Raw genomic sequence first — 57,186 nt, 5'->3', positions numbered from 1 at the left:
GGATCGAGACGGTCTCGATGATGCCGTCGATCAGGTCGGGGTCGCTCATCCGGGCGACACCGCCCTGGGCGCGGATGTCGGCGGGTACGCGTTCGAGGGCCATCACCGCGACCGCGCCGGCGTCTTCGGCGATCTTGGCCTGCTCGGCGGTGACCACGTCCATGATCACGCCGCCCTTGAGCATCTCGGCCATGCCGCGCTTCACCTTGGCGGTGCCGGTGACGGACTGGACGCTGCCGCTGGAGGGGGTGGGCTGCTGCTCGGACACGACGACGCCTTTCGACACGGGGGTGGACGAGTCCAAGGGTAGGTCGGCGGTGGACCCTTCAACCAGGCCAGTACGCGGGTATCTCAGCAGTCCACTTCGCCGGTGCCCGCGACCAGGGCTTCCGCGAGCGCGGTGCGCACGTAGAGCACGTGACGTCCGGCACGATGCCGGCTGACCAGGCCCGCAGCGGTGAGCAGGCCGAGGTGCTGCGACACCGCCCCGGCGCTCAGCCCGGTCCGGCGGGCCAGCTCCGCGGTGGACGCCGGCGCGCCCAGCTCGGCCAGCAGCATCGCGCGGCCGCGGCCCACCACGGCGGCCAGCGCGCCGGGTGCGGTGGCCGTGCCGGTCTCCCACAGCGTGGCGATCCCGCGCGGCGGGTAGCGCAGCACCGGCTGCCAGCGCGTGTCGGTCTTGGAGAACACCCGCGGCCAGACGAACGCCGAAGGCACCAGCACGAGGCCGCGCCCGTCGAGCGGGACGGCGGCGTGCAGGTGCCGGTGCGCCACCGTGAGCGTGCCGTCCTGCCAGCGGACCAGCGGCGTGAGGTCGTTGAACAGCTCGGCGGCCCCACCCTGGGCCAGCAGCCGGGACCGGTACAGCACGTCGGCTTCGAGCAGCGCGCGGATCCGCGGCCAGTCGGGCGCCAGCACGAGGTGCCAGTACTGCTCCATCAGCGTCGCGAGCCGCTCCAGGCCCACCTCCGGCTCGCGGTGGAAGCGGTTCAGCGCCGGCGAGCGCGGCCCGGCCATCGCGTCCACTTCGCGCCGGACGAGCCGGGCGGGCACGTCCCGCAGGTCGGCGAGCTCGTCGGCCAGTTCGGGCAGCGGTGTCGACGGCGTGCCGGCCAGGAACCCGGGTAGGTGCCGCAGCGGGACGAGGTCGCGCAGCAGCCCGATGTCGAGACCGGCTTCGGCCAGCGCCGCCGTGGCGCGCTTGATCCACGGCAGGTGCAGGGCGTGCTGCCCCGGGGAGTTCAGGACGCGGACGCTCGCGACGATCTCCCAGGCCGGGGAGAACGCGAACCGGGTGTGCGCCAGGTCCTCTGTGGAGAATGCCAGGTCGAGCACGCGCTGCCTCCTGCCGGGGAGAATCCGGCGCAGTCTAGGACTCTCCCTTGTGGACGGTTTGGCGGGGCCCGGAAAGCCCTTGCGGGAAGGCGAAAACCCCGTGCGGGTCATACTTCCGGGCGATAGCGCGCAGCCGCGGCAGATTCACCCCGTAGTACGCCCGCGCCCAATCCGGCATGTCCGGGTCGAGGTAGTTGACGTACCCGGTGGTGCCGAACTCCGGCCCCAGCCCGTCGCGCACGGCGGCCAGCGCGCGCCGGGCCTCGGCTTCGCCGCCGTCCTCGGGCGCGGCGCCGTGCAGGAACTGGAAGCTCGCCAGCGCGGAGCGGTGCGGAAAGGCCGTCTCACGGGCGCCGACGCGGGCGATCGCGCCGCCGGCGGAGTCGATCAGCGTGCCGACGCGAGGCGCCCTGATCAGCACCTCGACCACCGCGGCCGGGTCGGTGACGGGCCGCAGCAGCATGCGCGAGGTGCCGACGTAGGCCGCCCGCGCCGCGACCGCGCCGGGCCGGGCATCGTGGTCGTCGAACGACCGCAGTGCGCTCAGGTGGTCCGTGACCTGCACCTGCCGTTCTGCGGGCGGGGTGCCCACGCGACGGACGAGGTCGTCGAGCAGCGCCTTCAGCCGGGCTTCGGTGCCGAGGAACGTCCCGCTGGTGACGGCGGTCGCCGCGTCGATGTTCACCCCCGACCACAGCTCGTCGGGCATCCCCGGCAGCCACTCCTGCCAGGCGGCCAGCAGCGCGGCCTGGGTGCCCGGCGGGAAGGTGAGCTTGTAGGTGACGACGTCCGCGATGGGCACGGTCCGGAAGACGAAGCCGGTGACGATCCCGAAGTTGCCGCCGCCCCCGCCGCGCAACGCCCAGAACAGGTCGGGCTCCGCCGCCGGAGACACCGTGCGCACCCGGCCGTCGGCGGTGACGATCCGCGCCGCCTCCAGGTGATCGCACGTCAGCCCGTGCTTCCGGTCGACCAGGCCGACGCCGCCGCCGAGGGCGAGCCCGGCGATGCCGACGGTTTCGCACGAGCCGGCGGGCAGGACCCGGCCGTGCGCGGCCAGCGTCGTCGCGATCGGCCCCAGCCGCGCGCCCGCCCCGATCGCCGCACGGCCGTCCGGGCGCACGTCGATGCCGGAAAACCGGCTCAGGTCGACCACGATGCCGCCGTCCACAGTGGAATAGCCGGGATAGCTGTGCCCGCCGCTGCGGGCGGCGACCGGCAGCCCGTGCCGGGCGGCGAACCCGACCGCGGCCTGGACGTCCTCGACGCGCACCGCGCTGACGACCGCGGCCGGCAGCCGGTCGTCGTACATCGTGAAGAAGCCCTGCTTGGCCTCCGGGTAGCCCGGGTCACCGGGCCGCAGCAGCGGCCCCGAAAGCCGCTTCCGGAGCCGCTCCCAGTCGTCCGGCGGGGGCCACCCCGCCAGGCCCGCCACCGGCACCGCCCCGGAAATCCGCAAGAAAGCCCGCCTGTCCATACCGCTCCCCCTCGCCCTGCGCTTCCCCCGGGCATTCGGCTGGTCCCGGAGGCCCTGCCTTGCCGTGACCAGGGTAGCGGGTGTGTGATCGAGGACACATCCCGTACACCAGCCGTTCGCCGAGGAGTCGTCATGGCAGACAAACAAGCCAAGAACGCCGACACCGGGGCCGCCGTCGCTGTGGACGACCCCGCCAAGGTCCGCAACGTCGTGCTCGTCGGCCCGGCGGGGTCCGGGAAGACCACCCTCGCCGAAGCCCTGCTCGCCGCCTCCGGCACGGTGCCGCGGGCGGGCTCGGTGGTGGACGGCACGACGGTGTGCGACCACGACCCGGCGGCGGTCCGCCAGCAGCGCTCGGTCGGCCTCTCGGTCGCGCCGGTGCTGCACCAGGGCCACAAGATCAACCTGATCGACACGCCCGGGTACGCGGACTTCGTCGGCGAGCTGCGGGCCGGGTTGCGGGCGGCCGACGCGGCCCTGTTCATCGTCTCCGCCGCCGAGGGCGTCGACGCGGCGACGGTCGCGGTCTGGGAGGAGTGCGCCGCGGTCGGGATGCCGCGCGCGGTCGTCGTCTCCCGGCTCGACCACCACCGGGCCGACGCGACGGCCGAGATCGCCGCCTGCCAGGCCGCGTTCGGCGCCGGCGTGCTGCCGCTCTACCTGCCCGCGGGCGACGGCCTGGTCGGGCTGATCACCCAGCGGTACTTCGACTACTCCGGCGGGTACCCGCCGACGGTCGGCGAGCCCGCCGCGGCGGACCTGGAACGGATGGCCGAGGCCCGCAACGAGCTGATCGAAGGGGTCATCGCCGAGAGCGAGGACGAGTCCCTGATGGACCGCTACCTCGCCGGCGAGGAGATCGCGGAGGCCACCCTCATCGCCGACCTGGAGACCGCGGTCGCGCGCGGGTCCTTCCACCCCGTCATCCCGGTGTGCTCGACCAGCGGGATCGGCTTGGCCGAGGTGCTCGACGGCATCGTCCGCGCGTTCCCCTCCCCGCTGGAGCACCGGCCACCCGACGTCACCACGCCGGACGGCGGCGAACACGCCGCGATCACCGCCGACCCCACGGGCCCCCTCGCCGCCGAGGTCGTCCGGACGGCGGTGGACTCCTACGTCGGCCGGGTGTCCCTCGTCCGGGTGTTCTCCGGGACGCTGCGCCCCGAGCGGCCGGTGCACGTGTCCGGGCACGGCCTCGCCGAGCGCGGCCACGAGGACCACGACGCCGACGAGCGCGTCGCGCACCTCTATTCGCCGCTCGGCTCGGCCCTGCGGGAGGTGCCCTACTGCGTCGCGGGCGACCTCTGCGCGCTGACGAAGGTCGGCTCGGCTGAGACCGGCGACACCGTCTCCTCCCCCGACGACCCGCTGCTCATGGAGCCGTGGGCGATGCCGGAACCGCTGCTGCCGGTGGCGGTCGTCGCGAAGACCCGCAGCGACGAGGACACGTTGGCCCGCAACCTTTCCCGCCTCGTCGCCGGCGACCCGACGCTGCGGCTGGACCGCAACGCCGAGACCGCCCAGCTGGTGCTCTGGTGCATGGGCGAGGCCCACGCCGACGTCGTGCTCTCGCGGCTGCGTGCCGGTGGCGCGGACGTCGACACCGAACCGGTGAAGATCAGCCTGCGTTCGACGTTCGCCAAGCCGGCCAAGGGCCACGGGCGGCACGTCAAGCAGTCCGGCGGGCACGGCCAGTTCGCCGTCTGCGACATCGAGGTCGAGCCGCTGCCGCGCGGCGGCGGGTTCCAGTTCGTCGACAAGGTCGTCGGCGGCTCGGTGCCGCACCAGTTCATCCCGAGCGTGGAGAAGGGCGTGCGCGCCCAGTTGCAGCGCGGGCTGGCCGACGGGCACCCGGTCGTCGACGTCAAGGTCATCCTGGTCGACGGCAAGGCCCACAGTGTGGACTCGTCGGACGCGGCGTTCCAGACCGCGGGCGCGCTCGCCCTGCGCGAAGCCGCGGCGAACGGCCACATCACGCTGCTGGAACCCCTGGAGGAGGTGGCCATCCGGCTCCCGGACGAGCATCTGGGCACCGTCCTGGGTGACCTCTCCTCCCGGCGCGGCCGCGTCCTGGGCACCGAGGCGGGCGAAGGCAGCCGGACGGTGATCCGGGCGGAGGTCCCGGCAACGGAACTGCTCAGGTACCTCATCGACCTGCGCTCGATGACCTCGGGCACGGCCACGTTCACCCGCCGCCACGCCCGCTTCGAGCCGATGCCGGAAGGAATGGCGGTCCACTGAATGTCATGAAGGGCACCCTCATGGCTCTTACGTCCATGGGGGTGCCCTTCATGACATTCGGCCGTCAGGGGGTGAAGTCGAAGCCGCCGGGGCGGTTGTTGCGGTCGGCGACGAGGCCCGCGAGGGTGGCCAGGGCGATCTCCGGCGGGGTGCGGGAGCCGATGTTCAACCCGACCGGCCGGTGCACGCGGGCGATGTCGGACTCCGGCACGCCGAGGCCCTGCAGGGCGGCCACGTGCGGGCCGGGGTGGCGCGGGTTGCCGAGCACCCCGATCCACCGCGGGTTCCCCTCGAGCGCCGCCTTCAGCACCGCACCCAGCTCGGGCCGGTGGTGGTCGGTGACGACCACGTCCGCCGACGCGTCGAGCCGCGGCAGCACGGTGTCCGCGTCGAAGCCCTCGGGCACGTCGGTGACGCGCGCGGGATCGGGCTCGAACAGCGCCACGTGGTACCCGAGGTCCTTCGCGAACTTCAGCAGGGACCGCGCCACCGGCGACGCGAACACCGCCACCAGCGTCCGCACGCTCGGGTCCGCGCCCGCCTCGCCGTGCGCGACCGCGCAGGCCTCAGGTTCGCTCATGCGGACATTGTTCCCCGTGTCGACCCTCCAATCACGCGTCTCGACCCTCCAATCACGCGCGATGCCCCGTTCGGCGTGTTCAGAACGCCGACACGCGTGATCCGAGGGTCGACACGGCGGTCTCCCGGTCGGGATGCGGAAACGGCTCCGACAGCGACCAGCTCCGCTCCGAGCCGCTGTTCCTCGACGACCACCCACCACATGTCAGACCTCCGGCTCCGCGAATTCGAAGTACTCCGGCAACGGCGCCGTCCCCGCGAGCCGGAAGTACCGCACCTTCCGCCGCCGCCGCAGCCGCAGCGTGTCGCGGACGGCGTCGTTGTGGACGCGGCGGGCGATCACCACCCGGTGTTCGGCGTCAGTCAGCTCCTCGGCCAGCTCGGCCGGCAGCCCGGCCCGGTCGACCTGGCTCAGCTGCAGGGTCAGCTCGTTCTCCGCGGCTTCGCGCTCAGCCCGCGACGCCGCTTCGGCGCGCTCCGCCGACGTCCGCAGGGCGGTGTCGCCCGACACCACAGCGACCGCTCGGGCGACGACCGCGCGCCGCGCCAGCGCCGCGTCCAGCGCGGCCCAGCCGGCGTCCGTGCGGACGTGCAGCCGGTCCAGCCGGTTCGCCGTCGCCACCAGGAAGAGCCCGCCCAGCACCACCACCAGAGCGAGAGCCGGGAGCAGCCAGCCGAGCACGCTCACCGGGCGAGCTCCCCCTCCGGCGCCGCGACCCGCCGCGGGTCGGCGGCAACGGCGGCCTCGTAGACGCGCAGCACCTGGGTGGCCACCACGGACCAGTCGTACATCGTGACGCGCTCCCCCGCCGCCGCGGCCAGCGACGCCCGGCGCGCCGGGTCGCCGAGCAGCTCGCGCAGCCCGTCCGCGAGCGCGGCCGGGTCACCGGTCTCGGCGAGCTGCCCGGCGCGGCCGTCGTCGAGCACCCGCCGGAACGAGTCGAGCCCGCTGGCCAGCACCGGGGTCCCGGCCGCCATCGCCTCGGTGAGGATCATCCCGAAGCTCTCGCCGCCGGTGTTCGGGGCGCAGTAGACGTCGACGCTGCGCAGCGCCTGGGCCTTCACGTGGTCGTCGGCCTGGCCCAGCAGTTCCAGGTGCGGGGCCAGCTCCGGCCCGGCGTCGCGGCGCAGCTGGTCTTCGTCGCCGCGGCCGACCACGACCAGCCGCAGGTCTTCGAACTCCGGGAGGATCCGCCGCAGCGCCTCCAGCAGCACACCCATGCCCTTGCGCGGCTCGCCGAACCGGCCGACGAACCCGACCGTGCCCCCGGCCCGTGGGTAGCCCGGCAGCGGCAGTGCGGAGGAGAAGAACTCGACGTCGACGCCGTTGGGGATCTCCACGGCGTCGCCGCCCGCGTGCTCGACCTGGACGCGGCGGGCCAGCGCGGACACCGCGATCCGCGCCGTGATCTTCTCCAGCAGCGGCCGCAGCACGGGCTGGAACGCCGAGAGCGTGCGCGAACGCGTCGTCGCGGTGTGGAACGTCGCCACGATCGGGCCGTCCGCGATGAGCAGCGCCAGCAGGGACAGGCTCGGCGCGGCCGGTTCGTGCAGGTGCAGGACGTCGAAGTCGCCGTCGCGGATCCAGCGCCGCACCCGCGCGTAGGACACCGGGCCGAACTGCAGCCGCGCGACCGAGCCGTTGTACGGGATCCCGAGCGCCTTGCCCGCCGGGTGCACGAACTCCGGCAGCTCCGCGTCCTCGTCGGCGGGCGCCAGCACGGACACCTGGTGCCCACGGGCGAGCAGCGCTTTCGTCAGGTCGATCACGTGCCCCTGGACCCCGCCGGGCACGTCGAAGGAGTAGGGGCACACGATCCCGACCCGCATCGGCCGCGTGGCCACGGCTCAGCTCGCTTCTTCGAGGCTGACCCGCTCGGCGGCCTCGAGGTCGGCGGGCCAGAACTTCTGCACCATGTGCCAGTCGGCCGGGTGCGCGGCGATGTCGCCGGCGAAGATGTCCGCCAGTGCCTGGGTCGCGGCCGGGACCTCGGCGCGCGCGGTGACGCGGATGCGCGGGTGCAGCCGGATCTGCCAGCCGTCCTCGGTGAACCAGCAGCCGGCCGGGATCAGCGCCGCACCGGTCGTCGCGGCCAGCCGCGCCGGGCCGCCGGGCAGCCGGGCCGGCTCGCCGAAGAACTTCACCGGGATGCCGCTCGTGGTGAGGTCGCGGTCGCCCACCAGGCAGACGGCTTTGTTCTCACGCAGCCGCTTCAGCAGCACGCGCATCGCCGAGCTGTCGCCGGTCAGGGGCACGATCTCGAAGCCGAGCGACTCCCGGTACTCGACGAACCGGCGGTAGAGCGACTCAGGCTTCAGCCGCTCGGCGACGGTCGTGAAGCCGCCGAGGTAGTCGGCCAGCCACACACCGGCGATGTCCCAATTGCCGCTGTGCGGCAGCGCCATCACCGCGCCGTTGCCCTCGGCCAGCGCCGCGTCGAGGTTCTCCACGCCGGTGATCGAGGCCGCGACCTTGGTGCTGACCTCCTTGTGGTCCATCGACGGCAGCCGGAACGTCTCGTGCCAGTACCGGGCGTACGAGCGCATCGCCCGCCGGGTCAGCTCGTCGAGCTCGACCGGGTCGGCCTGCGGCACCACGCGGGCGAGGTTCGTGCGCAACTGCCGCACGCCCCCGCCGTCGCGCCGGACGGCGAGATCGGCGCCGAGCGAGAAGACCGTGCCGCCGAACCCGGCGGGCAGCCAGCCGGCGAGCTTCCACCCGGCCGCGTAGCCGAAGGCGCTCAACCGCTCGCTCACCCTGCTCATGCCCGTTGCTCCCCGGCGGCGGCTTCGCGGGCCGCCTTCGCCACGGCGGCGAAGCGCTGCAGCAGCGTGACGACCGATCCGGCGGCGAGCAGCCAGAGCGTCACGTCCACGGTGTACGGAATGCCGAAGCCGTGCAGGCCGGTGCCGACCAGCGCGATGATCAGCCGCTCGGCGCGCTCGACGAGCCCGCCGTCGACCGGCAGGCCGGAGGCGTCGGCCCGGGCCTTCACATAGGAGATGACCTGGGCGAGCACCAGGCACAGCAGGGCCGCGGCGGCGGCCGGGTGGTTGTCGTCGACGACGAAGCACCACCAGGCGATGGCGGCGAACAGGGCGCCGTCGACCAGCCTGTCGCAGGTCGCGTCGAGCACCGCGCCGAACGGGGTGCCGTAGCCGCGGGCCCGGGCCATGGCGCCGTCGAGGATGTCGAGCATGGCGAAGCCCCACACCGTGAAGGTGCCCCACAGGAGGTGGTCGTTCGGGAAGAAGACCAGTGCGCAGACCACCGCACCGGCGGTGCCGAACACGGTCATGGCGTTCGGGGTCAGCCCGGCGCGGACCAGCGCCTGGCCGATCGGATCGGTGACGCGGGAGACGGAGGCACGCGCGAAGATATTGAGCATCGGTTCGTCGAGGCACCTGGCTACGAGGGGTGGGTGGGCGATGGCAGCCTATCGACCCACGTGCGCGGCCCCGACGTGCCGCCCCGGGTCAGCCCGATTTCGTGAGCTGGCCCTCGTGCTCCTTCGCCGCTTCGGCAGCCGCCGCGGCGGCGCACTTCGGCGTCAATTGACGGCGGATGGCGGCGCTGATCTCACCGAGCGCCGTCACCTGCTCCGGCGTCAGCGGGTCGAACAGGCTTTCGCGGACAGCCTCGACGTGTCCCGGCGCGGCCTCTTCGAGCGCGGCGAACCCGGCGTCGGTCAGCACCGCCCAGGCGCCCCGCTTGTCGGTCGGGCACGCCTCGCGCTGCACCCACCCGTTCGCCTCCAGCCGCGCGACGGCGTGCGACAGGCGGCTGCGGGACGCTTGGCGCGCGTCGGCGAGCTCGCTCATCCGCAGCCGGCGGCCGGGTGCTTCGGAGAGGGCGACGAGGACTTCGTAATAGGTGTGCGGCATGCCCGAGTCGTGCTGCAGCTGGCCTTCGAGGTGCGCGCTGAGCATGCGGGTGGCCGCGTTGAACTCACGCCAGACGCGCTGTTCGTCGTCGCTGAGCCATCGGGTTCCGGACATAGCTCCATCATACTCTCGGTTGAACACTCAATCAGGAGTTTTGCCCGGTCGGGGCAGTGATGGTCCAGACGACCGCGGACCCGGGCGTCACCAGGCGTCGGCCAGCAGGTCCCTCGTCTCCCCCAGCAGCTGCGGAAGCACCTTCGTCTGGCCGATGACCGGCATGAAGTTCGCGTCCCCGCCCCACCGCGGCACCAGGTGCTGGTGCAGGTGCGCGGCGATCCCCGCGCCCCCGACCACACCCTGGTTCAGGCCGATGTTGAACCCGTGCGCGCCGGAAACCGTGCGGATCACCTTCATCGCGTGCTGCGTGTACTCGGCCACCTCGAGCGTCTCTTCCACGGTCAGCTCGGTGTAGTCCGCGACGTGCCGGTACGGCACCACCATCAGGTGCCCCGGGTTGTACGGGTACAGGTTCAGCACCGCGAACACGAGGGTGCCACGGGCGACGATCAGGCCGGTTTTGTCGTCCAGCGAAGGGATCCGGCAGAACGGGCAGCCGGTGCCGGAGTCGTCGTCCGGCTTGTCCTGCCCCTTGATGTAGGCCATCCGGTGCGGGGTCCAGAGGCGCTGGAACGCGTCCTGGACCCCGACGCCCTGCTGCTCGACGAGCTCGGCACCGTCACTCACCGAACGACCGTCTCCAGCGCCTCGGCCGACGGGGAGGCGTTTTCGCGGCGCTCGACCCACTCCGCGATCGCCTCGACCGCCTTGGCCACCGGCACGCCGTTGATCTGGCCGCCGTCGCGGAAGCGGAACGACACCGCGCCCGCCTCGACGTCCTTGGCGCCGGCCAGCAGCATGAACGGCACCTTCTGCGTGGTGTGCGTGCGGATCTTCTTCTGCATCCGGTCGTCGCTCGCGTCGACCTCGGCGCGGATTCCCTTGGCGCGCAACGCCTTCTCGATGGCCTGCAGGTGCTCGACCTGGTCGGCGGTGATCGGGATGCCGACCACCTGCACCGGCGCGAGCCACGCCGGGAACGCGCCCGCGTAGTGCTCGGTCAGCACGCCGAAGAACCGCTCGATCGAGCCGAACAGCGCGCGGTGGATCATCACCGGCGTCTGGCGCGTGCCGTCCGGCGCGGTGTACTCGAGCTCGAACCGCTTGTTCTGGTTGAAGTCCAGCTGGATGGTCGACATCTGCCAGGTGCGGCCGATGGCGTCCTTGGCCTGCACCGAGATCTTCGGGCCGTAGAAGGCCGCACCGCCCGGGTCCGGGACCAGCTCGAGGCCGGAGTCGACGGCGGCCTGCCGCAGCGTCTCGGTGGCCTCTTCCCACTCCCAGTCCTCACCGATGAACTTCTCGGAGTCGCCGCGGGTGGACAGCTCGAGGTAGAAGTCGGAGAGGCCGTAGTCGGCCAGCAGGTCGAGGACGAACTTCAGCAGCGACTTGAGCTCGCCCGGCATCTGCTCCTTGGTGCAGTAGATGTGCGAGTCATCCATCGTCAGCCCGCGGACGCGGGTGAGGCCGTGCACCACGCCGGACTTCTCGTAGCGGTAGACGGTGCCGAACTCGAACAGCCGCAGCGGCAGCTCGCGGTAGGACCGCCCGCGCGAGCGGAAGATCAGGTTGTGCATCGGGCAGTTCATGGCCTTGAGGTAGTAGTTCTCCTCGTCGAACTGCACCGGCGGGAACATCGTGTCCGCGTAGTAGGGCAGGTGGCCGGATGTGTGGAACAGCTCGCCCTTGCTGATGTGCGGGGTGTTCACGAACTCGTAGCCGGCCTCTTCGTGGCGGCGGCGCGAGTAGTTCTCCAGCTCGCGGCGGATGATGCCGCCCTTGGGGTGGAACACCGGCAGGCCGGAGCCGATCTCCTCGGGGAAGGAGAACAGGTCGAGCTCGGCGCCGAGCTTGCGGTGGTCGCGGCGCTCGGCCTCGGCGATGCGCTCGAGGTGGGCGTCCTGCGCCTCGGCCGACTCCCACGCCGTGCCGTAGATCCGCTGCAGCTGCGGGTTCTTCTCACTACCCCGCCAGTACGCGGCGGCGACGCGGGTGAGCTTGAACGCCGGGATGAACTTCGTGGTCGGCACGTGCGGACCGCGGCAGAGGTCACTCCAGACACGTTCCTTGGTGCGCGGGTCGAGATTGTCGTAGATGGTGAGTTCGCCCTCGCCGACCTCCATCACCTCGGAGGTGTCCACTGTGTCCTTTTCGGACTTGAGGTCGACGAGTTCGAGCTTGAACGGCTCGTCCGCCAGTTCTTTTTTGGCCTCGTCGACGGAGTCGAATACGCGCCGCGAGAACTGCTGGGCGCCCTTCACGATCTGCTTCATGCGCTTTTCGAGCGCCTGCAGGTCCTCCGGGGTGAACGGCTTGTCGACGGCGAAGTCGTAGTAGAAACCGTCCTTCACCGGCGGACCGATGCCCAGCTTGGCGTCCGGGAACTGCTGCTGCACGGCCTGGGCGAGCACGTGCGCCGCCGAATGGCGGATGACGCTGCGGCCGTCCTCGGTGTTCGCGGCGACCGGCTCGACCTCGGCGTCGGCTTCCGGCGCCCAGGCGAGGTCCCGCAGCTTGCCGTCGGCGTCGCGCACGACGACGATCGTGTCCGCGCCCTTGGTCGGCAGACCGGCTTCGCGGACTGCCGCGCCCGCCGTGGTGCCCGCCGGTACCACCACACGGGAGGCGGCCACGGGGGAAACGGGGGGCGACTGGGACACGATCGGCTCCTCAAGCTGGAGTGACAGAGATCTGGAGTGACAAAGACGACCCCGTCGATGCTAGTCGGCGGCCCGCGCGCGCCTCACGCGCGTGGCGCGAACGCCGGACGGGCCGCCTCCGGTCCCGGAAGCGGCCCGTCCGATCGAGGTCAGAGGGTTTCGACGACCTGCTCGAAGTCCAGCCGCGGCAGGCGGTCGAACCACGGGTTCTCGCCCGGCTTGCCGACGTTGACGACGACCAGCGAGCGCCACTTCTTGTCCGCGAAGAACTCGTCGTCGACGCCCTGGGCGTCGAAGCCGGTCATCGGGCCGGCGGCCAGCCCGGCGGCGCGGACGCCGATGATGAAGTAGCCGACCTGCAGCAGCGAGTTCAGCTTCGAGAACTCGACGCGGCCCTGCTCGTCGGCGAAGTTGTCCTTCACCTGAGGGGCGTGCGGGAAGACCTGCGGGATGTTCTCGTGGAAGTCGACGTCCGCGGCGAGCACCACGGTCAGCGGGGCGGCTTCGGTCTTGTCCCGGTTGCCCGGGGCCAGGTGCGGGAGCAGGCGGGCCTTCGCCTCGGCGGTCCGGAGCACCAGCGCACGCAGCGGCTGGGTGTTCATCGACGTCGGGGCCCACTTGACGAGGTCGTAGATCGCGCGGACCTGGTCCTCGGTCACCGGCTCGGAGCTGAAACTGTTGGCCGTGCGGGCCTCGCGGAACAGCAGGTTCTGGACGTCCGCGGGGACCTGGAGGGCCTCGGTCTGCTCGGCAAAGGTGGTCACGGGGCTGGGCATCCTTTCCGTTGGGTCGGTACCCCGTCCAACCAGGTTGAGCGTTGAACTATTTCGCGCTCAACTACTCCGCGGCGGTGAAGTGGATCACAAGCGGCGTTGCCGGCGGTGAGCGCCGGTCAGCCGATCGGGGCAGCAGGGCCTCCTCGGGTGCCGGTAATCCGGGCAGACGGGGGCATCCGGCCTGCCCCGGCCGGCGCGGGCCGCCGCGGCGAACAGGGGCACCGGCGCGGCCCGGCGGCCCGGGCTCCACGGATCGTCGCGGCACGGAAGCACAGCCGGTAGCGCGGTGCAGCCGGATCGGTGAGGCGACCGGCCGCGTTCCCAGCCGCGTTCCCGCTGTGTTCCCGGCTGTGTTCCCGGGAAAACGGGCACGGCCGCCGGCTCCCTGCGGCGGGAATCGGCGGCCGTGGCACGCGGCGCGCGGCGAAGACGGGTCAGTAGGCGCCCTGCCCGCCCATCACCGCGCGGAACGTCTTCCAGAGGATGACCAGGTCCAGCGCGAGGGACCAGTCCTCGACGTAGCGCAGGTCCAGCCGGATGCTCTCGGCCCAGGTGAGGTCGCTGCGCCCGCTGACCTGCCAGAGCCCGGTCAGGCCCGGCTTCACGAGCAGCCGGCGGCGCGCGTCGGGTGCGTACTGCTCGGTTTCCTCCGGCAGCGGCGGCCGCGGGCCGACGAGCGACATCTCGCCCGACACGACGTTGAACAGTTGGGGCACCTCATCGAGCGAATACCGGCGCAAGAAACCACCCACCCGGGTGATACGCGGGTCGCGCTTCATCTTGAAGAGCGGGCCCGCGCCTTCGTTGTCCGCCGTCAGGGTCTGCTTGATCGCGTCGGCGTTGGTGACCATCGTCCGGAACTTGAGCATGGTGAACGTCGCGCCGTCGCGGCCGACGCGGCGCTGGCGGTAGATCACCGGGCCGCGGTCGTTCAGCTTGATCGCGACGGCGATCACGAGCAGCAGCGGCGACAGCAGGGTGAGCAGCAGTGCCGAGCCGCAGCGGTCGACGATTTCCTTCACCACGCGGCGGCCACCTGTGAACATCGGCGCGGTGACCCGCAACAGCGGCATGCCGAGCACACCGGTGACGTTGAGCCGGGGACCGGCGACCTCCATCAGCACGGGCGCCACGACCATCTCCGCGCCGGTGCCCTCCATGTCCCAGGCCAGCCGCTGCAGCCGCTTCGGCGTCCAGTACTGGTCGGCGGTGATCGCGACGACGCGGTAGCCGCCACGGCGCACGTGCCGGGACAGCTCGTCCAGCCGTCCGACCACCGGGACGCCGTCGATCTCGCCGCTGTCGCGGTCCTCGCCGTGGCCGCTGAACGTGCAGGCGGCCTCCACGCGCCAGCCGACGTGCACCTCCGAGCGGGTGCGGGCGATCAGGTCGGCGACGGTTTCCGGGCTGCCCGCGGCCATCACCGGCAGCAGGCAGAGTCCCTTGGCGCGCTTGCGGTGCAGCACCTGGCGCAGCAGGTAGCGCTGCGGGAAGGCGACCAGCGCGATGGCCGGGACGACGACGAACACCCAGACCTGGACCTCGAGCGCGCCGAACAGCAGGCCGCCCAGTGCGACCAGGACGGCAGCGGTGATGAAGCCGCGGCCGAGGGTGCGGTACTCCTCCGCGCCTTCGCCGAGCACCCGCGGGCTCCAGGCCCGGCTGGCCGGCAGCGAGGCGAACACCGCGAGGATCGTGCCGAAGGCGTGCATGTCGTGCGGGGCAACGCGATCGATGACGAACGCGCTGATCGCGATCACCAGCAGCGTGATGAACACATCGCTGCCGATGACCCAGGCTCTGTACCGCGCTTCCCAGGCCGCGGGCCACGCCTTGGCGGACGGGCCGCCGTCGTCGGGGCGACTGTCCCGCTTGGCGGGACGCGGGATGGCCTGAAGGTCGATGTGCGGCGGTGGCTGGCTCACCGTGTACGAAGGCCGCACCGACTCTTCCATCTGACCTCCCGGGAACTGGATCGAGTTGAGCCGCGGGCACGCAGCGTCACCGCAGATGAATTCGGAGAGTCACTGCTTCTTGGTGGTCGCGCAGAGCCCGCGGAGGCTTCACACGGCAAGTTATCGGCGACTCTCTCGGCAGTGTTACAAGGATTTCCAGCCACATGCTGCGTGCCATCCCCGCCAGAAAATGGCCGGAAGATAACAAGATGAAGACGATGGGTGAGTGGGCGTATCTCCGTGAAAATTACGTTCCGTAGCAAAAGGAGTGATACCCGCACCCGGGTGGACCAAGCTCCGCCGAACGGGCCCGCGAGGCCTTCCGGGTTCTACTGTGGACACTGCGGAGCGCAGAAGGTCCACAGTGGACCCGGTCGGACCGTCGGGAGCCGTCGCGAGGGCCCGGCGGCCACCGACGGTGACATTCGTCGTCACATCGTCACGCGCGCCGGTTTTGTCACACGTCGTCGCCGGACGACCACGCGGCGACGGACGACGTGGCGTGCCGAGGATCACATCCGACCTCCCGCGGGTGGCGTTCGACAAAAAACCGCCGCGGCGGCCAGGTTCGAAGGCAGTTCCGGCGGGCCCCGGCGGCGGGGGCGCGAACCGCTCTCGCAAGCTGATACGGATGATCCGAACGGATCGTTCACTCCGTTTTGCCCGGACGACGGGTACACGCCGGCCTCGGCCACGGAAATGCGGCCCGGCCTGGGGCGCGGCGCCCGAGGCCGGCGGCGCTGACGAAAAAAGCCCCGCTCGCTCTCCGGCGAACAGGGCTCTCTCTACGGCATTCGGGTGGGCGATACTGGGATCGAACCAGTGACCTCTTCGGTGTGAACGAAGCGCTCTCCCGCTGAGCTAATCGCCCGCTCGCGGTGTTGTCCGAAACTCTAGCGTACGACTTTCAGGCGCCTGCAAACGGGTGGTCCTGTCCGACCACACTCCGCTTACCGGCGAGTACGGAACGCACAACCCCGAGCTAGCCGGGGTTGTGCGGCCGGGGGGCCGCCTGACACCACGTTCGACATCCGTGCGACGGTGCTATCGCCCGGCGACTAAACCGCGCAGTATGGAGGCGTGGGCTCCGCGGGGCGCGCCGGTCAGTTGCGCGCCGCAGGTGGTCACGGGTGGAGATGGGGGCCGAAGCGCCCGGACGGGTGATCTGCGGCGCACCCGCGAGGGAATCGGCCTCCTGATGCGTCAAAGCAGTGACGCCCTCGGCCGGGCCGGGCCGGGAAGGGAGACGAAGGGTAGGACGATGCGCAACGATCACGTGACGCTCCGCTCGACGGCGGTCTTCGACCTGCTGGCGCCGCGGACTCCCGCGGTTCCGGTCAAGGTGGAGCTGCGCTACGACACACGCGACCCGTACGCGGTCGTCGCCGCCTTCCGCACCGGCCGCGCCGGCTGGGTCGAGTGGGTGTACGCACGCGACCTCCTCGCGGACGGCCTCCTGGCCGACGCGGGTGACGGGGACGTCCGCATCCGCCCCTCCGTCGAGGACCCCGAAGCCGTCCTGATCGAGCTGAACTCGCCGTCCGGGCACGCCATGTTCGAGGCGTCCGCCCAGGAGCTGGCCGACTTCCTCGACCGAACGTACGACGTGGTCCTCCCGGGCAACGAGCACCTGTGGGTCGACGTCGACGACGCACTCACCCACCTCATCCCGCACGATCTGGCCTGATGACGGCCTTGCAACTACGGAGTGACACCCCGGTGTCGAACCCGTCTCCGGGGTCCGATATGGTTTTCACACACCACAGCGACGGGGAAACAGCTTCCCGGAGTTGAGGAGTGCGGATGTAGCGCAGCTGGTAGCGCATCACCTTGCCAAGGTGAGGGTCGCGGGTTCGAATCCCGTCATCCGCTCGGTAGGCTCTCGAGGCCTGTCACGGTGGAGTGGCCGAGAGGCGAGGCAACGGCCTGCAAAGCCGTGTACACGGGTTCGAATCCCGTCTCCACCTCGCGCGATTAGCTCAGCGGGAGAGCGCTTCCCTGACACGGAAGAGGTCACTGGTTCAATCCCAGTATCGCGCACCACATGTTTTCGCAGGTCAGAAGCCCTGTCCCTCCCCGGAGGGGCGGGGCTTTCAGCTGTCAGTCGGCGACGATCCGGCGACGGCCCCCGGACCCGGCCCAATCGCCCGCTGGGACCGCAGGTGCGGGAACCAGGACACCAGCTTCGCGCGCTCCCCCGGGTACAGGGACGCCAGCGACCGCAGCCAGCGTTCCTCCAGGGCGTCCAGGATCTGGTTCACCATGGCCGGGGTCACATGGTCGTAGACGCGGGCGATGCCTTTCATCTTCTGGCCCAGCCGCGCCCGGCGGGCAACCTCCGGGATCCCGTCCTCAGTCAGCCAGGTGCTGTGCGTGTGCCGGCCTTCGTGGAAGGTGAACGTCGGGAGGATCGGCGGGCGCCGCTCCCCCGCACCAGGGTCATCAAGTTCGACCCCGTCCCAGGCCGGCCGCCAGAACCGGATGCGGAAGTTCGACCGCCGCCACGGATACCCCTCCGGCGTGCACAGCACGAACGGCTCCCGATGGCTGTCCATCAACTCCTCGTAGAGCACCGCGATCCCGGGCGGGAGCGCCACAAACCTCGTACCCGCAGGAGTTTTGGTCCGGCCCTTCTTGGGCCGGGAGTTCCCGCGCCTCGTCGGTGGCCGCTGGCGGCCGTCTGAGTGATGATCATCACTCTTCCGTCCTCCTTTGTAGACCTTCCCGCTGACTTCCTTCAGCGGTGTCCGGATGTCGATGCCGCGGCGTTCGGAGTCGTACTCGTGCCGTTGCTGCCCGACGAGTTCACCCCATCGGGCGCCGGTATAGAAATCCATCAAGCACAGCACGAACCCGCGCATCCCCAGACCCAGCTCGTACAGCCGCATCGCGGCCCGCAAGGCCTGCGCCGGGGTGGCCACCAGCCGCTCGGCGTCGAACTCGCCCTTGGACACGCGCACCCCGCTGCACGGGTTGGCCGGGATCATCCGAGCGCGCACGGCAGCGTTGAGGATGGTGGAGAACAGCGCGAAGTACGACGACACCGACGACTCGGCGTAGTCCTCGTGCAGCTCCGAGAGCCACCGCTCGATCTCGACGTAGCCGTTGAAGATCGCGATCAGCGGCCACGCCTTCCACTGCGGCAGCAGCTGCGTGTCCAGGAACGAGCGGTACTTCGCCACTGTGTTCAGCTCCAGCCGCGGAGCCACCGCCGCCAGCCACTCCTCCGCAAAGTCATCGAAGCGCGTCTCGCCATCACGAGGATCCAGCCACAGGTTCCGCCGGATCAGCGCCTCCTGCTCCACCCCCCAATCCTCGGCCGCCTTCTTGGTGGGAAACCCTGACCTACTCCCCCACGTCCCGTCGGGACGCTTGTACCGGGCACGCCACTCACCCGTGCCGGGCTCTTCCTGGCCGTGAGCCATCCTTCAACTCCTTCTCTGTTACTCCGCCCGCCTCACGCGGCGCGGAAGTCCTGGGCAACGTCCGCAACGGACACCCGCCGCCGCGGCGGCTTCACCGGCGCCGCGCTCAACCGCACGATCTCGGCGACATCGCCACGGGTGAACCGGTAGTGCTTGCCGAAGCGGTGATGCGGCAGCACTCCCACGGCGGCCTGGTCCTTCAACGTCCTCGGCGAAAGCTGCAACAGCTCCCCCACCTCTTCCGCGGTCAGCAACGCGTCCGGATCCACCGGCGGCTCCGGCACAGCCGCACGGACCGCCGCCGCGAGCTCCCGGATCGCAGCAGCAACAGCGTTGACCTGCCCCTGGTCACGTTCGGTTTCCATCACAACCTCCAATGTTCCTGTTGGAGAACTCGACTCAAAACAGGGAAGTGTTCGCCACACCACACACCCCATCCATGCCTACAAGACCACAGACGGTCAACAGCTTCTCGAAAGAAACTCAAAGAGACTCGTCCAGACACCTACCCGCCGACACCACACGATTCCACGACGCTACTATTCGACCAATTCACCATGCACCTGCACCGGAACGGAAGGAAACACAAATGGCCAAGAGGGTCAGCATCGAGATATTCGACGACACGGACGGCAGCCCGGCCGAACAGACCGTCCCGTTCGGACTCGACGGCGTGTCCTACGAGATCGACCTATCCGCGCCGAACGCCGAAGAACTACGCGAAGCGCTGACACCGTACGTGTCGGCCGCGCGCCGCACCGGCGGCCGCCGCATCAAGGTCGCCGTCGGCCAAGCAACCACTGACACCACGACCGAAACCGAAGCAGCCACCGAATACACAGCTACACACGACATCCGGAACTGGGCGCGGCAAAACGGCCACGAAGTGGCCAACCGAGGACGAATTCCAGCCTCGATAGTCGACGCCTATCACGCATCACGAAAGACCGAAAACTCCGGCCCCTCGCGAAAGAACCGAGCACAATCAACAGCGCGACCAAAGTCGACGCGAAGCAAATGACTCGCCAGCAGGAGGACACCACCCCGGCCGACGCACCGTCAGACCGCACACCGGGAACCCTTCGAAAGACAAGAATCATCGGCGCTCCATCTCAAGCGATCCGGCGCCCGAGCTGGCACCGGTGACCTCTAACTCCGGTTGTTCCCGCGCTTGGAGACAGGCACCGGTCAGTTGGCGCGTTGCGGGGCGGCCCTGATGCGGTTGCCGGAGCCAGCGCTCACTGGCGAGCTCCAGCGGCTCGCAGCAGCCGGCCGGGCCAATCACGCTGGCAGCTGGTACTACCCGTGGCCGACGAGCATTCCGTCGATCCCCGGCTCCAAGACGGCTTGAACCGACCTCGGCATCGACGGCACAACCGACCCAGACGCGTTCGAGTCCATTGCCAGCTGGGTGAGCTCACGCCCGAACCGGCTTACCGACACTCATGACAATTCCAAGTGCACGGCGACACCACAGCTCCCGACAACCCCGAGTGGCCCACCTGAAGTAACAACGGCAGCGTCATTGCGCCATGACCACGAAACCACCAACGTCATCGGCTATCAGTAATGTCCCGACCCGCGCACCCTCGAACCCACACGCGACGATCCGCGCGGCCGGGTTGTGGGAAGCGCCCAGAACGCGGGAGATTACCCCATGTCTGCGTGTTCAAAGGGGGACTCGAACACATGTTCGCAGCATCCCTGCGGTAACTGTTCAGGTCGTTTTGGGGCTGTGAGCGGGTCTGTGGGATGATCTTGTTGTGGGGAAAGGTGTTCGTCCGTCGTATGACGAGCTGGCCGCGCTGGTCGCAGCGCAGGCGGTGGAGCTCGTACGTGCACGGGAAGAGATCACCGCGTTGCAGGCCGAGGTCGCTGCGCTCAAGCGCCAGTTGGGGACGAACTCGGGTAACTCTTCGATGCCACCCTCATCGGACCGGTTCAGCAAACCTGCCCCGAAGTCGTTGCGCGGCAAGTCCGGCCGCAAGCAGGGTAAGCAACCCGGCGCACCTGGGGCGACCCTGTCGTTGATGGAGAACCCGGACACCATCGTCGAGCATGCGCCGTCGGCATGCTCGGGATGCGGGACAGGTCTGCGCCGTGCCGAGCGTGTGGGAGTCATCCGGCGGCAGGTGGTGGATCTGCCGCCGGTGCGTCCGTCGGTGACCGAACACCGCCTGCACCGGCTGCGGTGCCGCGGCTGCCGCCACATCACGACCGCACCCGGCCCGGCGGAGGCGACAGCGCCGGCCTGCTACGGGCCGAACGTGACCGCGTTGGCGGCATATCTGCTGACCTACCAGCACATACCGGTCGCTCGGACAGCGCAGTTGCTGGCGGACCTGCTCGGGCTGCCGGTGTCGACCGGCTGGGTCGCCGGTGTCCTCTCCCCGGTCGCCACCCGGCTCGAGGGGTTCGCCGAGCAGGTCGAACAGGCGCTGCGGGCAGCGCCGGTGGCCCACTTCGACGAGACCGGCATCCGGGTCGAAGGGAAGAACTGGTGGCTGCACGTCGCCTGCACCCCACACCTGACCGCCTACCTGCCGCACCGCCAGCGTGGTGGTGAGGCGATGGACGAGTTCGGGATCCTCACCCGGTTCCGCGGCGTCGCGTCCACGACGGCCTCATGTCGTATCAAGACTTCGGACGCAACCACACCCGCTGCAACGCCCACCACCTCCGCGAACTGGTCGCGGCCGGCGAAGCCCACCCGGAGCACACCTGGCCCCGGATCGCCATGAAAACCCTCGAACAGCTCAACACCGCCGCCCATGCCGCACGCGACGCCGGCCTGGACGCCATCCCCGCCCATGTCGTCGATCCGCTGATCTCCAGGTTCGTCCGCACCATCCATCTCGGGCTGCTGCTGCACCCACCGGACCGAGGCCGCAAGCAAAGCAAGACCCGCAACCTGCTGGTGCGCCTACGCGACTACCAGCACCAAGTGCTGCTCTTCGCCCGCGACCTCACCGTCCCGTTCACCAACAACCAGGCCGAACGCGACCTACGGATGATCAAAGCCCAGCTGAAGATCTCCGGCGGCTGGCGCACACGGCACGGCGCCCAGGCATGGCTGCGCGTCCGCGGCTACATCTCCACCGTCCGCAAGAACAGCCTGCACGTCATCACCGCGCTCCGTGATGCCATCACCGGAAACCCTTGGCTGCCAACAGCTGTCGAAACGACCTGAACAGTTACTCCCTGCGCAGGATGCGTGTTCATGCGACAGACCATAGCGCCGCATGGCGGCTGTACGCCAGCCGGCTCACGTCAGCGTCTGCCGAGGGCTACCGAGCGGCGCTGAAATCCGACACTAGATATGCGTGCATTGATCGCGAACGACGACGGCATCGGCTCGACACGCGAAACGGTCCGAAGTGGACACCAGCCGGATCGGGATCGTGGGCTGGTTCCTCGGCGGGTACTACGCACCCCGCGCTGCGGCGTTCGAGAGCCGGTTCGCGCTCTGCGTCGCCTGGGGCGCCAACCCGGTCGATCAGCGCATGCCCGAACCCGGAAGCATGGGCCAGGAACATGCCGATCTGGCAGTTCTCGATCCGCTTGTCTGCCGCCTGGCCGAAGAACACCGGCAACACCAGGAGGTCGTGAATCTCGGCCCGGCCACACCCCGCGTCGCCTGATGTCCAGGCGCAGCGGCAAACGACACCAACTGTGCCTGCGCCGTACCCGAAAGCGCTGTGCTGCGCGGACAACTTCGCGTCAGATCGCGGCTGGTGCTGAACCGTAGATCCCCAGCGGTCCTTCGGCGAGGTTGATGACGACGGCCTTCACTTGGGTGTAATGGAGAAGCGTCTCGAAGGAGTTCTCCCGCCCGAAGCCGCTTTCCTTGTAGCCACCGAGAGGCTGGCCCGGAACGAAGTTGTAGTACCGGTTGATCCAGACCGAGCCTGTCTGCATCTCGCGGGCGAACCTGTGAGCGCGGCCGAGGTCGCGGGTCCAGACGCCACCTCCGAGGCCGTACGGCGTCTCGTTGGCCAGGCGCAAAACCTCCTCCTCGTCGGTCCAGGCCTGGACGCAGGTGACCGGTCCGAAGATCTCCTCCTGGGCGATCCGCATGTCGTTCTCGACCTCGGTGAAGATGGTCGGTTCGATGAAGAGTCCCTTTTCCAGTCCGGGAATCCTCGCCGGAACCCCACCCGTCAGCACCTTCGCACCCTCCTGTGGGCCGAGTTCGAGGTAGGACTTGACCTTGTCGAATTGCACCTGGCCGGCCTGCGGGCCCAGTTGCGTCTCCGGCAGTGTCGGATCGCCTTGCGACACCCTGCGGAGAACGGTCTTCAGCTTCTCCAGGAACTCTTCCATGACCGGTTGCTGCACGAAGGTGCGGGTACCCGCGATGCAGACCTCGCCCTTGTTGAAGACAGTGGACATCACGACACCCTCGACCGCCGCGTCGAGGTCGGCGTCCGCGCAGATGATGTTCGCCGACTTGCCGCCGAGTTCCATGGTCTGCGGGATGATGTTCACCGCCGCGTACCCCATGATCTTGCGGGCCGTCGGCTTGGAGCCGGTGAACGACACCTTGCGGACGTCGGGGTGGGTCACCAGTGGCTCGCCGGCTTCGGGACCGTAACCGGTCACGATGTTGACGACGCCGGGAGGCAGGATGTCGGCACATTCGGCGAAGAACTCGAGGACAGCCAGACAGGTCGACTCGGCGGGCTTGAGAACCACGGTGTTGCCGGCGGCGAGCGCCGGCGCGAGCTTCAGTGCCGTGCAGTACATCGGGATGTTCCACGGCACGATCGCGGCGCACACGCCGAGGGGCTCACGGTGGACGAGCGAGATGGCGTCCGGGAAGTCCATGGTCTCGCCGCGCAGGTGCAGCGGCGTCGTCGAGTAGAAGTCGTAGACAGCCGCCGTGCCGGGCAGGTCGAACCCGGCGGAGTCGCGGATCGGCTTCCCGTTGTCGAGGGTCTCCATCATCGCGAAGTCGTCGATGCGGGCCTTCAACCGGCGCGCCATCTCCGCCAGCACGGCCTGGCGCTGCATCGGATGAGAACGTGACCAGGAGGGGAAGGCGGCCTTGGCGGCCGCCACCGCGCGGTTGACGTCCGCCGCGTCGCCTGCCTGGATCGTCGACAGCAGCGTTCCATCGGCCGGGTTGGTGACGGGAATCGTTCGTCCGCTGTTGCCCTCCGTCCATTGGCCGCCGATGAAGTGGCCGTACTCCGCACGGAAGTACCGCTGCGCGCGTTCGGTCCTGGTCAGCACCTCGGACTCCGTCGTCATGGGCTCACTCCGTTCTGATCGGCCGCCTCGGCGCTCGGAGTGTAGACACAGCACAGACCCGAGTTCAACCTTACCGTCAATTTTTCGCACCACGCGTCAAACGAGTGTGGCGGTCGGCACGGTGATCGTCGTTGACGCGCTCAACTCACGCGTCTAACTTTCTACGTAGACGACAAATTTGTGGCGCGGACCCCGCGCCTGCGTACAGGAAGACCTGGTCGAAGATGACGAAACTCAGAGATCGCCTCACGGCCGCGGACATCCGCGGTGCGTGGGCGATCATCCCGACACCCGCCACGGACGACGCTTCCGATTGGCGCGCGCGCAACACGGTGGACGTGGACGAGACGGCACGGGCGGTCGACGCCCTCATCGAGGCCGGGATCGACGGCATTCTCAGTCTCGGCACGCTCGGCGAGACCGCCACGCTCACCTGGGACGAGAAGCGCACCTTCATCACCACGATGGTCGAGGCCGCCGCGGGCCGGGTACCGGTGTTCGCCGGGACGTCGAGTCTGAGCACGCGCGAGACCATCCGGCAAACACGGGAAGCAAGCGATCTCGGTGTCGACGGAACCATGATCGGCCCGCCGATGTGGAACAGGCCGGACACCGCCACGGCCGCGCAGTTCTTCCGTGACGTGGCCGAAGCCGTGCCCGAAATCTCGATCTGCGTCTATGCCAACCCCGGCGTCTTCAAGTTCGGCTTCCCGCCCGCGTTCTGGGCCCAGGTCGCCGACATCCCCCAGGTCGTCATGGCCAAGACCGCCGGGGCCGCGACCTACCTGCGTGACCTCGAGGCCAGCGCCGGCCGGATCCGGTTGATGCCGATCGACGCGGAGTTCTACTCCGCCGCCCGGATCGACCCGGACTCGGCCGTCGCGTTCTGGTCGAGCAGCGCCTCGTGCGGGCCGGCGCCGGCCATCGCCCTGCGGGAGCGGGTGGCCGAGGCGAAGCGCACCGGCGACTGGACCCTGGCCCGGACGTTGAACGACCAGATCGGTGCGGCGGTACTGCCCACGATCGCCTACGGCGACATGGACACGTTCCAGACGCACAACATCGCCCTGGAGAAGGGGCGGATGAACGTGGCCGGCTTCCTCCGCGCCGGCCCGCACCGCCCACCGCACCACCTCGTGCCGGACCACATCGCCGAGCTCGGCCGGCTCGGCGGCGAAGCCTGGGCCGCGCTGCAGGAGGAATACCAGGAGTACGCGGCCTCGGTGACGCGTGCCGAAGTCCGGATCGGAGACCGCTGATGCCGCTCGTACCCCTCAACGGAATCGAGATCAACTACCGGGACGGGGGCCGGGGCGAAGACCTGCTGCTGGTCCACAACCTGACGTCGAACATCACGGGTTTCGATCGCAACTTCCCGGAGTTGTCCCGGCATTACCGCACAGTCGCGGCCGACCTGCGCGGACACGGCCTGACCACGCACGAGGAGAACGAGGCCGCCGCGGCCGGCTTCTACACGTTCGACAACATGGTCGACGACCAGCTGGCCCTGCTCGACAAGCTGGGCATCGACCGGTTCTACCTGTTCGGCCAGGCCTTCTGGGGCGCGAACGTCGCCCTGCACCTGTTCGACCGGGTCCCGGACCGGGTCAAGGGCCTCGTGATCTCGTCGACGTACATGATCATCAACGATGCGCGCGAGAAGGCCTACGACGCCCTCGGGGAACAGGCGCAGCAGAACTTCCGGCGCATGCACGAACAGGCGCGCACCGAGGGGATGATGGCGGTCTACCAGGACCGGCTGGCTTCCGGGCAGTTCTGGGGCCCGAAGGTGCTGGGAAGTCCCGACATCCTCGAGGCGTTCGCCGCCGCCCACCGGCTCACCTCCCCCACCGCGTTCGTCACCATCCCGCAGCTGTCCCGCGAGCGGCGCGCCGGCATCGCCGCGAAGCTCTCCGCCCGGGGGCTGCCCCTGATGCTGCTGCTCGGCGAGGACGAGACCCCGCACGAGCGGAAGCTGTTCATCGACGAGATGCGCGCCGACTACCCCGGCACCCACGTGCTGCTGCTGCCCGGCGCCGGCCACTACCCGACCATCGAGAACCCCGCGGACTTCAACCGCGTGCTCCTCGACTTCTACGCAGGAGTCGCCCGGTACGGCGACACCCGCGCCGACACCGAGAACGAATCCGACACCACGCCCGAGGAGGCTTCCGCATGACCACCGCCGACTTCCGTTACCAGCGAGCCGGGTACGTCGCGCTCAACGTCACCGACCTCGCCCGCACCCACGACTTCGCCACCGGCATCTACGGCCTCACCTTCACCGGTGAGGGTCCGTCGGGGGAAAGGTTCTACCGATCCGGCCCCCGGCACCACGAGGTGGTGCTCCAGCCCGCGGCCGAGCCCGGCTTCGTGCGGGCCGGTTGGGAGCTGGAGACCGAGGACGACGTCTCGCGCGCGTTCCACCACTTCCGGCAGCTCGGCCTGAAGCCTCGCCGTGTCCCGGCGGAGGAGCGTGCCGCGCTGGGCCTGTCGATCAGCGATGCCTTCCGCGTGCGCGAGCCGGTCAACGGCGTCGAGTTCGAGTACTACTCGCGCATGGAGTACCTGAGCCGCCCGCTCGACGGCGACCTGACGACCTTCAAGCGGTTCGCGCACGTCGGCATCGGTGTGCCGGACGTGCAGCGCTCCACGCAGTTCCTGCTGGACAACATGGGCTTTCTCGCATCCGACATCGTCGGCGACTACACCTCCGTGTTCATGCGGCCGTGGCCGGTGAGCGACCACCACGGCTTCGGATACCTGCCCACCCGCACCGGTGCCCCCGCGTTCCACCACCTCGCGTTCCTCGTCGACTCCATCGACGACATCGGCAAACTGTTCAACCGGATCGAGGAGCACGCCGTGGAACGCGCGTTCGGCATCGGCCGGCATCCCACCTCGGGCAGCGTCCACCTCTACATCACCGATCCCGACGGGATGCTCTGGGAGTACACGCTCGGCATGGAGCAGTTCCCGGAGACCGGTTACCGCGGGCCGCGCTTCATGTCGGCTGCCCCGGAGGACGCCGATCTGTGGCAGGCCAAGCCCAAGCCCGAGTTCGTGGGCAAGGGCGGCGTCGTGACCGGCGACGCCGGAATCGACGAGGCGCTCACCGAGCTCGTCGCGCAGGCCCGGAAGTGAGGAACTCCGCGATGAACGGCGACACCCCCGCTGCCGCGGGCCACGCGCCGAGAGCGATCGAGACCGCGGTCCTGGTCGTGGGTGCCGGACCGGTGGGCCTGACCGCCGCGATGCAGCTCGCTCACCGGGGCAACGACGTCGTGGTGATCGAGCAGCGCGGCGCCGACGTCCCGGCCAGCGCCAAGTGCAACCACATCAGCGCCCGGACGATGGAGATCTACCGCCGGCTCGACGTGGCCGACGCCATCCGGGCCGAGGGCCTGCCCGACGACTTCCCGAACGACGGCGTCTACGCCACCCGCCTCACCGGCTACGAACTCACCCGGTTCCGGATGCCCTGTCGCCGTGACCGCTTCGACGACCACGGCTACGACGACGGCGACCTGCCTTCGCCCGAGCGCGCGGCACGGGTCAGCCAGCTCTACCTGGAGCCGGTCCTGCGCCACCACCTGCGCGAGCGGTTCAGCGAGGTGCCGGTGCTGCACGAGACCCGGTTCACCGGGTTCGAGCAGCACGACGACCACGTGGTCTCGTACGCCGTGCGCGAGGACACCGGCGAGGAGTTCGAGATCCGCAGCCGGTACGTGATCGGAGCGGACGGCGCGTCCAGCAGCGTGCGCAAGGCGCTCGGACTGCGCCTGCGCGGTGACGACAACCTCACCCGGGCCCGTACCCGGTTGTTCCGGGCGCCGGATCTGCTGTCCCGCTTCAACTACCCACGGGCGTGGATGAACTGGTTCATCGTCGACGACATCTGGTCCTCGCTCCTCGCCATCGACGGCGAGGAACTGTGGAACTTCCACTGCTTCATGCCGCCGACGCGCGAGTTCGCGGACCTCGACTTGGACAAGGCGCTACGCGACGCGCTGGGAGTGGGTCCGGACTTCACCTACGAGACCGTGCGCGACGAGGACTGGATCGGCCGCCGGCTGGTCGCCGGCACCTTCCAGGTGGGCCGGGTGTTCCTCAGCGGGGATGCCGCCCACCTCTGGGTGCCCTACGGGGGCTACGGCATGAACGCCGGCATCGCGGACGTGGCCAACCTCGCCTGGATGATGGACGCCGTGCTCCAGGGATGGGCGCCGGAATCACTCCTCGCCGCACACGACGCCGAACGGCGGCCGGTCACGGAACAGGTGTCGGCCTTCGCCTCGAACTTCGTCGAGGTGCTCCAGGAGACCGAGTCGGAGGTCATCGAGGAGGACAGCGCGGCCGGTGCTGCGGCACGCCGGGCCTTCGGGCAGCGATTGCGCGACGCGAACATCCGGTCGATGGTGCCCACCGGGCTCAACTTCGGCTACACGTACGGCACTTCACCGATCGTCGTGCACGACGGCGAGGAACCCCCGCCGTTCACGATGGGCGACTACCAGCCCTCCACGGTGCCGGGCGCCCGGCTGCCCCACTTCTGGTTCGCCGACGGAGAGTCGCTGTACGACGCCCTGCCGGACGGCTTCACACTGTTGCGCTTCGACGACAACGTCGACGTCGCGCCGTTGGCAGCCGCGGCCGCGGAGCGGGGAGTGCCGCTCCGGGTCGTCAATGTCGACCCGGCCGAGGATGTCGAGAAGGGCATCGATCTCGCGGACCTGGGATATCGGCACGCTCTCGTGCTCGCCCGCCCCGACCAGCACGTCGCCTGGCGTGGGGCGGCACTGCCGCCCGACCCCGGCGCCCTGCTGGACCAGGTACGGGGCGCGGTGACCGCACAGTGCAACCGGCCGGAGCGTCAGGCGTCGAGGACTCTCTCCAAGTAGTCGAGGTCCTGGCGGAGCAGGGCCAGCGCGGCTTTCGGGCCGGAGACCTCCGGTATCCGTTCGTCCGGCCGGATCACCATGGCCACGGCCATGTCGGCCACCAGCTCGGCGGCTTCTTCGTCGGTGTGCAGAGAGCCGCCGGGATGGTGCCACCACGCCACCCAGTTGCACATCCCGGCCACGGCGAGCGCCGCCGCCCGGGTGTCCACCGGCCGGAACTGGCCCTTCAGGACTCCCTCCTCCATCACGTGCATGAGACCGGTCAGGGCGGCGCGCTGACCTGCTCTGTTCGCTTTGGCAGCGGCCGGCGGGAGGTCCGCCTCGGACCGGAGCAGCAACTGGAACCGGCTGGGGTGACCGGCCCGCTGGAAGGCGATGAGATGGGCGATCTTGCGCAGCCTCGCGGCCGGGTCGAGGGAGTCGTCGTTGGCGAGTGCCTCAATCTCCGCGGCGGGTGCTTCGGTCATCTGGGCCACGAGCTTGGCGAGAAGGTCGTCCTTGCTCTTCACGTAGTAGTAGAGCGCAGGCCGGGTGATGCCCATCACGTCGGCGATGTCCTGAAGGTTCGTGCCGGCGAACCCGCGCTCCGCGAAGAGGCGGGCTGCCTGCTCGAAGATCTCGTTTTCCACCAGTTCCCGCCGCGCCGTGGGGCGCGTGGTGGTGTCGGCCGGCTTTTTCGGAGAGCGGCGTCCTGCCGCGCTCTTGGGCTGTGCTCGGCGCCGACTCTCCGGCTTGGCACTTTTGGAGGCGTTCCCCGAGCGTTCCGTCATGTCTTGATACTAGCGACCGGCCTGAGTTCGGCACGCCGGGCACATCGGCTCGAGCGCTGGTCAGCGCATCCGCCGTTTCCCATTCTCGACTCCATCGACGAAACATGGACAGGCAAGTCAGCAAGATTTCCGGAAGGTCGATCATGAACAAGCCCGAACCCGACGTAATGGTCGTGGGTGGGGGAATCGCCGGTCTCGCCGCGGCGTTCCGCCTTCAGCAGCAGGGCCGGACGGTCACCGTGTTCGAGGCAGCGGACACCGTCGGCGGGATGATGAGGAGCACCCGGCGCGACGGCTTCGTGCTGAACCGCGCGGCGACGCTGCTCCCGGCTGGCCATGCCGCCGTCATCCGCCTCTGCGCCGACGCCGGCCTCAGCAACCCCTTCCGGCCGTTGCCCCTCAGCATCGGCATTCCCCGTGACGGCAGGCTGCGGTCGCTGGGCGGGGAGGGCCTCGGCGCCGTCATGGAAGGGGTCCGCACCGACCTGTTGTCCTCGCGGAGCAAGTTGTTGCTGGGCCGGCTTCTCGTCGACATGAGGCGGTGGAAGCGCCAGCTGGGGCACGACGACTACGAGGCGGCGGCCCGGCTGGACACCGAGACGGTGCCGACGTACGCGCGGCGCCGGCTGCACCAGGAGATCTACGACTACCTGATCGACCCCCTGCTCCGGGGCGTCTACCTGGAGGACCCGGCGAAGATGTCCGTCGTCGACCTCTTCGTGACGCTCGGCAAGTTCACCCAGGGCGGCCCGATGCGATATCCGACCGGTATCGACTTCTTGGCCAGGCACCTCGCCTCCCTGCTCGACGTGCGCACGGGAGCCACGGTCCAGGAGGTCCGGCGCACCGAGGCCGGGGTCCGGGCCCGCTGGCACGACGCCGGCGGCGACCACACGGTCGAGACCCGTGGCTGCGTGCTCGCCGTCAACGGTCCGGCGGTGCTGGACATCTATCCGGACCTGCCCGATGGCCAGCGCAAACTGATCGAGTCGATCCCGTACGCCGGTATCCTCAAAGGCATCTTCGCCCTGCGCCGTGCTCCGGCGAACCTGCCGGGCCTCATCGCCGTCCCCAGCAAGGCGGGCCTGGGCCTGGGTATCGTGACCTACGACTCCCGGTCCATGCCCGAATCCGTGCCGGCCGGCAAAGCGGTCGTCTCCGGACACTGGGTCGACAGCTACCTCAAGGCGGCCGCCGAACGGCCCGACGACGAGATGCTGGCAGAGATGCTGCGGCACATGGATGCCGTCGTCCCAGGATTCTCCGGTGAAGTGGAGTTCGCGCAGCTCGAGCGCTGGGACACCGCGGCGAACTCACGATCCGTCGGGTTCTACCGGACAGTCGCGGAACTGCGCCGGCTGATGGACCCGGACGACATCGTCCACCTCGCCGGGGACTACCTCGGGAACCCCAGCACCAATGGCTCGGCCGAGTCCGGCGAACGTGCCGCCGCCGCGCTCGGGAAACGACTTCGGCACCCATGACGGTGAATCCCTACGCGTCACCGGTTTTCTCGGCCGCGAGGATCTCCGTGATCCTGGCCCGCAGAGCACGCTTGTCGACCTTGGAGACGTTGGTGAGTGGGAACTCGTCAAGTGGCTCGATGCGCTCCGGCCACTTGAACTTCGCGACACCGATCCCGTCGAGGTACCGCTGCACCTCGCCGAGGCCGGGGACCCGTGCACCGGCCTTCGGCACGATGAAGGCGCAGGCGCGTTCCCCGAGCCGTTCGTCGGGCATGGCCACCAAGGCGGCGCGCTCCACGGCGGGATGACGGACGAGGAGGTTCTCCACCTCGGCCGCGTTGACCTTCTCGCCGCCCCGGTTGATGAGGTCCTTGATGCGGTCCTGGAGGCGGTAGAAGCTGCGGCCGCCATGCGGGATCTCGACGACGATGTCGCCAGTGCGGTAGAAGCCTTCGGAGGTGAAAGCTTCCGCGTTGCGCTCCGGCGCCCGGAAGTAGCCGCGGATGGTCACCGGGCCACGGGCGCAGAGCTCACCCGGCGTGCCCGGCGGTACCGGATCCTCGGTTCCCGGCGCGTACACACGGACCTCGTCGAACGGACCGATCGGAGTGCCCACCGTCCGGTGCCTGATCTCGGCGGGTGCCGCGGCCGGGGTGACCATGCACATCCCCTCACCCATCCCGAACATCTGGATGATGGTGCGCGACGGCGTCTCGAACCTCGCCACGATGTCGGCAGACAGCGGGCCGTTCACCCACACGAGCCGGCGCAGGCCGGCCAGGGCGTCGAAGAGCCCGGCGTCCTGCGTCACCATGGCCGCCAGCGCCGGCGAGAGCATGGCGTGCGTGACCTGCGGGGCGATCACCTTGAGCTGAGCCGGCACCGGCGCGGCGAGTGCGACACAGCCGCCTACGGCGTGCGCGGCGTGCAGCCCGCACACGATGCCCGCGTTGTGCACCATGGGCAGGAGATGGACGACCGTACCGGTGGAGTCGAGATCGATGGCCTCGGCGTAGGTCCGCGCGTTGTACCAGTACTCGGTGTGCAGCCGGGGAATCAGTTTGGGAGTGTTCGTCGTGCCGCCGGAGAGCTGGAGCACGCCCAAGGCATCGCCGCGGATGGCGTCCTGGATCTCGTCCACCGCAGCGCGCGCGACCGCGGGATCCACCGGACGATCCGCCGACTCGAGCGACTCCAGGGTGATGGCGCCCGCGGGCGGTGTTGCCGTACCGATCGTGAGCAGCCGGCGCAGCGTCGGCTGCGCCTTGGCCACCTCGGCGGCGAGGGCGACCAGGTCGTGGCTGCGGAAGTCGGGTTCGATGAGATGGGCCACGGGTTCGGCCTGGCGGGCGATATCGAGGATCTCGTGGCGGCGGTGCAAGGCCAGGGTGGCGATCGGGACCAGTCCGGCCTTGAGAAGTCCGTACCAGGCCAGCACGGCCCAGACGCCGTTGGTCACCTGCAACAGCACCCGCTCGCCGGGCCGCAGCCCGAGATCGCGCAGCCCGAGGGCCAGCCGATCGGTGCGCCGGTCCAGCTCGGCGTAGGTCAGCCGCGCGTCGGGCGCGATGACCGCGAGATGGCCGGGGTGCTCGCCGGCGATCGCGCGGAACTCCTGCGCCAGGGTCCGGTCGGACCACACGCCGGCCGCGCGGTAGCGGCGTACGGCCTCCTCGGGGAAGGGGACCAGGGTTTCCGGCGTCGGCGCTGACTCGGATGTGGTCTTCATCGGCTCATGCGCTCCTCGGTCCAGGCAACCACTTCTCGTACGGCCACCGCGATCCCGGACTCGTCGCCGTCGGCGAGCGGCCTGCCGAAGTGGTCGGCCCGGACGCGCAGGTGAGTGGAATCCTCGGCCTTCAAGGCGGCCAGAGCGTCTTGGACGTCGCCGGGGAACACCGAGCAGTCCCCGGTGAACTCGATGGTCAGCGTCGGGATCGCCACTCCGCCGAGAGAGCGGACGAGAGAGGCGTTCGACGAGAGGCCGGACCAGGTCGACAGCCAGGACTCCGGCGTGGCGAGGCGGCCGAAGCCGGTGACGCCGTAGTTCGACACGGACGGCCGCGCGCTGATCACCGAACCGTACGGACGGTCGGACGGGTCCAGGCGCAGGTCGGTGCAGCGTGGGTCGGCGTCCGTCCGGTACGTGGTGATGATCGGCGTCAGGACACTGCGACGCCGGTCGGCCGGATCGTCCGAGCCGCCCTTGAGCCGCTTGCGGGCCGCGAGCTGATCGGCGATCAGGTCACGCGCCCGCTCGTCGATTCGCGCGACCCGCTCGTGCTGGGCCCGGCGGTACCGCTCGACGAACTCGGCCGGGTAGTGCGACCCCTCCGGCGCCGCGCCGAAGCCGTTCGCCGGGTGGTACGGGTCGAGATCGAGGTCCACCGAGAACGGATCGTTCTCGTCCGTGACCGAAGGGTCGATCATCGACAGCAGCAGACTCCCTTGGCCGGGGTGCGGCGCGACGAGAACGAGCCCGTCCGGCGCCGGCATCGCCGCCTCGGCCAGCCTGACCGGCGTCCCGCCCGGCGTCCGGGTGACGCGGCCGGAGGGGGTGGCGAGCGACTGCTCCGTGTAGAACGAATAGAGGCCCGCTCCTCCCGAGTGGCCGATGAGCACGATGTGCTCGAAGCCGCGCTCGCGCAGGAACTCCGTTCCGGCGGCCACGTCCAGCAGCGCGGTCTCGTGGACCAGCCGCAGGTCGTTGCCCCCTTCGCGGCCGGTCTGCGCCCAGACCGGGTGCCCGGCCGTCAGCAGCCCGGGGATCAGCGGGTGCCGTTGGAGGTCCTGCCGGGGGTGCATGAGGCAGAAGACCGTCCGGCTCGCCGTGGCGGGCTCGTAGAGGACGCCACGGGATACCTCTCCGTCGTGACTGATCAGGGTGTGCGGGCCGACGGTGGTCTTTTCCGGCAGGGACGCCGGGTACCAGTCCGTCGCCAGAGCCGCCCTGCCGCGGCCGGACAGCACCCTGGCGGGTGCCGCGCTCACTCCTCCACCCTCAGCGAATCGCGGTCGAATTTCGTGATCCGGCCTTCCAGCCCGCCCGCGGGCAACGTGAACCACACCGCCAGGTTGAGCCCGGTTTCCCCGCGCCGGATCTCGAAGGGCCCGGCGCTGTGGATGACGACATAGCCGTCGCGCTGCTCGGTCTCGAGACCGGTCTTGCGTGCGAAGTCCACCGCGCCCTGCCACTCGGGCTGATCCACTACGTGGACTGCGGGGCCGCCGACCGGGGAGTTCGCCAAGGCCTTTGCCCGCCAGACGTCCTGAATGGACGTGCCGCCCGCGTTCAGGGCCGCGGTCAGCCCGTCCATCGTGCGCCGCGCGTCGTCGGCGTCGAGCCCGGTCAGGTCCCGCAGGGGCCGGGTGAGCTCGAAGAAGATCCCGTTGGGATCGTCCACATAGATCGATTCGATGGTCTCGTGCTCCACCGTCATGACCTCGTATCCGGCGGCCTGGAGCTTGTCCCGGAACGCCCGCAGACCCGCCTCGTCCGGCACTTCGACGGCGATGTGGTTGGACTGCCGGAGCACCTGGTGGACCGGCTCCGGCCGCGGCCAGCCGAAGTAGTAGAAGAAAGCCAGGGTGTCGCCGTTCCCGATGTCGAAGAAGAAGTGGACCATATCGGGGTTGTCGTCCTTGCCCCAGCCGAGGGCGGGCACGGCGTGCACGAGGGGGAATCCGAGGATCTCCCCGTAGAACCGCATTGTTTCGACCGGGTTCCAGCAGGCGAACGCGGTGTGGTTGGCCCCGATGGTCCCGGCGCCGCTCACCTCGCCCTTGCCGGTGAAGAACTTCTGGGAAAGCATGACGTCTCCCTTCGCGAACATCCGAAGAATTTCTCCTGCAACCGCGCGCTCATGACCCGTCGCCTGTGCGGACGAGGTCCGCGCGGCCGGTTACGATGCCGTCCGCGGCGTGCCGCAGGTGTTCCGGGCTCGCCGTGACCTCGACGACGGCGGAGAGCTCCGTCTTGATCCGCTCCCCGACGGCCAGGCGGTCGAGGAGGGCACTGCGCGAGTCCGCGCCGATGAGGCGAATGGTGTGGACGCCTCGCCGGAGGAACTCCCTTGCCTGCGCCAAAAGTTCGTCGGCGGCGAGCCCCCAGGCGTCCCCGGAGGTCACCTCGATGGACGCCGTGGGCTCGGCAGACCCGGAGTGCCCGTGCCGCCGTGCCTCCAACGGCCGGCCGAGCACCCAGTCGGTGATCCCCGAGCCGGGCACCTCGCTCGGCGCCACATCGGCGAAGTCCGCGAGGGCCAGCCTCACGAGCTGCGGGTCCGAGACGGCCAGGTCGTCGAGGGAGACGGCTCCGGAGCGGCTGAGGTAGGCCACGGCCAAGCGGGCGGGAGTGAGGTGCCGGCGGACTTCGAAGGACTCCCACCACAGCTGGCTGCGGGTGGCGCGTTCCTGGAGCCGTTCGACCTCGGGACGCCGGGTGGCCTCGAAGCGCTCGAGGGCGCCGGACACCGGTTCGTCCGAGACGGTCGTCACCGCATCGGCGAGGGCGATCGCGCTCTCCATCGCGATCTTCGTGCCGGACCCCAGGGAGGGATGGGCGGTAGCCGCCGCGTCACCCAGCAGCACGATCTTGCCGTGGTGCCAGCGGGTGCAGCGCACGGTGTTGAACGATCCCCACCGTGACCGGTTGCCGATGAAGGAACCACCGCCGAGCAACTCGGAGAACGCCCTGGACAGGTACTCCAGGGCCGCCTCGTCCGACTGACCCTCGCCGGCCCACTGCCGGTCGCCGAATCCGGCCTTCGCCAAAGTCGAAGCAGACGCGTCGATGACGAAGCTGGACAGCCCCTCACCGTAGGGATAGCCGTGGGCGACGAAGAGCCCGTCCGGCGTCGTCACCGGCATGAAGATCCCGCCGTCGAGCGGTACTTCGGCGCCGCACCAGATGAGCCTGCCGCGGCCCCGGGTGACCTGGGCGCCGAACTCCTGACGGAAGTGGTTGCGGGTGGCGCTGGAGACCCCGTCGGCGGCGATCACGAGGTCCGCGTCTCCGAGTACTTCGGCGGCCGTGCACGACCGGCCGATCTCCACGCGAACGCCCGCCTCGCGTGCCCCCTTCAGCAGCAGCCGGAGCAATTGCGCGCGAGCGATCGCGCCACTGTGGAACCGGCCGAGCCGCGCCTCGCCCTGCGGAAGCCGGAAGCCGCCGGAAGAGAACCGGTACGCGGCGTCCGTGATGCTCCGATGCATGTCCGGGTCGGCCTGCTCCAGTGCCCTGAGCAGGCCACCCGTGAGGCCGATCGCGAAACCGAAGGTCTCCTCGGGAGGGTTCCTCTCGTACACGTGGACGTGCCAGCCGGGGCATCGAAGGGCCAGCAGCCGGGCCACGAAGAGACCCGCGGGACCGCCGCCGAGCACGTGCACACGTCGAGCTGCTGCCATGTTCCAGGAGTACCGCCGTCTGACGTTAATGTCAATAATTCGCCGCAGGAGTCATCCGCGAACGACCCCACGTGACGAGCAACACGGGAACCCTCGCCAAAACGGACCCGTGGGTCCGCTACCATCGAACCGGACCCACGGGTCCACTTGAGCTCCCGGCGTGAGGATTCCCGCAATGAGTCATGCCTGTATCAGCGAAGCCCTTCAGGCCCTGCTCTTCGAGCCCGACCTCGAACTGCACCAGGTCCTCGATCAGTACTACGCACCCGACTACACACACCGCATCGACGGAAAGACGCTGAACCGCGACGAGTTCGCCAAGGTGATCCGTCGCGTGCGCAGCCAGGTCACCGGAGGCGCGGTCACCGTGCTCGACGAGCTCTGCGATGGCGTCACCTACGCCGAGCGGCACACCATCCGGCTGAGCCTCGCGGACGGTTCACTTCACCACCGGGAGATCGCGGTCTTCGGCACCTTCGCCGACGATGGTCGCTTCCGGCGTCTGAGCGAGAGCGGCTTCGACATCGATCGACCTGACCAGACTCTTTGATGGGCAGGGGTTTCGTCCTGTGAATTCGCCCGAGAATCCCGGACCGGCTCGGCACGCGACTGCCTCACCGGGACGGGCAGACGCCCGCCGCAACCACGAACGGGTGATCACCGCCGCGATCGACCTGTTCCGCGAACACGGGGCGCTGGTCACGATTCCCCAGGTCGCCGCGAAAGCTCAGGTCGGCAAAGCAACGGTGTACCGAAGCTTTCCCACCAAGGAGGACTTGCTCGAGTCGATCACGCAACTGGGCTTGGACGAGCTCGCACGACGCACAGCGAAGGCACGGCGCGAGGCCGACCCCTACGAGGGGTTCCGCGTCTATGTTTTCGAACTTTTCGATGTCCTGGCCCACGATCGCCTACTGGCCGAACGGCTCGCGGATGCTGTTTCCCAGACCGCCCTTCCACTCCTGGAGCCGCTGATCGAGGTCATGGAGAACGCTCGGGCGACCGGAAAACTGCGTGCGGACGCCACGCCGCGGGACGTGCGTGTGCTCTTGTGCGGCGCGGCACTGCAGCTGGTGCGATTCGGAGAACGTGACCCCGCAGTCTGGCACCGATATGGGGACATGGTGCTACAGGCGCTATGCCATCGCCCCTGAATTGACCGTCCTAACGGGACAGCGCCAATCTCATCGCACTGCGGTGTCGATCAAATGAGGAGAACATGTCATGGATTTGAGACTGAAGGACAAACGCGCGGTGGTCACCGGCGGCAGCCGGGGCATCGGCCTGGCAGTGGGCCGGGCTCTCGCCCAGGAAGGCGCCGATGTCGCACTCGTCGGCCGCAATGCGCAGGCGGCGGTCGAGCAGGCCACTCTGCTCGCCGCCGACACCGGGGCACGCGTGATCGGGATCGGCGCGGACACCGGTGACGACGCCTCGGTAGCCGCCATGGCCGCCACCGCCATCGAGCAACTGGGCGGCGTCGACATCCTGGTCAACAACGCGGCCATGACCAACCCCGGCGTGATCGCGGAGTCGGCGCTGGAAGCGGAGATCAACGTCAAGGTACGGGGCTATCTGCGTTGTGCCAGGGCGTTCGCGCCCGGCATGGTCGAGCGCGGCTGGGGCCGGATCATCAACGTCGGCGGCATCGCCGCGCGGCGCACCGGCTCGGTAACCGGCTCGGTACGCAACATCGCCGTTGCCGCGCTGACCAAGAACCTCGCCGACGAACTGGGTCCACGTGGCGTGAACGTCACCGTCGTACACCCCGGCCCCACCAGCAGCGACACCGCAACCAAGGCGCTCGCCGCCAATGCCGAGTCCCGCGGGCTGACGCCGGAGGAGGTCGAACGCGAGTTCAGCGCGGCGATCTCGATCGGCCGGATCGTCACCCCGGACGAGGTCGCCGCAGTGGTCGCGTTCCTGGCCAGCCCGCGCAGTGTCGCGCTCAACGGCGATCCGATCATCGCCAGCGGTGGTGATCTCGGTCCGATCTATTACTGATCTCCTGGCCACAAGCCGTCCACCGGCCGACGCGAACGAGCTCCGGACCGGTCCGAACCACATCGACCACACACGAATTGAAGGGCGGGCAACCATGGCTCGTATCGGCTATCCGGAACTTCCCGCGGACGAGGTGACAGTCAACATCGTCCGCATGCTCAGGCATTCAGCCGATATCGGCTCCGCCGTCAACAAGTTGGGCGCAGCCCAGTTCGCCGCGGGAGCACTGCCCGCGGTCGACCGTGAGCTGGTCATCATGAACAGCGGCGTAGCGTTCTCGGCCCCGTACGAATGGGAGCAACACATCTCCATCTCACGATCGGCGGGAGTCACCGACGCCCAGCGCGACGCGCTGGCCGCCCGCGACCTCAGTTCCAGCGAGTTCACCGAGGCCCAGCGCACCCTGCTCGCGTTTGCCGACAGCGCCGCACGATCACCCGAGGTGCCGGACGAGATCTTCGAGGCGGCGCGCGGCCACTACACCGACCAACAACTGGTCGAGACCGTCATCATGGTCGGTTTCTACTTCCTCATTGCCCGCGTGAGCACCGTCTTCCAGCTGGAGATCGACCCACCCGACGACAGCTCGGTGCTCAGCACGATCGTGGACGAATACAAGACTTCCCAACAGCACATTCCGACATCTTGAGAAAGCGCCGGGATGAACCGACCCCCGACGCCTGGGGCCGTGATGTTGACTTGGCGCTGCTGGAGGCCCTGCTGGCCTCCACTGACGCCGGCGGGATTCGGACCGTGCAGTCCGGCGTCTTCCCGGAGAACACTGCCGACCTTGCTCGCCATGTCAAAGTGGGCACCGAGCTGCCGAACTTCGCTGCTGCCGGGCTGAAGCCCCTTGGCAGTATCCGCCGTACCGGCCGGACGACGCCCCGTCCTGGGTGCCTCGCTGACGCGGCCGGGTTGCCGGTAGCCGAGACGCGCACATAACCTCGCGCCCATGACCAGCGAGCAGACCGCCCAGTCCGGGGCGGCGTCCCGGGGCAGGCCGAGAGACCCCGCGGTGGAGAGCGCGATCCTCAGGGCGACCTTGGAGCGGCTGGCGGCGGACGGATACGCGCGCACGTCGCTCGGAGACATCGCCAAGGCGGCCGGCGTCACGCGTCCGACGATCTACCTGCGCTGGGCGAACCTGCACGAGCTCGTGGTCGATGCGCTCGGTCTGATCGCACCGGGCGCGGCCGGTGCCGATGTGGACGGACTCGACCCGCAGGACGCCCTCAAGGCAGCCATGCGCGCGGTGATGCCGGAAGAGGTGCGGGAGCGGGGCCTGGGTCTGATGGGCCACATCCTGGCTGACGCCGGACGCCACCCGGACCTGCTGGAGATCTTCCGGGAGCGGACGATCGCTCCGCAGCTGAACATCCTGATCGACACGATGCGGCAGTTGCAGGACCACGGCTCGGTCAAGGCGGACGTCGACGTCGAGGTCCTGGCCGACCTGTGCCTGGGCAGCTACCTCGCGACCTTCCTTCGCACCGGCGAGCTCGATCCCGCCGAGGCCGACCGGGTGATCGACACCCTGTGGCCGTTGATCAGCACCGACGGCTGAAACCCCTCCCCGGCGATGACGCGGCAGGCCGCGGCGGAAGGTTCCGCCGCGGCCTGCCGGCATTGCTGCCCGGGTTAGGACCCGAGACCGAGCAGTGTGGCGGCGTTGCCACCGGCCACCTTCTGTTTGTCGGCGGGCGCGAGCGGCAGCGCGTCGAGCACGGCGCGGACCGGACCCATCTGGGTGAGCGGGTAGTCGACGCTGAACAGGACCCGGTCGACGCCGAAGACCTGCAGGGCGCACAGGACGGGCGGCAGCGCGGTGAGGGCGCTGGTGGTCACCCAGAAGTTCCGCAGGAAGTAGGCGGACGGCAGTTCCGCGAGCCCGGTCCGTTCCGGGAGCAGGAATTCGTCGATGCGGGCCATCATGAACGGCAGCATTTCCCCGCCGTGCCCCAGGACCACGCGCAGATCCGGGTGGCGCTCGAAGACGCCGGCCAGGACCATGCGCAGGCTGTGGAGCCCGAGTTCGGAGTGCCAGCCCCAGGAGGCCGTCTCGAGGAGGTGGCCGACGACCGGCGTGAAGCCGTCGAACAGCAGGTTCCGCAGGGCCTGCGGCGGTGCGGCAGGGTGGAGGTAGAGCGGCACGCCGAGCTGTTCGATCCGGGCGAGCAGCGGCTCGAACCGGGGGTCGTCCAGGAAGGCGCCGTTGGTGCCGAATGTGCTGTTCACCAGTGCCCCGGCGAGGCCGAGCTCGCTCACGGCCCGGTCCAGTTCGTCCGCGGCGGCTCGGGGGTCGTCCGTGGGCAGCGCGGCCCATCCCATGAATCGCGTCGGGTGTTCCCGCACGGCCTTGGCCAGCAGGTCGTTGGAGTTCCGGGCGGTCTGCACCGCCTCCTGACCGGTGAGCAGTTGCACGCCGGGCGAGAGGAGGGAAAGGACCTGGATGTCGATTCCGTGGGCGTCCATCTCCTGGAGCCGCCCTTCGCCGAGGTCGTCGAGTTGGCCGGCCAGCCAGTCCCCCTGCATCTCAGGGACCCACTTGCTGACTGCCGGAACTCCAAAGTGTTCTTCAAGGGTGATCGTCTTCATGTCCCCATCGTGCGATTCATTTACAGCCTAGTCAAGTAAATTATTATGAGGCCGGACACCAGACGCCGGCTTCGGCTCCGGTCGCGCCCGACCGGGCCGGCCGGATCGTGAGGAGCCGGCCGCCGCAGCAGCGCAGCACATCGGTCCACTGCCCGGCGAAGACGTTCTCTTCGCGCTCCAGCGGTTGCGGTAGAACGAGGCGACGATCCGGACTTTCCTCCCGGATCATCCGGTGACCCGCCCGGCCGGCGTTGCCGGGATGAGCCTTGTCCCTGGCGGCACGCCTTCCTGCGTTGCCTATGGGTGTCCGGCACCACTCGCGAATCCGGCCAGCACGAGCGCGATTGCGGCGTCCACCTCGGCCGTGAGCGCCCCGTGCGGCGGAGCCTCTTGGGAGAGCCGTCGCACGACTGCGCCCTGGAAGACGTCGTAGAGCACGTCCACGGTCAGGGCGGGATCGACAGAGGGTGCCGGTCCGTTGTCCGGCCGCTCCCGTTGAGAGGCGAGCAGCCAGTCGCGCAGTTCCGCGGAAAGCTGCGAGCGGTGGGCCGGTGCGCCGTGTCCGCGCAGCAGCCCGGTTGTCATCTGCCGGGTCTCGTCCCAGTCCCGCTCCGCCCGCAGGGCCAGCTCGTGGAAATACGCCCGCACCCGGTCTGCGGCGGAGGCGATGTGGTCGACGTCGCGGACCAGAGCGAACACCGACTCCCCGACTCGTACGGCCCACTCGGTGGCGATGTCCGACTTCGCGGGGAAGTGATTGAACGCGGTCCGCCGGACCACGCCGGCCTCGGCCGCGATCTCGTCCATCGTGGCGGCGTCGTAGCCGCGCGATGCGAACACCTTGATCGCTGCCGCGTAGACGCGCTCCCGGTTGACCTGGGCGTTGCGCGTCCTGCCGTCTTGCTTCTCACCCTCCGCCTGCCTCATGTTGACATTATTGCACTCCAGTGCAACCATCGAACTTGTTGCACTGGAGTGCAATTTGATGTGAGGAGAACGCGTCATGGACAAGATCAACGGCTGGGTGGACATCCACGCGCATTTCACCCCGCCGACCACGGCCGAGGCCCGGGAAACCCAGTGGCGCCAACTGAGGGACGCACACCTCCTGACGCCCGAGCCCCACCACTGGCGACCCGAGATGATGCTCGCCGCCATGGACGGCCTCGGCATCGCCACGCAGATGCTCAGCCCGGCACTACTCGATGCCCCGCTTCCGCAACTGCGCGCCTGGAACGACTACGGTGCCCAGCTCGTCGCCGACCACCCCGGCCGCTTCGGCCTGCTCGCCGGCTTGCCCACGGACGACCCCGACGCAGCTCTGGCCGAGATCGCGCGTGGCGACACCGAAACTCACCCTGACGGCTACATCCTGTTCACCCGCTGGGCAGGTGTCGCGCTCGGGGACCCACGTCTGGCGCCGATATGGGAGGAGCTCGACCGGCGCTCGGCCGTGCTGTTCGTCCATCCGAGCGCCGTAGCGCCCGTGTTCCGGCAGACCGCCGTCCTGGTCGAGTTTCCGTTCGAGACCACCCGGACCGTTGTGGACCTGCTCTACGCAGGATTCTTCCGCCGGTACCCCCGTCTCACCGTCGTCCTCGCCCACTGCGGCGGCGCCCTGCCCGCGCTCTCCGGCCGCCTCGGGCTGCTGGGGGCGGAGGAGTACGTGTTCAACCCACTGGGCCTGACCGCCGAGGACATCCGCACCGACCTGGCGAAGCTCTACCTCGACACCGCCGCGTCCGGCACCGACGCCAACCTCGCCGCAGCAGTCACGATGGTGCCCCGCGACCACATCGTCTACGGGGCCGACGCCGGAGTCCCCTGCTCGAACGAGAACAACATGAAACGCAACATCGACGCGCTCCGGAACTCCCACGTCCTCGCACCGCAAGAAGTCGAGGAACTCGGCCGCCGAGCCTTCGACCTCTTCCCCGCAGCCGCCCAACGCCACCGCGACGCCATCGCAGCACCAGCCTGAGAGGCCGACGAATCCGACTGGACAGTGAACTACACGGACCAACCAATTTAGGACAACCATGCGCATCGACGTGCACGCTCACCTGTGGAGCGAGCAGTATCTGGAGCAACTGGGCGGAGGCGGCGAGCTCACGCAAGCCCAGCGGGGGCTGGGCGCCGGAGCGACCGACGAGGACCTGGCCGCCCGGTTCGCTCAGATGGACGCGGCGGGGGTCGACGTCCAGATCCTGTCGGCCACACCGTTCTCGCCCCATCTGCCCGACGAGGCGGCCGCCGTCCGCGCCGCCCGGACCGGCAACGACGAGTACACCGCCGTCGTCGCCGAGCACCCGGACCGGTTCCGCGCCTTCGCCGCCCTGCCGCTGCCGCACGTCGACGCCTCGATCAAGGAGCTCACCCGAGCCCTGGACGACCTGGGCATGGCCGGCGTGGGGATCACCACCTCCGTGCTCGGCCGCGGCCTCGACGACCCGGCCTTCGAGCCGGTGTACGAGGAACTGAACCGGCGCGGCAGCGTGCTGTACGTGCACCCGGCCGGCGCCGGGGCCGGCTCGGACCTGATCGCCGGCCACAACCTGACCTGGTCGATCGGCGCCCCCATCGAGGACACGGTGGCGGTCATGCAGCTGATCCTGGCCGGCATCCCCAGCCGCTACCCCGACATGAAGATCATCATCTCGCACCTCGGCGGCGCGCTGCCGATGGTGCTCAACCGCGCCGACCACCAGGTCCCGTGGGAGTCCCCCGGCACACCCGAACTGCCCAGCGTCGCCGCCCGCCGGATGTGGTTCGACACCGTCGCGCACGACCACGCCCCGGCACTGCGGGCCGCCGTCGACACCCTGGGCGCGGACCGCCTGGTACTCGGCACCGACTTCCCGTTCCAGGCCAAAGCCGAGTACCAATCGGCGATCGACTACATCAGCCGGGCCGTGAGCGCCGAGCAGGCGACCACCATCCTGGACACCAACGCAGCCGCGATCTTCGGGCTCCAGGCAGGGCATGATCGCCGGCTGTGACGTGCGTCTGCCTTACCTGATCTTCCACCCCGGGCCGGAGGGGTCAGGCGGTGCGATCTCGGCCGGTGCGCGCCATGTCCCTGAGGGCACCGGCGAGGTACTCGAGTGACAAATCCACCTCTCGCAGGGACGGGGTCCGGTTGAGGTGACCGTGGGGCATGCCGGTGGCGAGGTACGCGTCCGCCGCCACCCCCACCTCGGCCAGCTGCTCGAGGAGCAGCTCCCCGGAGCCTCGCAGGTCGTCCAGCTCACTGAGCACCACGCTTGTCGGCGGCAAGCCCGAGAGGTCAGCTGCACCGGGTATCGCGTCGGCAGGCAGGTCGGAGATGCGCCCGACGTAGTTGCGCACCGTCTCCGCGATCGTTGCCGGCTCGAAACGCATCGCCAGCGGCAGCAGCTGCATGTCGGCCGCGGTGCTGCTGTCGAGCGCAGGGACCGGGAAGTGCGCGAAGGGGTACGCCAGCAACAACCGGTCCGGCCGGCGAGGCGAGGCGCGGTGGCGAAGAGCCGTCGAGAGCGCGAGCGTGGCGCCGGCGCTCGCACCACCGAGTGCGTAGGAGCCGGCCTCCGGACAGCCCTGGTCGACCACCCAGCACCACGCTGCTTCCGCGTCGTCGACGGGTACCGGGTACCGCACGCCGTCCCGCGCGAGCCGGTACCCGACCGTCACCACCGTGACGCCCGCTCGGGCTGCCAGTTCGACCGCGACGACGTGCGACTCGGGCATGTCGACGTCCCCGCCGGAGAACCCGCCTCCGTGCAGCCAGACCAGCACGGTCTCCTGGCCTGCGGGCGATCGGTAGCTGCGGATGGGAATGCGACCGCGCGGACCGTCGATCGTGCGATCCTCGATCGAGACGCCCGGTGGCGTCACCCACGCGGCCGGGTCGACTTCGAACTCGGCAAAGCGGTGGGCCGCGGCCGGGTCGTCACGATCGGCCCAGCTCAGGCCCTCGAGCAGATGGACTTTCGCGGCGAGAAAGGAGTCGAGCGGCACAGCAACCTACTTTCATCACTAGCGAAGGACGGACAGTGCACCGTCGGCAAGCCGTACTGAGATCGCGATCCCGCGATCTTCGGCATCGTCGGCGATCGTCAGCTCGTAGACCCCGTCCTTCTCGACCAGATCGTCGGCACCTTCGTCGTACGACAGCCAAGCCTGCGGCTCGACCACCACGGGAACTTCCACGCTCTCCCCCGGCGCCAGCGACGCGCGCCGGAACGCGACGAGCCGCCGAGGCTCGGTGGCGGTCGTCTCCGGCCGCACGTAGACCTGGATCACGGCTTCCGTCGCCCGGCCCGACGTTTCGCTGACCCGCAAGCGAAGCCGGACCGAGGCTCCTTCGACGTCCGTCCCGATCAACTCGTTCGCATGGGCGCCGTACGAGAGCCCGTGACCGAAGGGGAAGAGCGCCGGCTTGCCGGCGGCGGCGAGGTGGCGGTACCCGACCAGGGTGCCCTCGTCGTAGGCGACAACTTCGGGGAACGAACCGGTGTCCGGGCGACCCGGGAGATCAGCGGTCGCCACCGGGAAGGTCACCGGAAGGCGCCCACCGGGCGCGACGTCGCCGAAGACGATGTCCGCGAGCGCGTTGCCGAACTGTTCGCCCGGATACCACATCTCGAGCACGGCCCCGACTTCGTCGATCCAGGGCATCAGGACCGGCCCCGGCGTGTTGAGCACCACGATCGTCCGGGCGTTCACCGCCGCGATCCGCTCGACTAGGACGTCCTGATCACCAGGAAGGCCCAAGCCCACACGATCCATCCCCTCGCCCGATGCCGCGTTCACGAGGACGATCGCCGCATCGCACCCGGCCGCCACGGCGGCCGCCTCCTCGTGCATGGCCGCCGGGTGCTGCCACCCGAGCCGGACTCCGGGAACGAGGTCCACCTCGGCCATCCCGATCGCGGGCCCGGGCTCGTAGGTCAACTCGAGCAGCACGCCTTGGTGCGCGGGCAGGGTGACAACAGCCTGCAAAGGGCAAGCCGGACCGCCGAGAAATCGGGAAGCCTCCCGCGCCCCGGCCATGACTTTCGTTCCGTTCACTGACAGTTCAGCGTGGCCGCCCACCAGCAACGAGAGCCGATAGTCACCACCCTGCTCGACAGTCAGGAACGTGCGCAGGGTGGCCTTCCAGGCACCCGCCACTCCCTCGGGCGCACCGCTGAACGACATCGTCGAGAGGACGTCTCGACGCTCTTGCTCGACTCCCCGCTCGTCCCGGTACGACAGCACGAGCTCGACGCCGGCACCGGCACCGTCCGGTGTCGTGAAGAGCTCCGCCGGGACGTCGGGCAGCGGTGCGTCTCCGAGGCTGCCCTGCGCGACTGCCAGCCGTACCTGTTCGCCGGCGCGCGCTTGAAGACCGGCGAGAGGCGTGACGAGTCGTTGCGCTTCGAGAGAGACCGAGGCGGAGCCGCCCATGACATAGATCGCGTCGAGACCGGATGGGCCGACGACGGCGATCGAGCCGACGTTTCCGTCGAGCGGAAGCAAACCTTCGACGTTCTTGAGCAGCACGGCTCCACGAGTTGCCACGCGACGGGCGAGATCGCGATGTGCCGCGGTGGATGCGGGACCATCGCTGGTCGCCGTCGCGCGGTCCATCGTCCCGCTCGCGATCATGGCTCGGGCGACTCGACGGACCGAGGGAGCAGGATCGATGCCGCTTCGACGGACGATCTCGGCCGTTCGGCCGGAGTCTCCTTCGATCCCGGGCAGGTCCAGCCCCGCGCGCCAGGCCGACTCGACGTCGCGGACCGCGAAGATGTAGTCGGGCGCGAAGAATCCCAGCCAGCTCCAGCGCCTTCTCGGGATGTCCAAGAGGTCGCTCGACTCGCAGGTGTAGTGGCCGTTCAGCCGGTTGTAGGACCCCATGAAGGCCCAGGCGCCGGCATCGGCGACCCGGCGGAATGGCCAGAGGTAGGTCTCCCAGAGGGCAGCCCTCTCGAGCCGGATGTCGACGCTGTCGCCACGCTCGAGGACTGGTCCCCAGCCGGTGCGGCGGGACTCGAAGTTGTTGGCCACGAAATGCTTGACCATGACGAGGACGCCATTGTCCTGCACTCCGCGCACGTACGCCTCTCCGATACAGGCGACCAGCTCGGGGGCCTCACCGTAGCCTTCGGGGAGCCGTCCGCCCGACGGGTCACGTGCGATGTCCAGACTCGGTCCCAGGAGACAGTTGTGCTGCGCGTGCTTGGCCTCCGCGGCGAGGACCCGTCCGTAGCCGTAGGCCTCCGCCAGGTCGAACGTGGCCGCAAGGGCAACTGCGACCGGCAATGCCGTCGCGCCTTCCACTTCTCGCAGACCGCAGGGGCCATCGGTGTACGCCGGAGCCGGAACTCCCCGTTGCACGAACGGACGGAAGTCGTTGCAGACGATGGATACCAACTCGTCGTAGTCCAAGTCCTCCATGATCGCAGCCACGCGATCCTCCGCTGACAGGCTTTGGTCCGACCATGCTCCGGTCCGGCCGTTCAGTGCGCCTCCCCCAGACTCGGGCATCGTCGTGTCATCGAGTGGCATCGAGAACTCCCGGGTCATCGGCTGGGGCACGGAAGGGGCACTCGAAAGAGTGCGGGCCAGGACCGACCTCGACGGCCGCGCGGCCGGGTAGCCGGACTCGCGCAACGGTGCCGGTGGGCACCACGACGTCCACGGACAACACCTCGCCGGCACGACGCCACGAAACCTCTGCGCGGCCATACGGCGTCACGTGGGCGGTCCTTGCGGACGTGAGGCCACCACCGGGGTGTGGCGCGACATCGAGCACGCGATAGCCGGGGGCGCCGGGAGCGAGCCCGCCGACCACGCGGTGCATCCAGTCGGCCACGGCCCCGAACGCGTAGTGGTTGAAGGACGTCATCTCGCCCGGGTTGATACGTCCGTCCGGCAAGAGTGCGTCCCAGCGCTCCCAGATGGTGGTGGCGCCCATGGTGACCGCATAGAGCCACGAGGGAGGTTCCGTCTGGTTCACCATGCCGTACGCGTCGTCAACCGCGCCAATCCTAGTGAGTGCGTCGAGGATCAGTGGCGTCCCCAGGAATCCCGTGGCGATCCGGTGCCCTTTGCTCCGGACCGCTTCCACGAGCTGTTCTGCAGCCACGCGCCGCTCACGGTCGTCGGCCAGCAGTGCGAACTCCAGGGCCAATGCGTACCCGGTTTGCGAGTCACCGAGGAGGCTGCCGTCCTGCCTGACGTAGTTGTCCCGAAAGGCCTGTCGCACCGTTTCGGCAAGGTCGGCGTACTTGGCCGCGTCGGCGTCCTCGCCGAGCAGGGTTGCCACTCGCGAGAGGAGATCGGCCGAGCGCGCGCGGTAGGCGGTAGCGACGAGGATCGGATCGGTCGACGCGGCGGCGGGGTCCTCGGGGGGCGCTGCCGGGTCGAGCCAGTCTCCCAGCTGCGCGGCCGGCTCGTCGAACAATCCCCGGGTTCCCAGGATGTTGGTCACCCCGTCCACCCAGCCGCGCATGCTCGAGTACTGCCGGCGCAGGATTTCCCGGTCTCCGAACCGCTGGTACAAGACCCACGGCACAATCACCGCAGCGTCGCCCCAGCCCGCATAGGGCGTGACCTCGCCCCGGGACCGGTTTATGTCGACCCATGGGACGAACATGGGCACGATGCCTTCGGGAGTCTGATCGGCAGCCAGGTCCTTGAGCCAGGACGAGAGGAATCCGGCACAGTCGTACAGGTAGGCCGCGGTCGGCGCGAACACCTGGATGTCCCCGGTCCAGCCGAGCCGCTCGTCACGCTGCGGGCAGTCGGTGGGAACGTCCAGGAAGTTGCCGCGCATCCCCCACACCACGTTCTCGTGCAACCTCGTGAGCAGCGGGTCGGAGCACTCGAACCAGCCGGTGCGCTCCATGTCCGAGTGGTACACGACCGCCTTGACCGCGTCCGGATCCAGTTTTCCGGACCCGCCGGTCACCTCGGCGTACCGGAAGCCGTGGAAGGTGAACCTCGGCTCCCATGACTCCGCGGTCTCGTCTCCCCGGAGGATGTAGCTGTCCGTCGAGGTGGCGGTGCGCAGGGGTCGCACCGCCGGCTCGCCGTCCTCCAGGACTTCGGCGTGGCGGAGAGTAACGGCGGTGCCCGCGGGGCCACGCACCTTGATGCGGAGCTTTCCGACGAGGTTCTGCCCGAAATCGAGCAGGGCCCGCCCGGAGGAAGAGGCGATCACCTCTCGCACCGCCACTTCCTCGACGGCACGCACGGGCGGACCGTCGGGTGCCACCAGGATGCCGACGTCGAACTCGGCCGGGGAACAAGGAAACCAGTCGGTGTCGTCGAATCCCGGAAGCGACCACCCGGGCGGCTCGAGCCTCGCGTCGTGAAGCTCGCCCTCGTACAAGTCCGCCTTCAGGATCGGGCCCGTAGCGCCGCGCCACGACCCGTCGGTGGCCACGACGATTCGCTCTCCATCCTTGAGCACCACCTCGAGCTGCGCGAGCAGTCCGAGCTGGCTGCCGTAGACGTTTCGCTTGCCTTCAATGAAGGTCAGCCGGCCGCGGAACCATCCGTCGGCCATCCTCGCGCCGAGGACGTTGTCGCCGTCGCGAAGCAGATCGGTCACGTCATAAGTCTGGTAGCGAAGGCGGCGGCGGTAGGTGGTCCAGCCGGGAGTGAACGCCTCGTCGCCGACCGGGCGGCCGTTGATCTCGGCCCGGTACAGCCCGTGCGCCGTGACGTAGAGCCGTGCCGACGCGGCCCCCCTCGGCAGCCGGAACGCACGCCGCACCAAGGGCGCCGGGTCCGCGTGTGGCGTGATCATCCACGCGTTCCAGTCGGCAGGCTCCACCAAGCCGGCCTCGACGATCGACGGATCGCTCCAGGCCGACTTCGTGCCATCGACGCCCCAGACGCGCACCCGGACGGTTTTCCGCTCTCGCGATGTCAACGGTGGGGCCGGCCAAGGCACCAGCACCGACTCAGCCGAGTCCACTCGACGCACATCTGCGTCGATCATCAGCTCGTAACCAGCCTGGCGCCACGACGGGCCCGCGGTGACACGCCACGACAGCCGCGGTGCCGTTTCAGCTACGCCTAGTGCCGATCGGTGCGCTTCGAACCGCACGGGAGACACACGAGGCCCTTCGGACACGACACTCCTAAGCCTTATCGGTTGCCGACTTCAGGGCCTGCGAAGCTGCCTGGACGGTGGCGAGCTGGTCGAGCAGGAACGCAACGGTGGTATCGATGACGGCGTCGATGTCGCCGCCGAAGAAGCCGTGGTCGGCTCCCTCGACGAGCTCGAGCTTGTTGGGGACGCCGGCCTCGTCGAGCGCACCGTGGTACGCAATGCTCTGCTGGTGCGGGACCACTTGGTCGAGGGTGCCGTGGACGAGCAGGGTCGGCGCGGTCGCGTCGCCGATGTGCGCGATCGGGCTGGCGTGCCGGGCGAGGTCGGGGCGCTCGCCGACGGTGTGACCGATCAGGCGCGATTCCGGTGAGTCCGCGGCGCTGTGCGCGGTGAAGGGCGTGCCGGGGATGCTCTCGGCCTCCATCGTGTCCAGCCGGGTGGGCGGGTACCAGCCGACGCTTGCGGATACGGCGGAGGAAGGGCCGGTCAGGCCGACGGTGCCCTCGAGCTCCGGCACGGTCGTGTTGGTACCGAGGAAGACGGCGAGGTGGCCGCCGGCGGAGGCGCCGAGGCTCGCGATCCGGCCGGGGTCGATGCCGGCGGCGGGCGCCGCGGTGCGCAACCACCGGATCGCGGCCTTGACGTCGTGCAGCTGGGCGGGGAAGGCCGCCTCGCCCGAGAGCCGGTACTGGATGGCGGCGACCGCGAACCCCTCCTCGTGCAGTCGCGCCCGCACAGCGCCGAAGTCGTCGAGGCCGCCGAGCTGGATGTTCTTGGTTCCGCCCAGCCAGGCGCCACCGTGGATGAGCACGACCAGGGGAACCGGTCCGTGCGCGTTCGGGACGCTGAGGTCGAGAAGCAGCGGCCGGTAGCCGGCGACGAGGGCGTATTCGACGTCCCGCCACCACCGGACACCGTCGGTCTCGACGGGCGTGAGGACCGCGGCATCGACGAACGCGGGGGGCACGCCGTCGATGGGCACACGCAGCGGGGTCTTGATCGTCATCGGTTCTCCATGGGGGACAGCGCGACCCGCGGTATCGACCGCGACTCGTGGCCGGCTTGGCGGCTGCGGCGTGCGCTCCTGAGGCAGGCGCGGACTTTCCGGGCGAGCTCGAGCCCGGGCTGGTGGGCACCGGCGGGGGTGGGGACGCGACTGGTGTAGCCGAACGCGAGGTCGCGGGCGGGGTCGGCGAAGCCGATGGCGCCGCCGGCGCCGTCGTGGCCGAACGCCCACGGGCTTCCGTAGTCGAGGCGGGCGTCGGGGACCTGGAACACGAGTCCGAACCGGGTCTCGATGCCGAGGACGAGGTCGGTGCCGTTGGCTTGGATCTGGCTCATCCTCCGGAGCGCCTCGACCGGGAACAGACCGTCGCCGAGGCCTTGGGCGTACAGGTGAGCCATGCTTCGTGCGTTCCCGAACCCTCCGAACCCGACCGGTCCGTTCGCGACCACGAGCGGGTGGCGGACGAGCTCGCGCATCGGCGGCATGAGGCCACCTCCGAAGGCCAATCCGACCAGGCTCATCGGCTCCGGCTCATCCGGTTGCTCCTCGTCCGCCTTCGGGGGCAGCACCTCCACGATGCGTGCCTGGTCGGCTTCGGGGACGCCGAAGTGGAAGTCGGCTCCGATGGCGTCAGTCACGTTGGCGCGGAAGAACGTCTGCAACGACGTGCCGGTGATGCGCTCGACGAGCTCGGCCATGATGGTGCCGATGGTGACGCCGTGGTAGCCGTGCGCTGCCCCGGGCGCCCACAGCGGTGAGGCTGCGGCGAGCCGAGCGGCGAGGTCGTGGTGTTCGACGACGTCCTCGATGGTGAACCCACCGGCGACTCCGATGAGCCCGGCTTGGTGCGACAGCGCAGTGCGGACGGTGACCGCGTCCTTGCCGGCGGCGGCGAACTCGGGCCAGTAGCGCGCGACCGGGGCGTCCGGGTCGAGGTCTCCGGAGCCGAGGAGCAACGACAGGCTCAACGCGGCGATGCCCTTGCTGCAGGAGAACACGCTGATGAGGCTGTCCGCGGCCAGGTCGTCGCCGACGATGAGGTCGACGACCGTTTCGCCCTCGTGGACCGCGCAGACGTGCGCGTTGTACGTGGGGTCGGCCTCGCCGAGTGCCTCGAGGGCGTCCGCGATGGACTCGAACCCGGCAACCGTCACGCCCTTCACACCGCTCATGCGGCCTACCTTCTTGAATGGATCTCGCGAGTTCGCGACTCCGAGATCGCGCGGGTGGGGCAGGGATGGTTCTCAGCCCTTGATGCCGCCCTCGGACAAACCACCGATCACCCGTCGTTGGACCAGCAGGTAGAGGAGGATCAACGGCAAGCTGGTGAGGACGATGTGGGCGAAGATCAGGTTCCAGCGCATCGCGGAGACGTCGGTCGATGCCGAGGCGAACTGGTACAGCGCGAGAGGCAGGGTGGCCCGCTCGGAACCTTGGAGCAAGAAGGACGCGAAGAAGAAATCGTTCCAGGTGGAGATGATCAGGATGACGCAGCCGACCAGCAGCACGGGAACCAGCAGCGGCAAGATGATGATCCGGTAGACCTGCAGGCGGTTCGCGCCGTCGGTCAACGCTGCTTCTTCGAGGTCCCGTGGCAGGGCCTTGATGAAGCCGGTGGCCAGGAAGACGACCGTGCCTATCCGGGTGCCGGTCATGACGAGGAAGTAGCCCAGCCGGCTGCCGTCGATGTGCAGGGTTTGCAGCTCGTAGACCGTGGGCAGGATCGCCGGTGGCAAGAGGATGGAGAGCACGGTCAGGCTGTACGCGATCTTCATCGGCAGCGAGGACGAGCGCGCGTAGGCCCATGCGGCCATGGAGCCGAGCACGACCACGACGACCAGGGTGGGGACGATGACCAGGAGGCTGTTCGTCAAGGCCCGGCCGTAGTGGCCCTCGCCGAGCACGGTGGAGTAGTTGTCCCCCAACGCCCACTTGGCGGGCAGTGACAGCGAGAGCGAACTCGCTTCGCTCAGTGGCTTGGCCGAGTTGACGAGCAGCAGCCACAGCGGCAGCACCACCCAGGGCAACGCGACCAGCAGCAGGACGAGGGGACGGATCAGGCGGCGGGACGTCTTGCTGATGCTGGTCATCCTTCGATCTCCCGTCGGCGCAGGAAGAAGATGAGGGGCACGCCGATCACCAGCACCAGGATCGTGACGATGAGGCTCAGGGCGCTGGACGTGCCGAAGAAACCGCTGGCGTACTGGTTGAACATGGCGACGTTGAGGACGGTCGTCGCGGTGCCGGGGCCGCCGTGCGTCGTCGCCATGGCGATGTCGAAGGCGTTCAGGGCACCGAGCAGCGTCACCACGACGGTGAAGGTGAATGCCGGGGCGAGGAGCGGGAACCGGATCTTCCAAAAGCGTTTCCAGCCGTTGGCGCCGTCGAGGGTGGCCGCCTCGATCAGCGACGCGGGAATGGCGTTCAGGCCCGCGATGTAGACGAGCGTGATCAGCCCGCTCCACTTCCAGGCGTCGATGAAGGCGACGGACGCCAATGCGCTGCCGGAGTGGCCCAGCCAGGCGTATTCGAAGCCCGGCTTGACGATCCCGATCGCCTTGTTGAGCGGGCCGGACGGCGCCAGGATCGCGCTCCAGATGTAGCCGGCCGCGACCGGTGCGATCAGGACCGGGACGAAGAACAGGGAACGGAAGAACCCGTTGACCCGCGTGCGGCGCTGGAGGAGCAGGGCCGCCGACAGGCTGAAGACGTTCTGCACCAGCATCGCGATCACGGCGTAGATCAAGGTTGCGCGAATGGCGTTCCAGAGCAGGTCCTGGTCCGCCAGCGTCCGGAAGTTGTCGAGTCCGTTCGCGGTGATGGCATCCGAGTAGCCGCTCCAGTCGGTGAAGGCGAAGCGGATGTTCAGCACGAACGGCACGATGAAGAACCCGGCGACCAGGACGAAGGCCGGCAGCGCGAAGGGCCACCACCGCCGAGCCGGACCTGGCCTGGGTGATCCCCGGCGCCGAGGCGGGCGGACCGTGCGCCCACCGGCCCCGGGTCCGGTGCCGGGGTCGATGGCCGTGACGTCCGTGCGGCCGGCCGTCGAGTCGTCGTCGAATCGGGTCATCGCAGCATCTCCACGCACGGTCGCCTACCAGCCGGGAAGCTTGGCCGTCTTGGCGCCCTGGGCCAGTGCTTTCTGCGCGAGCCCACCGACCTGCTCCGGCGAATACTGACCGCTGAGCAGCCCGGTCATCCAGGCGATGGACTGCGAGTTGAAGCCGACCAGGTTCGTGTTGAACGCGAGGGACCGGTTCGCCTCATAGGCCGCATGGATCTCCTGCTGGATTCCCGGCGTGTTTTCGGGCCCCTTCGCCCCGGTGAGGATCGGGAACGACCGCTGCGCGTTGACGTAGTCCTGGTAGCCGGCGCCGGTGATCCACTGCACGAAGGCCAACGCCGAGCTCTCCTTGTCGGTGTCGCCGGTCCGGGGGATGTACCAGGTGCCGCTGACCGACGGTGCCCACGCCGCGGTGGCGTCGGAAGCGGAGGGTGACGCCCAGCCGATGGCGTCACTGGTCTTGGCGAGGTCATCGCCGAACTGGGCGGCGAACATCGACACCAAATCGCTGTGCAGCGCGGTCATCGCCGTGGTCCCGCTGGCGACGGCCTTGATCGAGTCCTCGAACTTGGCGGTGGTGGCGTCCTTGTTGTAGCACCCCATGGACTGCAGCTTCTTGTACTCGGCCATCGCGGCGGTGAACGGGCCGGAAGGGTCGTCCATCGTGGTCTTCTTGTCCAGCAGTTCGGTCGAGTAGCCCTTCGCCTTCTCCGCGTCGGCGACGTACAGCAGACTCAGGATCTGTGTCGGCCAGCCCGAGCCGCCGCTCTCCCAGAGCGGCGTGACCGTCGGGTTCTTCTGCTTCAACGTGGTGCAGATGTTCTCGATGTCCGCGAAGGTCTTGGGCGCCGACAGGCCGGCGTCGGCCAGTGTCTTCTTGTTGTAGTAGAGACCGAAAAGCACTGGAGCCGAGGTGATCGCGGCGTAGACCTTCCCCTGGTACGAGCCGCCGCTCTGGTACACGTCGCCCGACTTGGCCACGTACGGCATCTTGGACATGTCGATCATGTTCGAGGCCGGGTTCAACGCCCAGAAGAGCGACGTGGCGTGGTACTCGAGGAGGTCGGGGCGGTCGCCGCTGGCCCACTTGGTCTGGACCTGGCTCTCGAACGAGTCAGCCGGGATCTTGACGATGTTCATCGTGACACCGAACTTCTTCCCGAAGTCGGTGTACGCGTCGGTCACATAGGCCGGGTCGGCCGCGTTCGTCCACACCGTGAGGCTCTTGGCCTTGACAGTGGCCGAGCCGTCGGCGGCGACGCCCGGCGTCGAGCCCCCCGAACTGCCGTTGTGGGCCGAGCAGGCCGACAGCGCGAGCCCGAATGCGGCGAGCACGCTCACGGCACGAAGCAACAGTTTCATGGCTGGTTCGACTCCTTCGTCGTCCGGGCGCAACCGGCGTACCGTGAAAAGTTGTGGACCGGTTTACATCGCCAGATGCTAGGTCCGGCCCCGCGCGGTCGTCAAGCGTCGGAAACCCGGTCATGGTCGAGCCACCACTGACCCGGTGGCTTCTAGTGACGGCGCGTTGACCTGCGAATGCGAATCACCAACCCTGGATCAGCGGCAGACGGTTGGCGGTTGTGGAGGTGCCCTGCGTTCCTGTAAAACGGTACACAATCGTTTGTTGCGACCTCGACGAGGAGACCATGAGGGCCACCGATCCGCGCAGTATCACCATTCGCGATGTCGCACGCGAGGCCGGCGTGTCGCCGGCAGCGGTCTCCAAGGTGCTCAACAACGCCTACGGGGTCAGCGACGCCATGCGTGAGCGGGTCACCGCGGCGACCCGGAAGCTGGGGTATCGCCCCAAGCCCGCCGCGCGGGCGATGCGGGGCCGGTCCTACACGATCGGCGTACTGCTGGCCGACGTGGCTTCGCCGTTCGCGCCGATGATCGTCGACGGGATTCAACGCGAGATCGACGACACCGGCCTGCAGGTCCTCCTCGGCCCGGGTGGTGCGTCGCCCGAGCGGCAGCAGCGAAGCATCGAAGCGATGGTCGACCGCCAGATGGACGGGCTGATCCTCATCGCCCCGAACGTGCCCACCACCTGGCTGGAAACACTGGCCGAGGAGGTCCCGGTCGTCGTCATCGCCCGTCACGGCAGGGGGCGCAACTACGACAGCGTGGTGGACGATGACGTCGCGGGCGCCGAGCTGGTCGTCAAGCACCTGAGCGAGCTCGGCCACGAGCACATCACCCATATCGCGCATCCGATCGGCAAGCTGCGGCGACCTTCGGTGTTGTCGCACACGGCGCGTGAGGACGGTTACTGCCGGGCCATGACCGACCGCGGGCTGGTCCCGCACGTCGTCACGACGTCCTACACCGAGGAAGGTGGCTACACCGCCGCGATGGCAGCCCTCCGTTCCGAGCGTCCGCCGACTGCCATCTTCGCCGGAGCTGACGTCGCCGCCTTCGGCGTGCTGCGCGCAGCCGCGGAGCTGGGGTTGGACGTGCCGGGGGACGTGAGTGTGGTGGGCTACGACAACGTTGCCATCTCGGGCTTGCCGCAGATCTCGCTGACCACCGTCGACCAGTCGGGAGAGCTCACCGGATCGATGAGTGCCCGGTTGCTGCGCGAACGCCTGGACGGCCGTGACAAACCGGTCACCTTCTCCGTCTCGACCCAGCTCGTCGAACGCCGCAGCACGGCGGTGGTTCGACCTGCCGACCCCAGTGGTGGGGTGTGAAGCCCGCCGTGCCGGTCGACGTCGCACCCAGTCCCCCGACGTTCGAGCATCACCGGGACGCGTTCGGGATCGGCGACGTACGGCCGCGCCTTTCGTGGCAGGTACCGCCGCCGGGCATCGCGTGGCGACAAGCGGGCTACGAGATCGAGATCAGCGACCCGGGCACGGCGACGGTCTCCAGGCACGTGCGGGATTCCGAAGCCAGCGTGTTGGTGCCCTGGCCCGGCCCGGACCTCCTTTCCGGTCAACGTCTCACCGTCCGGGTGCGCGTACGGGGAACGAGCGGTGAGTGTTCGCGCTGGAGCCGCCCCAGTTCCGTCGAGGCCGGCTTACTCGAACCGGGCGACTGGTCGGCCGACCTCATCCGGCCCGCGGGCGTCCACCCATCCCCCGTCTTGTTCCGGCGCGAGTTCACCGCCCAGCACCCGATCGTCGCAGCTCGCCTCTACATCACGGCCCAGGGCGTGTACTCGGTGCAGCT

At 69.2% G+C, this 57,186-nt stretch carries 49 protein-coding genes, 4 tRNA genes and 1 pseudogene (2 of these 54 only partly in view); 22 read left to right on the top strand and 32 right to left on the bottom strand.

Features of this window, described 5'->3' with window-relative positions; translation table 11 throughout:
* From pdxS to ACLJQF_RS35265, 3 genes are all read right to left on the bottom strand, one after another.
* On the bottom strand, positions 1–268 hold the start of the coding sequence (pdxS, locus tag ACLJQF_RS35275) for a pyridoxal 5'-phosphate synthase lyase subunit PdxS (RefSeq protein ID WP_410614599.1). It extends 656 nt beyond the left edge of the window; only the first 268 of its 924 coding nucleotides appear in the window; the start codon lies at positions 266–268; its stop codon lies beyond the left edge, outside the window.
* Positions 269–351: 83 nt separating this feature from the next.
* Positions 352–1,335 (bottom strand): DUF5937 family protein, encoded by a 984-nt coding sequence (locus ACLJQF_RS35270; RefSeq protein WP_410614598.1) that lies wholly within the window; start codon positions 1,333–1,335, stop codon positions 352–354.
* 34 nt (positions 1,336–1,369) lie between these two features.
* Positions 1,370–2,812 carry an FAD-binding oxidoreductase gene (locus ACLJQF_RS35265; protein WP_410614597.1) on the bottom strand — a complete coding sequence of 481 codons (1,443 nt, stop codon included), beginning with the start codon at positions 2,810–2,812 and terminating at the stop codon, positions 1,370–1,372.
* Between the two features lie 132 nt (positions 2,813–2,944).
* Here ACLJQF_RS35265 and ACLJQF_RS35260 point away from each other — a divergent pair, with 132 nt between their 5' ends.
* Positions 2,945–5,053 (top strand): elongation factor G-like protein EF-G2, encoded by a 2,109-nt coding sequence (locus ACLJQF_RS35260; RefSeq protein WP_410614596.1) that lies wholly within the window; start codon positions 2,945–2,947, stop codon positions 5,051–5,053.
* A 64-nt stretch (positions 5,054–5,117) separates the two neighbouring features.
* Here ACLJQF_RS35260 and ACLJQF_RS35255 read toward each other — a convergent pair whose 3' ends face one another.
* The 11 genes from ACLJQF_RS35255 to ACLJQF_RS35205 form a co-directional block, all read right to left on the bottom strand.
* Positions 5,118–5,633 (bottom strand): XdhC family protein, encoded by a 516-nt coding sequence (locus ACLJQF_RS35255; protein ID WP_410614595.1) that lies wholly within the window; start codon positions 5,631–5,633, stop codon positions 5,118–5,120.
* Positions 5,634–5,837: 204 nt separating this feature from the next.
* On the bottom strand, positions 5,838–6,320 hold the full coding sequence (locus ACLJQF_RS35250; protein ID WP_410614594.1) for an NUDIX hydrolase: 483 nt from the start codon (positions 6,318–6,320) through the stop codon (positions 5,838–5,840).
* Positions 6,317–7,462 carry a glycosyltransferase family 4 protein gene (locus ACLJQF_RS35245; RefSeq protein ID WP_410614622.1) on the bottom strand — a complete coding sequence of 382 codons (1,146 nt, stop codon included), beginning with the start codon at positions 7,460–7,462 and terminating at the stop codon, positions 6,317–6,319. The genes ACLJQF_RS35250 and ACLJQF_RS35245 overlap by 4 nt, the downstream gene beginning before the upstream one ends.
* An 18-nt stretch (positions 7,463–7,480) precedes the next feature.
* Complete coding sequence (locus tag ACLJQF_RS35240) at positions 7,481–8,398, bottom strand: phosphatidylinositol mannoside acyltransferase (protein ID WP_410614593.1); 918 nt, start codon at positions 8,396–8,398, stop codon at positions 7,481–7,483.
* A complete protein-coding gene (gene pgsA, locus ACLJQF_RS35235; RefSeq protein ID WP_103341486.1) occupies positions 8,395–9,021 on the bottom strand; it encodes a phosphatidylinositol phosphate synthase in 627 nt (208 codons plus the stop codon). Before pgsA ends, ACLJQF_RS35240 begins: the two co-directional genes overlap by 4 nt.
* Before the next feature lie 88 nt (positions 9,022–9,109).
* On the bottom strand, positions 9,110–9,631 hold the full coding sequence (locus ACLJQF_RS35230; RefSeq protein WP_410614592.1) for a MarR family winged helix-turn-helix transcriptional regulator: 522 nt from the start codon (positions 9,629–9,631) through the stop codon (positions 9,110–9,112).
* A gap of 87 nt (positions 9,632–9,718) precedes the next feature.
* Positions 9,719–10,261: an HIT family protein gene (locus ACLJQF_RS35225; protein WP_410614591.1), complete on the bottom strand. Its 543-nt coding sequence runs from the start codon at positions 10,259–10,261 to the stop codon at positions 9,719–9,721.
* A complete protein-coding gene (gene thrS, locus ACLJQF_RS35220; RefSeq protein ID WP_410614590.1) occupies positions 10,258–12,294 on the bottom strand; it encodes a threonine--tRNA ligase in 2,037 nt (678 codons plus the stop codon). The genes ACLJQF_RS35225 and thrS overlap by 4 nt, the downstream gene beginning before the upstream one ends.
* Positions 12,295–12,443: 149 nt before the next feature.
* Positions 12,444–13,058, bottom strand: a complete 615-nt coding sequence (locus tag ACLJQF_RS35215; protein WP_410614589.1) for a malonic semialdehyde reductase — start codon at positions 13,056–13,058, stop codon at positions 12,444–12,446.
* 446 nt (positions 13,059–13,504) lie between these two features.
* Positions 13,505–15,025, bottom strand: a complete 1,521-nt coding sequence (locus ACLJQF_RS35210; RefSeq protein WP_410614588.1) for a sugar transferase — start codon at positions 15,023–15,025, stop codon at positions 13,505–13,507.
* Positions 15,026–15,824: 799 nt separating this feature from the next.
* Positions 15,825–15,896 (bottom strand) — tRNA-Val (locus ACLJQF_RS35205).
* A 390-nt stretch (positions 15,897–16,286) separates the two neighbouring features.
* Here ACLJQF_RS35205 and ACLJQF_RS35200 point away from each other — a divergent pair.
* The 4 genes from ACLJQF_RS35200 (at position 16,287) to ACLJQF_RS35185 (ending at position 17,068) form a co-directional block, all read left to right on the top strand.
* Positions 16,287–16,712, top strand: a complete 426-nt coding sequence (locus ACLJQF_RS35200) for an SsgA family sporulation/cell division regulator (RefSeq protein WP_013227152.1) — start codon at positions 16,287–16,289, stop codon at positions 16,710–16,712.
* 112 nt (positions 16,713–16,824) lie between these two features.
* A tRNA-Gly gene (locus ACLJQF_RS35195) sits at positions 16,825–16,897 on the top strand.
* 24 nt (positions 16,898–16,921) lie between these two features.
* A tRNA-Cys gene (locus tag ACLJQF_RS35190) sits at positions 16,922–16,992 on the top strand.
* Position 16,993: 1 nt separating this feature from the next.
* Positions 16,994–17,068 (top strand) — tRNA-Val (locus tag ACLJQF_RS35185).
* 50 nt (positions 17,069–17,118) lie between these two features.
* On the opposite strand, the gene ACLJQF_RS35180 is transcribed toward ACLJQF_RS35185, so the two are convergent.
* Both ACLJQF_RS35180 and ACLJQF_RS35175 read right to left on the bottom strand, forming a co-directional pair.
* Positions 17,119–18,330 carry a tyrosine-type recombinase/integrase gene (locus ACLJQF_RS35180; RefSeq protein WP_020638677.1) on the bottom strand — a complete coding sequence of 404 codons (1,212 nt, stop codon included), beginning with the start codon at positions 18,328–18,330 and terminating at the stop codon, positions 17,119–17,121.
* 152 nt (positions 18,331–18,482) lie between these two features.
* Positions 18,483–18,815: a helix-turn-helix domain-containing protein gene (locus ACLJQF_RS35175; RefSeq protein WP_020638678.1), complete on the bottom strand. Its 333-nt coding sequence runs from the start codon at positions 18,813–18,815 to the stop codon at positions 18,483–18,485.
* A 224-nt stretch (positions 18,816–19,039) separates the two neighbouring features.
* Here ACLJQF_RS35175 and ACLJQF_RS35170 point away from each other — a divergent pair, with 224 nt between their 5' ends.
* From ACLJQF_RS35170 to ACLJQF_RS35160, 3 genes and pseudogenes are all read left to right on the top strand, one after another.
* On the top strand, positions 19,040–19,471 hold the full coding sequence (locus ACLJQF_RS35170; protein ID WP_043790656.1) for a histone-like nucleoid-structuring protein Lsr2: 432 nt from the start codon (positions 19,040–19,042) through the stop codon (positions 19,469–19,471).
* A 742-nt stretch (positions 19,472–20,213) separates the two neighbouring features.
* A pseudogene (gene tnpC, locus ACLJQF_RS35165) lies at positions 20,214–21,640 on the top strand (IS66 family transposase).
* Positions 21,641–21,827: 187 nt separating this feature from the next.
* A complete protein-coding gene (locus ACLJQF_RS35160; RefSeq protein WP_020638681.1) occupies positions 21,828–22,091 on the top strand; it encodes a hypothetical protein in 264 nt (87 codons plus the stop codon).
* 79 nt (positions 22,092–22,170) lie between these two features.
* Here ACLJQF_RS35160 and ACLJQF_RS35155 read toward each other — a convergent pair whose 3' ends face one another.
* On the bottom strand, positions 22,171–23,703 hold the full coding sequence (locus tag ACLJQF_RS35155) for an aldehyde dehydrogenase family protein (RefSeq protein ID WP_020638682.1): 1,533 nt from the start codon (positions 23,701–23,703) through the stop codon (positions 22,171–22,173).
* Positions 23,704–23,927: 224 nt separating this feature from the next.
* Between ACLJQF_RS35155 and ACLJQF_RS35150 the strand changes: the two genes are divergently transcribed.
* The 4 genes from ACLJQF_RS35150 to ACLJQF_RS35135 are packed head-to-tail and all read left to right on the top strand — an operon-like array spanning position 23,928 to position 28,604.
* On the top strand, positions 23,928–24,962 hold the full coding sequence (locus tag ACLJQF_RS35150; RefSeq protein ID WP_020638683.1) for a dihydrodipicolinate synthase family protein: 1,035 nt from the start codon (positions 23,928–23,930) through the stop codon (positions 24,960–24,962).
* Positions 24,962–25,882, top strand: coding sequence for an alpha/beta fold hydrolase (locus ACLJQF_RS35145; RefSeq protein WP_020638684.1), 921 nt, complete (start codon positions 24,962–24,964; stop codon positions 25,880–25,882). Before ACLJQF_RS35150 ends, ACLJQF_RS35145 begins: the two co-directional genes overlap by 1 nt.
* Positions 25,879–26,847 carry a VOC family protein gene (locus ACLJQF_RS35140; protein WP_410614587.1) on the top strand — a complete coding sequence of 323 codons (969 nt, stop codon included), beginning with the start codon at positions 25,879–25,881 and terminating at the stop codon, positions 26,845–26,847. Before ACLJQF_RS35145 ends, ACLJQF_RS35140 begins: the two co-directional genes overlap by 4 nt.
* 11 nt (positions 26,848–26,858) lie before the next feature.
* Entirely contained in the window at positions 26,859–28,604 is a 1,746-nt protein-coding gene (locus tag ACLJQF_RS35135; RefSeq protein ID WP_020638686.1) for an FAD-dependent oxidoreductase, read from the top strand.
* Here ACLJQF_RS35135 and ACLJQF_RS35130 read toward each other — a convergent pair.
* Positions 28,577–29,233 carry a TetR/AcrR family transcriptional regulator gene (locus ACLJQF_RS35130; RefSeq protein WP_020638687.1) on the bottom strand — a complete coding sequence of 219 codons (657 nt, stop codon included), beginning with the start codon at positions 29,231–29,233 and terminating at the stop codon, positions 28,577–28,579. The two genes, ACLJQF_RS35135 and ACLJQF_RS35130, sit on opposite strands and share 28 nt — an antisense overlap.
* Positions 29,234–29,517: 284 nt before the next feature.
* Between ACLJQF_RS35130 and ACLJQF_RS35125 the strand changes: the two genes are divergently transcribed.
* Entirely contained in the window at positions 29,518–30,858 is a 1,341-nt protein-coding gene (locus tag ACLJQF_RS35125) for a protoporphyrinogen/coproporphyrinogen oxidase (RefSeq protein WP_185839831.1), read from the top strand.
* A 10-nt stretch (positions 30,859–30,868) separates the two neighbouring features.
* Here ACLJQF_RS35125 and ACLJQF_RS35120 read toward each other — a convergent pair whose 3' ends face one another.
* The 4 genes from ACLJQF_RS35120 to ACLJQF_RS35105 are packed head-to-tail and all read right to left on the bottom strand — an operon-like array spanning position 30,869 to position 36,246.
* Positions 30,869–32,569, bottom strand: coding sequence for an AMP-binding protein (locus tag ACLJQF_RS35120; RefSeq protein WP_410614586.1), 1,701 nt, complete (start codon positions 32,567–32,569; stop codon positions 30,869–30,871).
* A complete protein-coding gene (locus ACLJQF_RS35115; RefSeq protein ID WP_026468107.1) occupies positions 32,566–33,831 on the bottom strand; it encodes a hypothetical protein in 1,266 nt (421 codons plus the stop codon). Before ACLJQF_RS35115 ends, ACLJQF_RS35120 begins: the two co-directional genes overlap by 4 nt.
* Positions 33,828–34,652 carry a VOC family protein gene (locus ACLJQF_RS35110; protein ID WP_051183863.1) on the bottom strand — a complete coding sequence of 275 codons (825 nt, stop codon included), beginning with the start codon at positions 34,650–34,652 and terminating at the stop codon, positions 33,828–33,830. Before ACLJQF_RS35110 ends, ACLJQF_RS35115 begins: the two co-directional genes overlap by 4 nt.
* 49 nt (positions 34,653–34,701) lie before the next feature.
* A complete protein-coding gene (locus ACLJQF_RS35105) occupies positions 34,702–36,246 on the bottom strand; it encodes an FAD-dependent monooxygenase (RefSeq protein ID WP_043790660.1) in 1,545 nt (514 codons plus the stop codon).
* Between the two features lie 160 nt (positions 36,247–36,406).
* Between ACLJQF_RS35105 and ACLJQF_RS35100 the strand changes: the two genes are divergently transcribed.
* The 5 genes from ACLJQF_RS35100 (at position 36,407) to ACLJQF_RS35080 (ending at position 39,817) form a co-directional block, all read left to right on the top strand.
* Positions 36,407–36,796 (top strand): nuclear transport factor 2 family protein, encoded by a 390-nt coding sequence (locus tag ACLJQF_RS35100; RefSeq protein WP_221761432.1) that lies wholly within the window; start codon positions 36,407–36,409, stop codon positions 36,794–36,796.
* Between the two features lie 103 nt (positions 36,797–36,899).
* A complete protein-coding gene (locus ACLJQF_RS35095) occupies positions 36,900–37,400 on the top strand; it encodes a TetR/AcrR family transcriptional regulator (protein WP_020638694.1) in 501 nt (166 codons plus the stop codon).
* A 70-nt stretch (positions 37,401–37,470) separates the two neighbouring features.
* Positions 37,471–38,250 (top strand): SDR family NAD(P)-dependent oxidoreductase, encoded by a 780-nt coding sequence (locus ACLJQF_RS35090; RefSeq protein ID WP_020638695.1) that lies wholly within the window; start codon positions 37,471–37,473, stop codon positions 38,248–38,250.
* A complete protein-coding gene (locus ACLJQF_RS35085) occupies positions 38,222–38,899 on the top strand; it encodes a carboxymuconolactone decarboxylase family protein (RefSeq protein ID WP_125592017.1) in 678 nt (225 codons plus the stop codon). Before ACLJQF_RS35090 ends, ACLJQF_RS35085 begins: the two co-directional genes overlap by 29 nt.
* A gap of 306 nt (positions 38,900–39,205) precedes the next feature.
* On the top strand, positions 39,206–39,817 hold the full coding sequence (locus ACLJQF_RS35080) for a TetR/AcrR family transcriptional regulator (protein ID WP_026468110.1): 612 nt from the start codon (positions 39,206–39,208) through the stop codon (positions 39,815–39,817).
* A 74-nt stretch (positions 39,818–39,891) separates the two neighbouring features.
* On the opposite strand, the gene ACLJQF_RS35075 is transcribed toward ACLJQF_RS35080, so the two are convergent.
* The gene (locus tag ACLJQF_RS35075) at positions 39,892–40,785 is read right to left on the bottom strand and encodes an amidohydrolase family protein (RefSeq protein ID WP_020638699.1); all 894 of its coding nucleotides are present in this window, start codon (positions 40,783–40,785) and stop codon (positions 39,892–39,894) included.
* A 360-nt stretch (positions 40,786–41,145) separates the two neighbouring features.
* Positions 41,146–41,775: a TetR/AcrR family transcriptional regulator gene (locus ACLJQF_RS35070; RefSeq protein ID WP_020638701.1), complete on the bottom strand. Its 630-nt coding sequence runs from the start codon at positions 41,773–41,775 to the stop codon at positions 41,146–41,148.
* A 76-nt stretch (positions 41,776–41,851) separates the two neighbouring features.
* On the opposite strand from ACLJQF_RS35070, the gene ACLJQF_RS35065 reads away from it, so the two are divergent.
* Positions 41,852–42,829, top strand: a complete 978-nt coding sequence (locus tag ACLJQF_RS35065) for an amidohydrolase family protein (RefSeq protein ID WP_020638702.1) — start codon at positions 41,852–41,854, stop codon at positions 42,827–42,829.
* Positions 42,830–42,887: 58 nt separating this feature from the next.
* Complete coding sequence (locus tag ACLJQF_RS35060) at positions 42,888–43,847, top strand: amidohydrolase family protein (protein WP_020638703.1); 960 nt, start codon at positions 42,888–42,890, stop codon at positions 43,845–43,847.
* A 43-nt stretch (positions 43,848–43,890) separates the two neighbouring features.
* Here ACLJQF_RS35060 and ACLJQF_RS35055 read toward each other — a convergent pair whose 3' ends face one another.
* The 8 genes from ACLJQF_RS35055 to ACLJQF_RS35020 all read right to left on the bottom strand — a co-directional run bounded on the left by ACLJQF_RS35055 (position 43,891) and on the right by ACLJQF_RS35020 (position 55,371).
* Positions 43,891–44,844, bottom strand: a complete 954-nt coding sequence (locus tag ACLJQF_RS35055; protein ID WP_020638704.1) for an alpha/beta hydrolase fold domain-containing protein — start codon at positions 44,842–44,844, stop codon at positions 43,891–43,893.
* Positions 44,845–44,862: 18 nt separating this feature from the next.
* Positions 44,863–47,280: a glycoside hydrolase family 3 C-terminal domain-containing protein gene (locus ACLJQF_RS35050; RefSeq protein WP_169523914.1), complete on the bottom strand. Its 2,418-nt coding sequence runs from the start codon at positions 47,278–47,280 to the stop codon at positions 44,863–44,865.
* Between the two features lie 85 nt (positions 47,281–47,365).
* Positions 47,366–49,822 (bottom strand): family 78 glycoside hydrolase catalytic domain, encoded by a 2,457-nt coding sequence (locus tag ACLJQF_RS35045; protein ID WP_410614585.1) that lies wholly within the window; start codon positions 49,820–49,822, stop codon positions 47,366–47,368.
* A gap of 142 nt (positions 49,823–49,964) precedes the next feature.
* Positions 49,965–50,942 (bottom strand): alpha/beta hydrolase, encoded by a 978-nt coding sequence (locus ACLJQF_RS35040; RefSeq protein ID WP_020638706.1) that lies wholly within the window; start codon positions 50,940–50,942, stop codon positions 49,965–49,967.
* Complete coding sequence (locus ACLJQF_RS35035) at positions 50,939–52,114, bottom strand: serine hydrolase domain-containing protein (RefSeq protein ID WP_020638707.1); 1,176 nt, start codon at positions 52,112–52,114, stop codon at positions 50,939–50,941. The genes ACLJQF_RS35040 and ACLJQF_RS35035 overlap by 4 nt, the downstream gene beginning before the upstream one ends.
* 72 nt (positions 52,115–52,186) lie before the next feature.
* Entirely contained in the window at positions 52,187–53,032 is an 846-nt protein-coding gene (locus ACLJQF_RS35030) for a carbohydrate ABC transporter permease (RefSeq protein WP_020638708.1), read from the bottom strand.
* Positions 53,029–54,015: a carbohydrate ABC transporter permease gene (locus ACLJQF_RS35025; protein WP_020638709.1), complete on the bottom strand. Its 987-nt coding sequence runs from the start codon at positions 54,013–54,015 to the stop codon at positions 53,029–53,031. Before ACLJQF_RS35025 ends, ACLJQF_RS35030 begins: the two co-directional genes overlap by 4 nt.
* Before the next feature lie 24 nt (positions 54,016–54,039).
* Positions 54,040–55,371 carry an ABC transporter substrate-binding protein gene (locus ACLJQF_RS35020; RefSeq protein WP_020638710.1) on the bottom strand — a complete coding sequence of 444 codons (1,332 nt, stop codon included), beginning with the start codon at positions 55,369–55,371 and terminating at the stop codon, positions 54,040–54,042.
* Between the two features lie 221 nt (positions 55,372–55,592).
* Between ACLJQF_RS35020 and ACLJQF_RS35015 the strand changes: the two genes are divergently transcribed.
* Entirely contained in the window at positions 55,593–56,705 is a 1,113-nt protein-coding gene (locus tag ACLJQF_RS35015; protein WP_245589418.1) for a LacI family DNA-binding transcriptional regulator, read from the top strand.
* Positions 56,702–57,186, top strand: the 5' portion of a protein-coding gene (locus tag ACLJQF_RS35010; protein ID WP_020638712.1) for an alpha-L-rhamnosidase. 2,146 nt of this gene lie beyond the right edge of the window; the window shows 485 of its 2,631 coding nt (coding positions 1–485); the start codon lies at positions 56,702–56,704; its stop codon lies off the right edge, out of view. The genes ACLJQF_RS35015 and ACLJQF_RS35010 overlap by 4 nt, the downstream gene beginning before the upstream one ends.

The sequence above is a fragment of the Amycolatopsis sp. lyj-109 genome, from assembly GCF_046548995.1.
Taxonomy (GTDB): domain Bacteria; phylum Actinomycetota; class Actinomycetes; order Mycobacteriales; family Pseudonocardiaceae; genus Amycolatopsis.
This window is presented reverse-complemented; position numbering and strand designations above follow the sequence as displayed.

Excerpts from the sequence above, each read along its gene's own strand:
- ACLJQF_RS35265 (WP_410614597.1), bottom strand. The coding sequence starts at position 2,812 with ATGGACAGGCGGGCTTTCTTGCGGATTTCCGGGGCGGTGCCGGTGGCG.
- ACLJQF_RS35260 (WP_410614596.1), top strand. The coding sequence starts at position 2,945 with ATGGCAGACAAACAAGCCAAGAACGCCGACACCGGGGCCGCCGTCGCT.
- ACLJQF_RS35255 (WP_410614595.1), bottom strand. The coding sequence starts at position 5,633 with ATGAGCGAACCTGAGGCCTGCGCGGTCGCGCACGGCGAGGCGGGCGCG.
- ACLJQF_RS35245 (WP_410614622.1), bottom strand. The coding sequence starts at position 7,462 with ATGCGGGTCGGGATCGTGTGCCCCTACTCCTTCGACGTGCCCGGCGGG.
- ACLJQF_RS35240 (WP_410614593.1), bottom strand. The coding sequence starts at position 8,398 with ATGAGCAGGGTGAGCGAGCGGTTGAGCGCCTTCGGCTACGCGGCCGGG.
- pgsA (WP_103341486.1), bottom strand. The coding sequence starts at position 9,021 with ATGCTCAATATCTTCGCGCGTGCCTCCGTCTCCCGCGTCACCGATCCG.
- ACLJQF_RS35230 (WP_410614592.1), bottom strand. The coding sequence starts at position 9,631 with ATGTCCGGAACCCGATGGCTCAGCGACGACGAACAGCGCGTCTGGCGT.
- ACLJQF_RS35210 (WP_410614588.1), bottom strand. The coding sequence starts at position 15,025 with ATGGAAGAGTCGGTGCGGCCTTCGTACACGGTGAGCCAGCCACCGCCG.
- ACLJQF_RS35200 (WP_013227152.1), top strand. The coding sequence starts at position 16,287 with ATGCGCAACGATCACGTGACGCTCCGCTCGACGGCGGTCTTCGACCTG.
- ACLJQF_RS35175 (WP_020638678.1), bottom strand. The coding sequence starts at position 18,815 with ATGGAAACCGAACGTGACCAGGGGCAGGTCAACGCTGTTGCTGCTGCG.
- ACLJQF_RS35170 (WP_043790656.1), top strand. The coding sequence starts at position 19,040 with ATGGCCAAGAGGGTCAGCATCGAGATATTCGACGACACGGACGGCAGC.
- ACLJQF_RS35155 (WP_020638682.1), bottom strand. The coding sequence starts at position 23,703 with ATGACGACGGAGTCCGAGGTGCTGACCAGGACCGAACGCGCGCAGCGG.
- ACLJQF_RS35150 (WP_020638683.1), top strand. The coding sequence starts at position 23,928 with ATGACGAAACTCAGAGATCGCCTCACGGCCGCGGACATCCGCGGTGCG.
- ACLJQF_RS35145 (WP_020638684.1), top strand. The coding sequence starts at position 24,962 with ATGCCGCTCGTACCCCTCAACGGAATCGAGATCAACTACCGGGACGGG.
- ACLJQF_RS35140 (WP_410614587.1), top strand. The coding sequence starts at position 25,879 with ATGACCACCGCCGACTTCCGTTACCAGCGAGCCGGGTACGTCGCGCTC.
- ACLJQF_RS35135 (WP_020638686.1), top strand. The coding sequence starts at position 26,859 with ATGAACGGCGACACCCCCGCTGCCGCGGGCCACGCGCCGAGAGCGATC.
- ACLJQF_RS35125 (WP_185839831.1), top strand. The coding sequence starts at position 29,518 with ATGAACAAGCCCGAACCCGACGTAATGGTCGTGGGTGGGGGAATCGCC.
- ACLJQF_RS35120 (WP_410614586.1), bottom strand. The coding sequence starts at position 32,569 with ATGAAGACCACATCCGAGTCAGCGCCGACGCCGGAAACCCTGGTCCCC.
- ACLJQF_RS35110 (WP_051183863.1), bottom strand. The coding sequence starts at position 34,652 with ATGCTTTCCCAGAAGTTCTTCACCGGCAAGGGCGAGGTGAGCGGCGCC.
- ACLJQF_RS35105 (WP_043790660.1), bottom strand. The coding sequence starts at position 36,246 with ATGGCAGCAGCTCGACGTGTGCACGTGCTCGGCGGCGGTCCCGCGGGT.
- ACLJQF_RS35090 (WP_020638695.1), top strand. The coding sequence starts at position 37,471 with ATGGATTTGAGACTGAAGGACAAACGCGCGGTGGTCACCGGCGGCAGC.
- ACLJQF_RS35080 (WP_026468110.1), top strand. The coding sequence starts at position 39,206 with ATGACCAGCGAGCAGACCGCCCAGTCCGGGGCGGCGTCCCGGGGCAGG.
- ACLJQF_RS35075 (WP_020638699.1), bottom strand. The coding sequence starts at position 40,785 with ATGCAGGGGGACTGGCTGGCCGGCCAACTCGACGACCTCGGCGAAGGG.
- ACLJQF_RS35070 (WP_020638701.1), bottom strand. The coding sequence starts at position 41,775 with ATGAGGCAGGCGGAGGGTGAGAAGCAAGACGGCAGGACGCGCAACGCC.
- ACLJQF_RS35065 (WP_020638702.1), top strand. The coding sequence starts at position 41,852 with ATGGACAAGATCAACGGCTGGGTGGACATCCACGCGCATTTCACCCCG.
- ACLJQF_RS35060 (WP_020638703.1), top strand. The coding sequence starts at position 42,888 with ATGCGCATCGACGTGCACGCTCACCTGTGGAGCGAGCAGTATCTGGAG.
- ACLJQF_RS35045 (WP_410614585.1), bottom strand. The coding sequence starts at position 49,822 with ATGATCGACGCAGATGTGCGTCGAGTGGACTCGGCTGAGTCGGTGCTG.
- ACLJQF_RS35040 (WP_020638706.1), bottom strand. The coding sequence starts at position 50,942 with ATGACGATCAAGACCCCGCTGCGTGTGCCCATCGACGGCGTGCCCCCC.
- ACLJQF_RS35035 (WP_020638707.1), bottom strand. The coding sequence starts at position 52,114 with ATGAGCGGTGTGAAGGGCGTGACGGTTGCCGGGTTCGAGTCCATCGCG.
- ACLJQF_RS35030 (WP_020638708.1), bottom strand. The coding sequence starts at position 53,032 with ATGACCAGCATCAGCAAGACGTCCCGCCGCCTGATCCGTCCCCTCGTC.
- ACLJQF_RS35025 (WP_020638709.1), bottom strand. The coding sequence starts at position 54,015 with ATGACCCGATTCGACGACGACTCGACGGCCGGCCGCACGGACGTCACG.
- ACLJQF_RS35020 (WP_020638710.1), bottom strand. The coding sequence starts at position 55,371 with ATGAAACTGTTGCTTCGTGCCGTGAGCGTGCTCGCCGCATTCGGGCTC.